Source organism: Paenisporosarcina indica (assembly GCF_001939075.1).
GTDB lineage: Bacteria > Bacillota > Bacilli > Bacillales_A > Planococcaceae > Paenisporosarcina > Paenisporosarcina indica.
On record NZ_MPTA01000001.1, the window covers coordinates 1,095,756 to 1,153,426 of the forward strand.

Sequence of the window (57,671 nt, forward strand, 5' to 3'; positions counted from 1 at the left end):
TTCATGCATGCCAAGTTCTGTCGCTTTTTGCGTAATTAAATCCAACTTTTCGCCTTTAGGTAATCCACAACAGATGGTTACTTTTTTTGGCAGTTCATTCGAACGTAATGCATCTGACGACTTATTGACACGCACATCTTGCCCTTCAAAACCAGCAATCGTAGCTTCATTGGCTTGATTTTCGGTTACGACAATAATTGTTTGCCCTTCTTGCATGCGCATCACTTTTTGGATGTGCTTAGCATCATCACCTGAAATCATGAGTTTTCCATCTACAAAAGGTTGAGGAATAAAATATCTTTGCATCTCTTAATTATTCCTTTACCGGTTTCTTCGAAAGTATTGTAACCCAGTCTTCCATCATCATCACTTCTTCAATAATAAATCCAGCAGATTCAAGCGATTGCTTGACATCTTCTTTTTTCGCTCCAATTATGCCAGAAGTAATATACATTCCGCCTTCTTTCACTACTTTGAATGCATCTTCTGTAAATGACATAATAATTTCAGCCAATATGTTTGCGACTACTACATCCGATGGTTCATTAACTGTGTCCAGTAAGTTCCCGTGCACGACATCTGTAGTTTGTTGAACATTATTTAACTTGACATTTATTTTCGCTGAACGCACTGCTACTTCGTCTAAGTCAAGTGCATGCACATGCTTGGCTCCTAGTAGGGCTGCACCGATAGCTAAAACGCCAGAACCTGTACCGATGTCTGTTACATAGTCTCCAGGTTTAACGGTCTTTTCAAGAGCTTGTAAGCACATTACCGTTGTTGGATGTGTACCCGTCCCAAAAGCCATGCCTGGATCAAGTTCTATAATTAATTCATCTGTCGAAACAGGTTCATATGTTTCCCATGTAGGGACGATGGTAAATCGTTCCGAAATTTTGACTGGGTGATAGTACTTTTTCCAAGCAGTTGCCCACTCTTCTTCATTTACTTCACTAATTGTCACGACATTATGGCCTAAGTTGATATCATAATTGATTAGGTTGTTGACCGCGAGCTTCACTTCTTCCACTGTTTCACCTAAAAAACTGGTAACAGGTAAATAAGCTTTAAGAATTACACCTTCAGCTGGGAAGTCATTTGGATTAAGTGCATAAATTTCACCGAACATGTCTTCACGTTCACGTGCAAATTCCTCTGAATCCTCTATAACAACTCCACTTGCACCTGCTTCGTGCAATATATTCGAAACCGCCTCTACTGCCTCATGCGTCGTATGAATGGATAGCTCTGACCACTTCACCTACATCAACTCCTTAGTCACCTTTTATCGTGCGTTTGATTTTATCGAATAATGAACTACCTTGTTCTTCTGGAATATCACCACTAATTTCGGCAAATTCGCGAAGTAGTTGTTTTTGTTTCTCGGTTAATTTACTTGGAGTAAGTACTTTCACCACTACATGTTGATCCCCAATTCCATAACCATGGACATTTTTTACACCTTTCCCTTTTAAGCGGAAAGTCGTCCCTGATTGTGTCCCAACAGGAATTTTTAGTTTTACTTTGCCATTTACAGTTGGCACTTCAATTTCGTCCCCAAGTGCAGCTTGTGGGAATGTTAACTTAAGTTCAAAGTAAATATCGTCGCCATCACGTTCAAAGTGATCATGCTGTCTAACGCGGAACACTACATACAGGTCACCAGCTGGTCCACCATTTTTACCAGGTTCACCTTGACCGGTTACGCGCAATTGTTGACCATCGTCTACTCCAGCAGGAATGGTCACTTTGATTTTTTTGCGTTTGTTCACAGTTCCTTGACCATGACAAGTCGCACATTTATCTTTTATTAGTTTTCCAGTACCTTGACAGTGATGACACGCACGTTGGTTGACCATTCGTCCGAATGGAGTATCTTGCGTCACTTTCACCTGACCAGTACCTTGACAATGGTGACATTTATCTGGAGTCGTACCAGGTTTCGCCCCATTCCCATGACAGGTATCACATGTTTCTTCTTTTGGAATTTCAATTTCCGTTTCTTTACCGAAAACAGCTTCAAGGAAATCGATTGTCATTGAATACTGCAGGTCTTCACCTTTACGTGGTGCATTTGGGTCACGACGACGTGAGCCTCCACCACCAAAGAATGAACTAAAGATATCGTCGAAACCAAATCCGTCAGCTCCGCCACCAAATCCTTGATTTGGATTAGCGTGTCCAAATTGATCATACTGAGCTTTCTTTTGATCATCGCTTAGGACTTCGTAAGCTTCTGCTATTTCTTTGAATTTATCCACAGCATTCGCATCTTTATTGATATCGGGATGATATTGTTTTGATAGTTTCCGATACGACTTTTTTATTTCTTCTTTAGAAGCACCTTTAGTTAAACCAAGTACCTCGTAATAATCTCGTTTATTCATTTTTCACCACTCCTGCTCAAACTTTCACACATAACTTTAATTGTACCACGCGATGATCTTCATTGCCAAAGACATTGAAAAAGCCAAAGCTGGAAGTCCAGACTTTGACTTTTCGATTGACTTACTTGTCGTCGTTTACTTCTTCAAATTCAGCGTCTACGACTCCATCGTCTTTTTTAGAACCTTCAGCACCTTCAGCTGCTTGTGCTTCAGCTGCTGCTTGTTCGTATAATTTCATTGTCAAAGCTTGAACGATTTCGTTTAGCTTGTCTTTTTTCGTACGAATATCTTCTAGGTTTCCAGCTTCAAGTGCCGCTTTCAACTCTTCTTTTGCATCTTCAGCTTGTTTTTTCTCTTCTTCAGATACTTTACCTTCAAGATCTTTTAATGTTTTTTCTGTCATAAAGACCATTTGATCCGCTTCATTTTTCAACTCAGCTTCTTCTTTGCGTGTTTTATCCGCTTCAGCATTCGCTTCAGCTTCTTTTACCATGCGGTCGATTTCTTCATCTGTTAATGAAGTGTTAGATTGAATCGTAATATTTTGCTCTTTTCCAGTACCGATATCTTTCGCTTTAACCGTTACAATCCCGTTTTTGTCGATATCGAAAGTTACTTCGATTTGTGGAACACCACGTGGTGCTGGCGGGATATCCGCTAATTGGAAGCGACCTAGTGTTTTGTTATCTGTTGCCATTGGACGTTCACCTTGAAGTACGTGAATGTCTACAGCTGGTTGGTTATCAGCAGCCGTTGAGAATGTTTGAGATTTAGATGTCGGAATTGTTGTGTTACGTTCAATTAATTTCGTGAACACGCTACCCATTGTTTCAATACCAAGTGATAGTGGTGTTACGTCTAAAAGAACAACGTCTTTAACGTCTCCAGTTAAAACGCCACCTTGAACTGCAGCACCCATTGCCACTACTTCATCAGGATTTACACCACGATGTGGGTCTTTCCCTGTTTCTTTTTTGATTGCATCTTGAACAGCAGGGATACGTGTTGATCCACCAACTAGAATAACTTTGTCGATTTGCGCAGATGTTAAACCAGCATCTTTCAAAGCTTGACGGGTAGGTACCATTGTTCGTTCCACTAATGAAGCTGTTAATTCGTCAAATTTCGCACGGCTTAACGTGATCTCCAAGTGAAGAGGTCCTGCTTCTCCAGCTGTAATGAAAGGCAATGAAACTTGAGTTGATGTTACACCTGAAAGATCTTTTTTAGCTTTTTCAGCAGCATCTTTCAAACGTTGATTTGCCATTTTGTCTTTAGATAAGTCGATGCCATTATCTTTTTTGAATTCAGCTACGAAATAATCCATTAATAATTGGTCAAAGTCATCTCCACCAAGACGGTTGTCACCAGCAGTTGAACGCACTTCGAATACGCCATCGCCAAGTTCTAAAATCGATACGTCAAACGTACCACCACCAAGGTCATAAACCAGGATTGTTTGATCTTCATCCATTTTATCTAAACCGTATGCAAGTGCTGCAGCAGTTGGTTCGTTAATAATACGTTCTACTTCAAGACCTGCAATACGTCCAGCGTCTTTTGTAGCTTGGCGTTCAGCATCATTGAAGTAAGCAGGAACTGTGATGACTGCTTTCGTCACTTTTTCACCTAAGTAATCTTCTGCGTAGCCTTTTAGATATTGAAGAATCATCGCAGAGACTTCTTGAGGTGTATATTCTTTATCTTCTGCTTTTACTTTGAAATCTGTACCCATATGGCGTTTAACAGACTGGATCGTGTTTGGGTTTGTAATTGACTGGCGTTTTGCTACTTCCCCTACTTGGCGTTCGCCATTTTTAAATGCAACAACAGATGGTGTTGTGCGGTTACCTTCTGGATTTGGAATTACTTTTGGTTCTCCACCTTCAAGAACTGATACACATGAATTTGTTGTTCCTAAGTCAATACCGATAATTTTACTCATTATTTATTTCCTCCTAGGCTAATTACAGTTTATTTATTCGTTTACTTTTACCATAGATGGTCGAAGTACGCGATCTTTATACTTGTACCCTTTTTGCAGCTCTTGCAACACTATACCCGATTCTTTCGAGTCATCGGAGTCTGTCATGACAGCTTGATGAATCGTAGGGTCAAATTCAACACCTTCAGCTTCAACCATTTGTAATCCTTCTTTTTCAGTGGCTTCAACAAGTGTTTTATAGACCATTTCTAACCCTTTGCGAAGGGATTGTGATTCTTCAGAAACTGTTTCAACTTCCATCGCTCGTGCAAAGTTATCAAGCACTGGTAGCAAGTTTGTCAACAAACCTTGTGACTTATATTTATCCGCAGCTTCACGGTCTAATTGAACACGACGTTTGAAGTTTTCATAGTCTGCCCGTAGACGTAAATGACGGTTTGTTTCTTCTTCTAATTGTTTTTGAACCAATTCAAGTTCACTTGGCTCTTCACTTACTACTTCTTCCTTTACTTGTTCAACTTCAGATTCCTTTTGCGCTTCTGCAGATTCTTGATTTACTGTGTTTACGTCAGATTCTTGATCTGCCGTGTTTACTACAGATTCTTTTTCTTCTGATTGAGACATTTTATATCCTCCTTCTTTATCGTGAACCACGTAAAATTCGAGTTAATTCACGAGATAAGTCGCCACTCATTACATCGAGTAATGTGACTACTCTTCGATAATCCATTCTAGTAGGACCAATAATTGCAATTGAACCCATTTGCTCTTCCCCTATTGTATAGGATGCTGTAATGACACTACAGTCTTCCATTTCCAATAAGGTATTTTCAGAACCAATCCGAATATGAATACCCGACTGATTCGGTGAAAACAACGTTGAAATTTGATTTGCTTGATCCATGATTGTGATTAAGCTACGTGCTTTTTGCATGTCGCTAAATTCAGGATGATGTAGCAGTTTGGATTTGCCGCCGTAAAATACTTTTTCTTCATGTGGGCTTGAAAGTGCAGCACCAAATGAAGTCATCAGTTCACTGTATCGACCAATATGTCTATTTAATAATGTGGTCGTTTCTTTTTCAAGAACCCGTTGAAGATCATGTAAGTATACACCGGTCAGCTGTTCGTTTAAAATATTGACCATTTTCTCGATGTCAGGTGCTGTAAGCCCCTCCGGTAATTGGAACAATCTATTTTCTACATGTCCAGAATCCGTAATAATGATCGCTACCGCAGAATCATTGGATAAGGGAACAATTGAAAATCGTTTGACTCGGTGTTTACCAACATCTGGTCCCAGCAATATAGACGTGTAAGTCGTTAATTCTGATAAAATCATTGCTGTTTTTTGAATCACTTGTTCCGTTTCTGTAATGCGTTCTTGAAAGATTGATTGAATTTGCTGCATGTCATCTGATGTAGCAAGCTGAGGCGTTAGTAAATGGTCAACATAAAATCGATACCCTTTTTCAGACGGAATTCGACCTGACGACGTATGCGTTTTTTCCAAATAACCTAAATCTTCAAGATCAGCCATATCATTGCGGATGGTAGCAGGACTAAATGGAACTTCCTCTTTTTTTGAAAGTTGCCTTGATCCTACCGGCTGAGCAGTCTGTATGAAGTCATCAACTGTTACCTGTAGAATGAGCAATTGCCGATTCGTTAACATGATTATCACCTCTGTTAGCACTCATCACTTGCGAGTGCTAATACTCATACATAAATTATCAAATTCATTGACGAAAGTCAACGAATTCGATGTTTATTCCATTAAAAATGATTGAAAAATTTCATTTCCAATAAATCTACCCTTTTTAGTTAAGGCTACTGCGTCATTTAGAACGACCATTGAACCACTAGTAATATGCTTTGAAATCTCTTGTTCATACACTTCTTCCATCGCGATACCAAACTTTTCTTTGAAATGTTTTTTGTTTACCCCATCCACTTTTCGTAACCCTAAAAACATTTCTTCTTCCATCTGTTCTTTGCGTGTTACTTCGTGCGTGTGGTTCAGAGGGAACTCTCCATCAGCCACTTGATCCATATACTTTTTAATTGGTCCGATATTTGAATAGCGGATTCCTTTTGCATAACCATGAGCACCTGCACCAAAACCAGCATACGACACATTATCCCAATACAAGTTATTATGTCTTGAATAATAACCTGGTTTTGCAAAATTACTGATTTCGTATTGCTGAATGCCATTCGAATCCATTTCACTCATCAACACTTCATACATATCAGCCTCTAAGTCTTCACCAGGCAAGATTAATTTGCCTTTCGTCATCAAGTTGTAAAACACGGTTTTCGGCTCGACAATGAGGGAGTATGCAGAGTAATGAGGGAGATTGAGTTCAAGTGCTTTCGCTAAAGTATCTTTCCACTGATCCATCGTTTGACCAGGCAACCCATACATTAAGTCAATGCTGATATTGCTAAAGCCGATATCTTTGGCCATTTGTATCGTTTCATAAACATGTTCGTTGGAATGAGTTCTGCCTAAGCGAGTCAATAAATCCTCGTCAAAACTTTGTACCCCTAAGCTCAGTCGATTAATTCCGTTGTCTTTCATCACGACTAATTTATCACGAGTTAATTCGTCTGGATTTGCTTCAGAAGTAAATTCCATTAGATGTTGTTGCGGGATGTGTTGCTTAATTAGCTCAAACAAACGTTGTAATTGCTCAGCGCTCAAGGCAGTTGGCGTTCCTCCACCAAGGAAAATCGTTTCAATATGTAATCGATCTTGATATTTTTCTATAAACATCTTCATTTCCATACCGAGTGCCTCAATATACTCATCAACGGGTTGATTCTTAAAGAAAACCTTATTGAAATCACAGTAATGGCAAATTTGATGACAGAAAGGAATGTGTATGTAAACTCCCTTGATCATGTTATTTCCTTCTTCCTTAGTGAGGTAGTCCGAAAAACTCCGAAATCCGTCATTTTTCGCGCAATTTATAGAAAAAAGGGGCCAACTAGTAGCCCCTTACCTCTTTCTTATATGTTAATCAATCTTCATCCATTTTAAGAACAGCCATGAAAGCTTCTTGTGGAACTTCTACAGATCCAACTTGCTTCATGCGTTTTTTACCTTCTTTTTGCTTATCAAGCAGTTTACGTTTACGAGAAATATCCCCACCGTAACATTTAGCAAGAACGTTTTTACGAATCGCGCTAATCGTAGAACGAGCGACAATTTTTTGTCCAATCGCTGCTTGAATCGGCACTTCAAATTGCTGTCTTGGAATTAATTTCTTTAATTTCTCGACAATGATTTTTCCGCGTTCATAAGCAAAGTCATTGTGAACAATGAAGCTTAACGCATCGACTTGTTCTGCATTAAGTAAAATATCCATTTTCACAAGTTTAGAAGGTTTATAACCGATCATTTCATAATCGAATGACGCATATCCTTTTGTTCCTGACTTCAATTGATCAAAGAAATCGTAAACTACTTCTGAAAGTGGTAATTCATAAATGATGCTGACACGTGTTTTGTCCAAATAATCCATGTTCATGAAGTTTCCACGTTTCTTCTGACAAAGTTCCATAACCACACCAACGTAATCGTTTGGTACCATAATTGTTGCCTTTACATAAGGTTCTTCGATTCGATCAATTTTTTGTGGTTCTGGCATCATAGAAGGGTTGTCCACTTTCATGATTTCGCCAGACGTCATATGAACATCATAAATTACACTTGGTGCTGTAGTGATTAAATCAATGTTGAATTCACGCTCAAGACGTTCTTGAATGATTTCCATATGCAGTAATCCTAAGAATCCGCATCGGTAACCAAATCCAAGAGCTTGAGATGATTCTGGCTCAAACTGAAGTGCCGCATCATTTAATTCAAGCTTTTCAAGTGCATCACGTAAGTCATTATATTTTGCTGTGTCAATTGGATACAATCCACAGTAGACCATTGGATTCAATCGACGATAACCTGGTAACGATTCGGTTGCTGGATTGATTGCACTTGTGATAGTATCACCCACCCGTGTATCTCCCACGTTTTTAATAGCAGCTGTCAAAAATCCTACGTCACCTACTGTTAATTCATCACGAAGTGTAGCTTTAGGTGTGAAAACACCCGCTTCAATCACTTCAAATTCTTTTCCTGTCGCCATCATGCGAATTTTATCTCCTGGACGGACCGTTCCTTCCATTATGCGAATATACGCGACAACTCCACGATAAGGATCGTAAAGTGAATCAAAAATCAGTGCTTTTAATGGCGCTTCCGGATCTCCCGTAGGTGCAGGGACTTTCTCCACGATTTGCTCTAAAATTTCCACGATTCCTATTCCTGCTTTTGCGGATGCAAGTACAGCTTCAGAAGCATCAAGTCCAATCACTTCTTCTATTTCAGCACGCACACGTTCTGGGTCAGCTGCTGGCAAATCAATTTTATTGATAACCGGCAGGATTTCTAACTCATTGTCCAATGCCAAATAAACGTTGGCCATCGTCTGCGCTTCAATACCTTGTGCTGCATCTACAACTAAAATGGCACCTTCACATGCCGCTAAACTTCTAGATACTTCATAAGTAAAATCGACGTGTCCAGGTGTGTCTATTAAATGTAGAGTATAATCTTCTCCATTTTTAGCTCTATAGTTCAGTTGCACGGCGTTTAATTTTATGGTTATACCACGTTCACGTTCTAAATCCATTGAATCGAGAAGTTGGGCTTTCATTTCTCTTGACGTCAATGCTTTCGTTTGTTCTAATATTCGATCGGCCAATGTTGATTTACCGTGATCGATATGGGCGATAATAGAAAAGTTTCGAATATTCTGTTGGCGTTTGTTACGTTCTTCTCGATTCATGCGTTGTCCACTCCTAATTAAACTATTTAGAATTATAGCAGTGAACACGCATTACTTCAATGTTAGGATGCATTTGTCTTTCCAAAAACGTTTGAAATCGCTTTTGTAAGGATGGCAATGGTCCGATTAACCTCTTCTTCCGTATTTTCAATACCGCCTAATTCAACTAATAACGAACTACTTGATAAATCCTGATTGTAAATGCCATTTCCATCATCATGAGTCTTTTTATAAACACCCTTGGAAATGGAGGGAACCATTCTATTCACTTCATCAGACACTGCTTTGGCAAAGGCTTCATTTAATTTATAGTTGGCATGTTCCGCTCCTACAACAAAGGTTAATTTTGCATATGTTGTACCGTCGGTTACAAGAGTTGTTCTGTCTTTTTTAAGGGAATCACGATGTAGATCAAGTATTACATCGTATTCTTTTTTACTCATTTGTTGAACCAATTGAGGACGGATTGTGGAATAGGCTCCCTTGATTTTCATTTGATTCATTTTATCGAATGACAAAACATCGACAGTATCTCCATTCAAGAGAAAATGCTGAGTAACAAGGTCACTTACATTGGATATATTATTAGTTGGATGATAATTAACCGCTTTTAATCCCAGTTCCTTTTCGACAATTGGTTGATAGGATTCCTGTATATGCGTGAAATACAATAAAACGTTAAGAGGTTTTTCATTTGTTTCCATAGATATTTCTTTAGTTTGTTCGTTCGTAATTTCTTTTGTCACATTCGCCGCATAGGCAACTGGACGTGTCTCCACTTGTTCATTTGTTGTTGTTCCAAAAGCTAGCATGGGGAGTTTAATCGTCAGTATAGGAAGTAAAAATAAAAAAAGATAGAAACTCATGACTTTCTGCAGTGTTTTGCGCATTCTTCACCCCTCCTCCTACAACGTACGTAGGATTAAGGAGTAGTAGAACTAAAAACATCATCTTGCAACCATTTTATAACGCTCGTTTGTATTAACTCTGCATGCCTCATCACCCATGCATCTGTTTCTTTTGGTGTTACAAATAATTGTTGATGATGTGGTGGTAATACCTCTTCAAGCAATCCTCTTATCTCATTGCTGGACCATCCTGCCCACTCACCGAAAATTGGTTTTATTGCTTCCACATTCACCGGTTCATCCGCACTTCTTAGCCACGGACCAACAGAAAGTGCAGATGATGGTTTTGATGATTCACTTATTTGATTAGAAATTACTTTAAAAACCGTTTCGATTGCCTCAACCACTAGCACTGGTGCATCCACGACCATCGGAACTCCGATTGCAGTTACAGGAACACCCAGCGATTCAAATGAAATTTCATTTCGCGAATTCCCAACGCCTGAACCTGGGTGAATACCCGTATTGGTAATTTGTACAGTCTTGCACAGACGATCTTGATTACGTGCCGCCAATGCATCTATCACGAGGATCAAATCTGGTTGAACACGTTCAGCAATCGCTTTTACAAATTCCCCAGTTTCTAGTCCGGTCTGACCCGTCACGCCTGGTGCATAGAAAACAAGATGACCAAATTCGATCGGCAATGTAAACATCTCTTCATGGAAACGATCAATCGCTAAAGGACCAATCGCATCGGGCGTGATTGTTCGATTTCCTAAGCCAATAACCAGAATTTTCGATTGTGGCGATAAGCTAATTTGTTGATGAATGTTTTGCAAAGAGACAATAAATTGTTGTTCAAGTTCCTTAAATCCATCGTTGTCTTCAGCTGTTAATGTAGGAACAGTTAATGTAATATACGTTCCTGCCTTTTTGCCAATGCTCTCGGCCCCACTTGCATCTGTTTCGATATGAGTTATATGAACACGGCCTCTTCTCTCTTCGTTCATTTGAATGCCGGGAGTTTCATGCAACGTATTTTTTTCTTTTTTCGTTCGATGTTGAACAACTTCTGTCGCTTCATCTAGTAAATCAGTACGCATTAGATTTCTTTGATCCATTTAATTTCACCTCAAGAAAAGTTTGCCCAAGGTGTCAAGTAAATATTCTTTGCTTGAATCTATTGCATTATAACTTGCAGTTTGTTAAAATAATGCTTGTTGTATTGAGAATTAAATCTAATACTTAAAGCAAACTGCGCCTTTTTGTTGCGCAAAGCTTAAACTCGAGAGTCTATGAATCTCGGACCTTATTAATGGAGGTGAATGACAAGATGCCAAACATCAAATCTGCAATCAAACGTGTAAAAACGAATGCTTCTGCTACAGCTCAAAACGCTCACTCTAAATCTACAATGCGTACAGCAGTTAAGAAAGCTGAAAACGCTTCTGCTAACAAAGAGGAAAACGCAAAAGAACTTTTAGTTTCTGCTATCAAACAAGTTGATAAAGCAGCTTCTAAAGGATTAATTCATAAAAACACTGCTGCTCGTAAAAAAGCTCAGTTAATGAAACAAGCATAATTATCAGGAAGGCCAGATTCGAACTTTGAATCTGGTCTTTCTTTTTGGGTTGAATAAATGGTGATTGTCGCAACTTTTCGAGATTAAGTTTCAACATTGAATGGGTTTGTCGCAACTTTCTATGATTAAGTCGCAACTCTTGCCGTTTTTGTTGCAACTTCGTTAGTTTAGCGCAACTCTTGGTCGATTCCCCCACCGCTTCCTTTAAAAATTGAAAAGACCTGATTCGCATCGTTTGCGATCAGGTCTTATTTCACAATTTATTCATTAAAAATAATTCAAGAATTCGTTCTCTTCTTCCGCTACTAGTTTTCAATTTGTAATCTGCTCCAGCAAGTCTATGTAGCGTTTCTAACAGCCGTTCTTCTTTAATTTGTTGACGACTCTCAACAATTAATTTCACACGATATGGATTTACTTTCAGTTGTTTCGCAATCGCTTGTGCGTGATACCCTTTCTTTTGGAGGTAGCGAACATTCGACATTAAGCGAATTTGAGAAGCAAGTAAGGCGGTTAACATGATTGGTTCTTCTTTTTGTCTTAACAAGTCATGGTAGACCGTCAATGCGGTCGTCGTATCCCCGCGTAAATACGCATTCAACAGTTGAAATGCATCTTGCTCCAACGTACGGGTCATCAATAGCTCTACGTCATCCTTCGTGATTTCCGATTCTTCTCCTACATAGGTCGCCATTTTATGTATTTCAGATTGCAATTGCACAAGATCTTGGCCCACTGTTTCAATTAATCGTGCGATTGCGTCATTGGTCATTGTTTTTTGCTCTTGTGCCACAGTTGACTTAACCCATACCACTAAGTCATTGCCTTCGAGTTGCTTGGCTACTAATAGCAGAGATTTCTCTTTCATCAACTTTGTCACTTTTTTACGTTCGTCCAATTTTTCATAAGGTGCAATAAAAACGGTAATCGCTGTTTCAGATGGATGCAGCACCCAACTTTCAAACGCTTTGATATCATGATCTATTTTTTCTTTACCTTTTTCCGTTACTTTTAGAAATGATGCATTTTTTGCGATGATTAATTTTCGATCAGTAAAGAAAGGAATGGTATCCGCTTCTTCGATGACATGCTGAACGGGAACTTCGTCTAAATCAAAAAGTAAGACATCGATTTCTCCTTCTTGAAGAAGTGCGTCTTTTAGCCGACGAATCGTTTCATCAAAAAAGTAATGTTCAGTCCCTACAAGTAAATAGATCGGGCTGAATTTCCCTTGTTGCATCTTATTCCATACGTTTGAAAACATAGTATACCTCCTAGTAACACATACATTTTTATTATACATGAAAATAAACAAACGTCGGTGTTTGAACAAAGTGTGTCTTTCATTTGAAATCCTTGAAAAAAACATGTTGTTTATAGATTTTTTTTAGGCAATACCTTATAATTAGTTTGAATTAGGAGGGGTAGCAATGCACGAATTTGAAAAGAATGTCCAATCCAAACGTAACGAAGTGATCGACGCAGGTGTTGGATTCGGTGTATCGTTTGTTTTCTTTGCAGCGATTTTCATCATTGCGACTGTAATTGACTTCATAACAAAATAAGTTATTAGAAAAACACAGCTCGCATCCACAGTGGTGCGAGCTGAAGTCTTTTCTTTTACTGATTTCCAAAGGAACTTCTATCTATTCTAATCAGTGCTAGAAAAACACAGATATCCTTAAAAATTATGATTTCTATTCAAATCGAGGAAGAGACTTTTCATTGTGAAGAGTCTCTTTTTCTTATGCCTTTATCCAACGTTGTGCGGATTGTCACTTCCTCTTTATGATAACTTACATGAACAGACCCCACGTCTGCCGTGGTCAATACAGGTAATAGATTGTCAGTATACCTTTTCACAACTTCTGGATTCGGATGACCATAGCGATTGTTTTTTCCCGCTGAAAAAACGCTGAGTTTCGGTTCAAGTCTTTTAAGAAATGGGTAAGAGCTCGATGTTTTGCTACCATGATGCCCCGCCTTTAATACTGTGATGTTTTGTAAACCTGGATACGCTTTCACGATATCTTCTTCCCCATCCTCTTCTAAGTCACCAGTAAACAACGCCGTAAACGACTGATGTTTCAAGAATAAAACCAGAGAATCATTATTTCCTTCGTAAACTATATCTTGAGGTGATACATAGGTAAATTGAGTTTCCCCAACTCGCCAACTTGTCCCTGCCACTTGTTCTTTTATTGAAACTTTTTGGTTTAAAGCAGTTTGAACTGCCAGTTGTAAAGTTGATTGATCGATTGCACCTGGCGTTACATGAATCTCTTCAACATTTATTTCTTCTAATATTTCTTCTGCCCCTTCAATATGATCGCTATCCGCATGGGTCCAAATGAACGTTGTAATATTGTTTATGCCACGTCCTTTTAAAAATGGCACAATCACTTCTCTACCGATTTCAAAAGGCGTGTTTGATTGCTTCCAGTGGTCTTGCTCGAAACGTAATAGCCCACCCGAATCTATGAGAATCACCCCCTGCTGATGTGGTAGTTCAATAACAGTCGCATCCCCTTGTCCTACATTCAAGAAAGTCACTTCAAGTGAAGCATCAAAATACGGGGTGATCATGATAATTACAACCGGAAAGCCTAAAGTTAGCATCAACTTTTTGAGAGATTGTTGCAGCTCCAATACTAAAAATGAGCAACCTACACCTATGTAAGCAATGATCAGTTGCCAACTCGATAGTTTACCGGGATTCCACAATTGAAATGGCCACGAAGCTATCTCTAATATACAGAGAGTTAATGCTGACCTTAACGGCTCATACAAGTAGAAGATCAGATCCGAAGCATATGGCATGATAAATGCTAGTAGAAATAAAAAGAGATTAATTGGCAGAATCACAACTGTATAGAGTGGAACGAATAGTAAGTTGACTATAAAAGAAGATAGAGATATCTCGTAAAAGTGGAAAAGAATGATGGGGGCAACCCCAATTTGACAAAGAAACGTAATCCAAAATGATTGTTTGATCATAGTCGTTTGAAGTTTTAAGAAGGGAGAAGAGAAAATCAAGGCCGCTGTTGCTCCATATGATAACTGGAAGCCGATTTGTAGCAAGACGCCAGGCTGCAATAAAATATACACCAAGATACTGATGGCAAAAGCATCTTCAAGTGCCAATCGTCGACGAAATTGCTGAGATATTAAAATAATCTCTACGACCCCAACTGCCCGCCATACGGAAGGTGCCCCACCAACTAGACAAGCATAGACAGGTAAACAGATTAGCAAGCACCATACGGCTACTTCTTTTCTGATTGTGAGTCTTAGCATGGATTGATAAAAGAGATACGTTAGAAAGGCTACATGCAACCCTGAGATCGCAAACAAATGCGTAATTCCTAATATTTGATAGGCCCTTGTCTCGTCTTGATTGACATCATCCCTTAACCCAAGCAGTAAGGCTTTTGCTTCTGCTTGGAGGGATAACGGAAAATGAGTCTCTATATGTTGTTCCATAAAAAAACGTTGCTTGGCAATCCAACCTAATATTCCGGTACGCTCTGAAACTTTTTGAAGCGTCGTGACCGAAAACATTCCGATTGCCGCATGACTGGTTAAATAGGTTTGCATATTAAAGGAATAATCATGAGCAGGTAGTGGTATTTCCTCCACATGACCATTCACTTTGAACTTGGAACCTGTTAATGATTGTTCTAAAAACACTTGCTTTTCCTGTTCCGATGTAAAGGTGTAGGTGATGTACCATTTTTCTTTTTCTTCAGATACCATAAATCCACGCAATTTTGACCCATTGATCGTATGAGTAGATGTCCAGGTTAAGATCTGTTCCTGCGTTGCTTCTTTAGCAACCGGAGATAGCTTGACTTCGGCATATAGATAGAAGCATATCCCTATTAGGATATAGCTCACGATAAAAACAGATGTGAATCGAATCCGAACAAACAACATTACGATGAACGTATGAATGATTAGTAGTTGAATTGAACCCAAAGCAGCACTTGCCGAGATTATCGCTGCAATTGATAAAAAAATTAAACGTTGGTTGAAATGGTTTTGCCAAATAATTCATTCACCTGCGCTTCATATGAAGCCAATTCTTCAGGCGGAACTCCATTCTCTCGCATTTTTTGAAGCATATCTAAATACAAAGTAATTTTACGGTCACTTAAGAAGTCGATTTTTCTTTCGTCAAATGGTACATGAACGACTTGGACATTTGCTTGCCTTAATAATTGAATCGCATATTCATTATTTTTGTAATTCTTTGCATAGTATAAACTTCGAATTCCAGATTGAATAATTGATTTGGTGCATGGCAAACAAGGAAAATGAGTGACATATAAATCGGCTTCATTTGTCGAAATGCCATATTTTGAACATTGAAGCAAGGCATTCATTTCTGCATGGATTGTCCGAACACAATGGTGATCTACAACGTAACATCCTTGATCAATACAATGGTCGCCTCCGGAGATGGATCCGTTGTAGCCGCCTGCCATAATTCTTTTATCGCGAACAATCGTTGCTCCTACCGCTAACCTTGTACATGTACTTCTTAATGCTAATAAATGGCTTTGTGCCATGAAGAATTGATCCCATGTTATTCGCTCCATAAAAACGCCCCCTGAATGTTAACTTTTTTATAGTTTAGTAGGTTCACGTTTCATTCGTCAATTGAATGTAGTTTTATTTTACCGAAATGAAATCTTTAATGTTGTTAAACGTTGAATCTCCGATACCCGTAACTTCTTTAATTTCCTCAATCGACTGAAATGATCCGTTTTCGTCTCGGTATGTAAGGATCGCCTTTGCCTTGGATGGACCAATACCTGAGAGCGTCATTAATGTCGTTTCATCTGCAGAATTAATATTAACAATTGTCGATTGAGATTCGTCTTTTGAAGGGTTTGAAGGACTTGAAGGAAATGGTATAGGTTCCTCCATTTCTCCGATGGTAGGAACATAGATCACCATCTCGTCTATTAATCTGGAAGCTAAATTCAAAGCTCTTTCTTCAGCTGTTGGCAATAGACCACCTGCCTGCTGAACTGCGTCAAGTACTCGACTGCCAATTGGTAAAGTATAGACTCCTGGCGTCTTTACTTGTCCTTTTACATCAACAATGACTGCTTCACTCTCTTTACTACTTGTTGGGTTTGTTTCGGTAGATTCTTCTGGTGGGATGGGTTTTGGGATAGGGTTTTGAATCGTTTCAAGCGTTCCGGAAATTGGGGGTTCCGGCATGTGGGAAAACGGGTCGAATACTAAAAATGAGACAAATAATCCTGCACTAATCAGTAAGAGTTTATTTGCATGTTTTTTTATCCATGAAGGATTCAGATTGGGTCATCCTTTCCTACAGAGAGCAATTCTTATGGAGTTACCCATACTATAAACGAATTGCTCGTAATTGGAAAGTATTAACTGAAAGGTTATTTCGTCACATGAAAAAAGATTCGTTCACTTGTATTAGTAGGCTCGTCATTCGTCCAGTCAGCCGTTACGTTCACTTTCGAAAAACCTGCTTGTGTTAACCAAGTGATATAGTTATTGACCGCATATGTACGTTGGAAATGACTTTCTTCAAATCGTTCATACAGGCCATCTTCTTTTCTCATGAAAAAGGTTAAATCATGATAGACAGAATGTGGTTCTTCACCTAATTCAGTATGCCAAATATAGGCGACATTTTCATCTTCATACGTAAAAGGTCCATCCAAGAACAACTCATCCATTTTATAAAGAGAATGTATATCGAAGAAGAGTTGACCCCCTTCTTTCAGTGACTGATATATCCCTTCGAAAGTCTGGACAACTTGTTCTTCAACTTCAAGATAGTTGAGTGAATCGATTGAAAGTAAAGCCACATCTATATCGTGAAATCCTTCCAAATCGGTCATTGACATGTGAAATAGAGGAATGTGATAGCCTTCTTTTTGAAAACGGTCGGCAGCCATCGAAAGCATTTCTTCAGATAAATCGACGGCTTGAACCTTAAACCCTTCAACCATAAGTTTTGCAGACAAAACACCAGTACCACACCCGATATCCAGCAAAGTTTTCCCTGTTACATTTTCGACACACGAAAGTACCTTATGAACATAGTTGTCATAAGGTATATCCGTCATTAATGCATCATAAATGTGTGCAAACTCTTTGTAACTAGACATTACGCTTCTAGGTCTACAGAGATGATTGGTGCGTCTCCCCATAGTCGTTCTAAGTTATAAAATGCGCGTTCGTCTTTATGGAATACATGTGCAACCACATCGCCCATATCCACTAATACCCAACGTGCAGAGTCAAAACCTTCTAGACGTTTTACATTATAGCCTGATTTCCCAGCTTGATCGGCCATTTCTCTAGCAATTGCTTGAACTTGACGGTCTGAATTAGCATGGCAAATCACAAAATAGTCGGCAAGTAAAGATACCCCTTTCATATTCAATACGACGATATCTTCTGCACGTTTGTCATCTGCTGCTTTGTAGGCAATTTCTAATAAAGTTGGAACTGTCATTCATTCATTTTCCTTTCGTGTAACCAAATCATTGTAACAATGAATGGAATCCGGATATACCGGTTGATTTTTTTGAACTAAATATTGTATCGATCTTTTTACGCATAACTTGGTTAATGCATCGAGTCCTTGTTCATCATGTTGTCTTAGTTCATCGACACCAGGGAATTGTCGATTCGGTTCAATCATATCTGCACAGAAAATTATTTTCTCAAGCGTTCCCATGTGTGCTCGGCCAGTCGTATGATAGCGTATCGCATTTAATACATTTTGGTTCGTTACACCAAATTCATATTGTGCTACATAGGCACCTACCGGGGCATGCCACAATTCATGATGGAACAGTAAAAGATTGGGATCCATTTGCTGATCGATGATGGTTTGTTTCATCCAATCCCGATCGGCATATTTTACAACATCATGTAAAATGGCGGCAATTTCTGCATCTTTTTCCACTTCATCATATACACTTGCTAAACGAATAGCCGTATCCATTACTCCTAAAGTATGCACATATCGTTTCTCTGGCATTCTTGTACGTATAGCATTCAACATTTCATCTCTATTCATACAACTTCTCCTCACGAATATAAGCTTGTACATGTTCGGGGATTAACATGGAGACATCTTTTCCATCTTTTATTCGATTACGTAACATCGTAGAGGATAGGTCAATAAGCGGTGAATCGATCAATGTAACCGGGTATTTCGAATGCTCATCGTAACCTGACCGACGGACACCTACTAATTCAACATGTTTTACTAGCTCTTCAATTTTCGCCCATTTATCCAAATAAGCAATCATATCAGCACCAATCAAGAAACTGAATTGCGTGTGTGGTTCGCGTTTTTGCAATTCCATCATTGTATCAAATGTATACGACACGCCGCCTTTTTCAACTTCATAGGATTCTACTTGAAAATAAGGAAAAGCACCTGTCGCAAGTTCCAACATACGTAACCGATGTTCACTAGACACTAAATTTGATGATTCTTTATGTGGCGGTTTTGAATTCGGCATAAACCTGACCTCTGCAAAATCAAGTGCATGATACACTTCGTTCGCCATGATTAAATGTCCAATATGTGGGGGATTGAATGTTCCACCAAAAATGCACACTTTTTTCATCATCAGCCTTTAGTAGGCAAGACGATTTTCTTATTGTTTTTTGATGGTTTGTATAACACAACAGTTAATCCAATTAATTGGACAAGTTCTGATCTTGTTTCTTTTGCCAACTGTTCAGCTACTTCTTGCTTATCATCTTCACAATTTTGCAATATGCTGATCTTGATGAGTTCACGACTTTCGATCGCTTCTTCAATATGTTTGATCAAATGTTCATTTACTCCACCTTTTCCAACTTGGAAAATAGGTGTTAAATGATGTGCTTCACTACGTAAAAAACGTTTTTGTTTACCTGTTAACATGTGGACCTCCTAGTATTTGTTCGACTTGCTCTATCATTTGCTTCGTATCTGGTTTGCGATTTGTCCACTTTTCAAACGAGTATGCTCCTTGATGCACGAACATCCCCACTCCATTTAAACAACGTGCTCCTCGATCTTTGGCTTCTGCCAAAAATGGCGTCAATAATGGATTATACACAATATCTGCAACAATTGCAGAAGATGTTAAGTTTTTTAATGACATTGGCTTGTCCAATTGAGCAGTTATCATCCCCGCAGGCGTTGTTTGAATAATGACATGAAAATCTGAAAGTTCATCTTCTGCCTGTTCAAGCGACAACGCACGTTGACCATTAATGTCACCAATTAATCTCTCAGCACTAGTAACCGTGCGATTAGAGCAAGATATATTTGTATACCCACTATTTTTCAAGGCAAAAGCAATGCCCCTTGCAGCCCCACCAGCACCAATAAGCAAGATTGGTGCGTCTTTAAGATGAGAACCCATTGCTTCCTCAAGTGAATTAACGAATCCAATGCCGTCCGTATTATAACCAGTTAGGGAGCCATCATCTTCCACAACAACTGTATTGACTGCCCCCATACGTTCAGCGCTAGCATCAATATGATCAAGGAGTGGCAAAATAGCCTCTTTGTGTGGAATGGTAATATTCCAACCGCTAGCTCCTAATAATTTTAATGATTGAACCGTATCATATAAGTTTTCTTTCTTAACATACACCGGTATATAAGTCGCATCGATTTCCAAATCAGAAAACCATTGACAATGCATTCTTGGAGACATCGAATGAGAAATCGGATCACCAATAACAGCGTACCATTTTTTCATTCCAATCGCCCCCCTATATTAATGATGGACGTAATTGAATTTCTACCCCTTTAGGTGCATATGCTGCAATCACTACGTTTGCTTGATTGACGGTAATCCATCCTAAACCAGAGAACACAATATCCGTTTTTTCCGTTTTAATTGAAAATTCGTGACGTACTAGTGGCGGTAATTGCTCCTTGAATTCTACAGACGGTGGTGCTAACATGCCACCTAAATGATCGGCATATAAGGTATCGGCATTTTCAAGTTTCGTACGATGAATATTTAATTCATTTGAAATATGAACTGTGAACGATGAACGGTCCCCTTGTATAAAATCAAACCGTGCCAAGCCACCTAAGAACAAGGTTTGTCCCGCATTTAATTGAAAGATTTTTGGATTGATTTCTTTTTTAGGCGTAATCCATTTCAGTTCAGATGAATCTAGAAAGTGTGCCATTTGATGATGATTGATAATTCCTGGTGTGTCATAAAGAGCTTGGTTATCATCGAGTGGGATTTCAATTAAATCAAGTGTGGTACCTGGGAAATGAGAGGTCGTAATAACTTCTTTTTCACCTGTCACTTGTTTAATAATACGGTTGATAAACGTAGATTTCCCAACGTTTGTACAACCTACTACATAAGCATTTTTACCTTCACGTAGTCGGTCTATCGCTTCCATAGCTTCCACCATACCCGTTCCTTTATGTGCACTTACTAGCATTACTTCGACTGGTTTTAAACCTAGTTTTTTGGCTTCTTGTTGAATCCATTTAATCACACGATGTTTTTTTACCGATTTAGGAAGTAAATCAACTTTGTTCGCGATTAACAAGATCGGGTTATTCCCGACAAAACGATGCAATCCTGGTAACCAGCTACCATTAAAATCAAAAATATCCACGATTTTAACGATTAGACCTTGTTCATTACCAAGACTATTTAAAATACGTAAAAAGTCATCATCTGTTAAAGAAACCGGTTGTAATTCATTATAGTTTTTCAATCTAAAACAACGCTGGCAAATAATTGTTTCTTTTTCTAATGAAGATTGTGGTGCATACCCTGGTTCTTTTTGGTCATTTGTTTGTATTTGTGTACCGCATCCGATACATGTTTGTATATTAGTCACACGTCTTCCTCCCAAGTTACATAACCTTTTCTTTTTAACGCTCTAAAAATTCGGCGTTCTACCATACGATTGAATCGCGTGAAAAAACCATCCGAGTTGGCCACAGGAACGACCAAAATGGTGTGGAGATTATTGCGGTTCCCACCGACGACATCCGTCAATAATTGATCGCCAATTACGACAACTTCTTCACGTTTAACATCCATTAGGTGAAGTGCTTTTCGAAATGCCTTGCCCATTGGTTTACGTGCTTTGAAGATGAATGGGATTCCCAGTGGATCAGCAAAGGATTTAACACGCAGTTCATTGTTATTTGAAACGATGGTTATTTGGATTCCGGCATCTTTCATGCTTTTTAGCCAAGTGACAAGTTTCGGCGTCGCTTCAGGGCGATCCCACTCCACGAGTGTATTGTCCAGATCCGTAATAATGCCGCGGATTCCTTTTTCTTGTAAACTTTCAGGCGAAATGTCAAATACACTTTTGACAAATTCGCTCGGTAAAAAATTCTTGTACAACGAGACACACTCCGTTCAACCTATTTTCTGTATCGATTATAACATACTCCCGATTTTCTCACCCACTCGTATTCGACAACCTGGCGTAATTGCAGGATCCGCTTGAAAAGCATCCTTCGGAAACAACACAACAACTGTTGAACCGAACGTAAAATACCCAATTTCCTCGCCTTTTTTCCATTCACGTGATGTGTTCGTCAGTTGTATGGAGTTTACAAACATGGCCCCCACGCTAATCACTGCACAATTTTTGTGATTTGGACATACTAAATGGGTAACTTGGCGATAATTTCCGCTGATTGGCGTTTTTCCATATGTTAAACCTGTCTGATTTACAGGGTATGATTTTTTACCAAGTGTTACTTGTTTTTTCACATGACCATCTACTGGACTATGAATTCGATGGTAATCAGCAGGACTTAAATAAAATACGATATAGGTGCCCCCTAAATAAGAAGCGGCTTGTTCCACATTTCCAAGCAATTCAGAAACCGTATACGATTTTTCTTTCACTAAAAACGTGCCGGTTTGTGTGATGGTCCCAATCGTTTCTACTTTTGCATCAACAGGGCTGATTGCTACCAAGTCCCCCTCAAAGATGGGACGACATTGAGCATCGATTTTTCGAATAAAGAAATCATGCAATGTAGGAAATTCATCCTTTGATTGTGAAACTTCTTGCATCTGTATTCCGTATGTACGTATATAAGATGGAATTAATTTTCGACTCCACGATGATTGGGCAAATCGTTGTAAAGCTAACGAAGTCCATTTTCCATTTGTCAGTTCTATAAGTGAACGATAGACGATTTGTTTCACTTTATCCCTCCAGCTCTAAATATGTTGTACCTTTTTTTGGTTTTAAGAAGTATAATGAACAAATACTTTACACACGAAGGAGTGTCGTCCATTGTTTTTTTTTCAACGAGTGGATCACACAATCAAAAAAATGAAAGCTAATGCAGCAAATATGATCACCATTGGGAATTTATCTTTTGGTGGTGCTTCCATCATGACCACATTAAACGAATCTTATAGTTATAGTGTTCTGTTTATATTTATCGCAGCTTTACTGGACCGTTTCGACGGGATGGTCGCTCGTAAATTAGGTCAAGAGTCAGAACTTGGGAAACAACTCGATTCCATGAGCGATATTATCTCATTCGGTGTTGCACCTGCGATTCTTATTTATATGGTTAGTTTATTTGAATTTGGAACGACTGGAATGGTCATCACCATAATATATATTGCGAGTGGCGCTTTCCGCTTAGCTCGATTTAATATTATGGATTCGAATGGCTACTTTACAGGACTCCCAATTACCGCTGCTGGAACATTAGTCACGCTTTCATATTTTGGATTGTTTCAATTCGCACCGGTTTTTTATATGTTTCTCTTGCCAATTTTGTCTATCCTCATGATCAGTACATTTACATTAAAAAAAGTCTAACGGCCGCAAATTGTGGTCGTTTTTTTCATGGATTCGACATGGGAATCATATAGTGACAAAAGACGACATGGAGGTGCACGTCATCATGAGTGGTTTACTATCTGCAGTTTTGCAACTATGGATAGAAGTACCGGCTTTCCTCGGGTATTTGAAAGGGCAGGCTTTTCGAAAACCCTTATCCCAAGAAGAAGAAGCAATATATGTGGAACGTTGCTTAGCCGGTGAAGAAGAAGCCAAACACGAATTAATTGAACGTAATATGCGACTTGTTGCACACATTGTAAAGAAGTTCCATCCGAAGCATGAACAACTGGACGACTTCATATCAATCGGTACAATTGGACTAATGAAGGCTGTCGCAAGCTACACACCTGATAAAAAGACTCGCCTCGCAACATATGCTGCTCGTTGTATTGAAAATGAAATCCTCATGCACTTACGCTCCCAAAAAAAGGTACAAAAGGACGTCTCATTATACGAACCCATTGGCACTGATAAAGACGGACATTCACTACAAATTACAGATCTCCTACAAACAGACGAAGATACGGCACAACAAACGATTGAACAAAAAGAGCAGATGACTGTCCTATATCGTCACTTGGATAAATTAGAAAAACGTGAAATTGAAATCATTGAGCGTCGATATGGACTTCATCAATTTGAGCCAATGACTCAAAAACAAATTGCAAAACAGTTAAATATCTCACGTAGTTATGTCTCACGCATTGAAAAAAGGGCTTTGGTAAAATTGTATCAACTGTTTAAACATGAAAAAAACTCTTTCGATTCACTGGATATCGAAAGAGCCTCCAATCATCATTCTTCATTCTAACATGGAATGTGCTTACAACTTGCTGATTACTCGTAAAACAATTTCTGTTGAATGTTTCGCAGCAGTTGGCAAGAATTCATCAAAGCTAACGGAAGATTCTTTTCCTGCAATATCAGATAGAGCACGAATCACCACAAAAGGCACATCGAATTGGTGGCAGACTTGCGCAACAGCAGCTGCTTCCATTTCTGCTGCCTTCATATGTGGAAAATATGTTCGGACGCTCTCAACGCGTACTGCATCGCTCATAAACGAATCGCCAGTTGCAATTAGGCCAGTCGCAAATTGATGTTGTCCCAATTCCTGCACAGCCTCTTCTGCAAGTTGTCGTAAGTTTGTATCAGCTACAAATCCCGCTGGAAGCCCTGGGACTTGTCCCATTTCATAGCCGAACGCTGTAACATCCACATCATGATGGCGAACTTCATCAGAAATGACAACAGCACCCACTTCAAGTGCTGAGTCAAAACCCCCTGCTGATCCGGTATTAATAACTGCCTCCGGTTTGAAATGCTGCAGTAAAATAGAAGTAGACATGGCTGCATTCACTTTCCCAATTCCACTTTTAAGTAAAACGACATCATGCCCAGCATATGTACCTTCAGTATATTCACTATTTGCGATAACCGTAGTTTGAGGATTTTCAATAACTAAACGTAATGCCTCGACTTCTTGTTCCATTGCACCAATAACTGCTATTTTCATTTTATTTCCGCCTCTTTTCTTAGTAGAAGAACACCATTTGCACTCATTTGAGACAAGTCGGCAGTTCACAAACCCGATATCCTAATGATTTTATTTACATCCGTGCAAAAAACACTTCCCTAAAAATAATAAAAGCGGTGCCGAATGTCAATAGGCACCGTCTAATGTTTTTAATGTATCCATTTTTTCAGGTCTCCAACCTTCGCCGTCAACCCAATGCAAATACACACGGTATTTTTCTTCTTTATTCTTAGATGAGACTGTACCGATGGATTTTTGAGGACTTCCACCGTTTCCAAGATGCCAAACAATCATGTTATCGGAGGACAACCCTGTTGCATAAGCGAGGGCTTTCACTTTCTCATTCCAATCCACGTGATTTTTAGAATAAATCGATACATGTTCACCTGTTTGAGAGGTGCCCACAGGTTCCCAAGCTGTATTCGCAATGGTATCAGAAACTACTGGATCGTCAGAAGGTGATGATGTTACAGAACCACCCGTGGTGGAACCTTCTTCTGAAGACTCTTCTTCAGATTCATCTTCTGTTGTACCTTCAGCGTTCTCATCTTCTGAAGCGATTTCTTCAGAACCGATTTCTGGTTTTGATTCGGTGTCTGTATCTTGCGCAGATTCCGAATCGTTTTCTGTGCTTTCATTTTTTAAAGCCGTTTCTTCTGTGTTATTTTTTGATTCTGCTTGTTCTTTTTCGTCATTTCCGAAAAATATGATACCGGCAGTGATAACTATAAGAATCACAACTACTCCGATTAATATGTTCAATAACTTATTCATATTTGGTTTTTTTGGTCGATTGCTTCGTGAGGTATATCGACTCTGTGTATTTATCATTTACGAATTCCCCCTTGTATATTGAATGATACCATAAATGGTGATGACAAATTAGACGAACGTGTTAAAGAAATGTTTCATTTTTGATGGCGTTGGGATGGAATGTGGTAGTTTTCAGGTCGATTTGATCAACTTATGGCCAGACCTGATCAACTAACCATTTTTCTCCTGATTTATTAAATAAAAAATCCACTCCCCGAAATAGAGAGTGGATTCCAGCTTTTATCTAATTGATACAATCTTGACGTCCATATCGCCACCTGGCGTCATAACTTTTACTTGATCGCCAACTGAACGGCCGATTAAGCTTTTAGCGATTGGTGAATCATTTGAAATCAAGCCTTCCATTGGATCGGCTTCAGCTGAACCAACAATTGTGTAAGTTTCTTCGTCGCCGTCTGGAATTTCAATAAACGAAACCGTTTTCCCTAGAGATACAGTGTCATTGTCCAGCTCGTTTTCTGCGATAATAACTGCGTTGCGAATCATAGATTCTAAAGTTACGATACGTCCTTCAACGAATGCTTGATCTTCTTTAGCAGAATCGTATTCTGAGTTCTCAGATAAGTCGCCGAAACTGCGTGCAATTTTTATTCTTTCTACGACTTCTTTACGTTTTACCGTTTTCAGGAAATCTAGTTCGTCCGCTAATTTCTGCTTGCCTGCAGCGGTCATTGGATATTTTTTTTCATTAGACAATGCCTTTCACTCCTTCAACTACTTGCTTGCTAGTAAGAATTCTATGCCACGATTAGTATAATTATGCGGCTTAGTATTTAGATATAATTGTCAGTCTTTCACAATCATATTACACAATGTTATCAGATTCAAGAATTGTTTTAATTTTTGTAACCATCAGGTCAATCGCAACTTCATTTTGACCGCCTTCTGGAATAATGATATCGGCATACCGTTTAGTCGGCTCGATAAATTGATTATGCATTGGACGAACAACTGATAAATATTGTTCAACTACTGATTCAATTGAACGTCCACGCTCATTGATATCCCGCAAAATTCGACGAATTATGCGCAAATCCGAGTCGGTGTCGACAAATAATTTAATATCCATTAGTTCACGTAAACGCGGATCTTCAAGCACCAAGATTCCTTCTAAAATGATTACATCTTGAGGTTCAATGTGAACCGTTTCTGGTGCCCGTGTATGAATTGAATAATCATAAACCGGCTTTTCGATGGCATGACGATTTAAAAGTTGATGAATATGTTCAATTAATAAATCCGTATCAAACGCTAGTGGATGATCATAGTTTGTTGCTAAACGTTCTTTAAATTCTAAGTCACTCTGATCTTTGTAGTAGTAATCTTGCTCGATTACCACAACGGCCTTTTCTTTATAAACTTCATAAATTGCATTGGTAACACTCGTTTTTCCTGAACCAGAGCCACCAGCAATACCAATAACAAGCGGACGCTTAAATGTCATCGTACAAGTTCCCTTCTCATCATGTTATTTGGACGTAGCGGAATTTCGGATTTAAAACGCACGATTTGTAAAGGATGCCGTGCAACATCCAATTCAAGACCCTTTTCATCCCATAAGGTTGTAATGGTCATGCGGAAGTTTTCAATATCTGGACCAAAGAATTCCACTTCTTGACCAGGTTTGAAGTAGTTTCGTTGTTGTAGTGTGACCATTTTTGTTTCTTCGTTATAATCAAGTACTAATCCAATAAAATCAGTTGTGGTTTTTCTACCGTGTACACCATACATTTGTTCATCAAACGTTGGTTCTCCTTCAAAAAACGCCGTAGCTGTCTCACGATTCGCACATTTTTCAAGTTCTTCTAACCACTCACGTTGGATGACAAAGTTTTCTGGGTCCATACAATAGGCATCAATCACTTTACGATAAACGCTAACAACTGTCGCTATGTAATGAATCGACTTCATACGTCCTTCAATTTTTAACGAATCAACGCCTAACTCTATCATGCGGGGTATTGATTCGACTAATTTCAAGTCTTTTGGACTCATCGCAAAAGGGACGTCGCCTTCATCAAACAAGGCGTCTTGTTTACCATCGTTGATTTCATATAAATCATAGTCCCAACGGCAAGATTGACAACAACCACCGCGATTAGAGTCTCGGGCTGTCATATGATTTGATAAAGTACAGCGACCGCTATAAGCAATACACATAGCACCATGAATGAACGCTTCTATTTCAATATCCACTTTTTCTTTCATTTCCTGGATTTCGTCTCCACTTGTTTCACGGGCAAGAACTACTCGGTGCAAGCCTTCCTCTTTCCAATATTGCACTGCTTTCCAGTTTGATAATGATTGCTGCGTACTTAAATGGATTTCTAACTTAGGTGCTTCATTTCGACAAGTTTCGATAATAAGTGGATCGGCAACGATAATGCCGGTCACCCCTGCAGATTCGATATTTTTTAAGTAATCAGCTAAACCATCCATATTCTCGTTATGCGCGAAGATGTTGGTCGTTACATAAATCTTTGCACCATAACTACTTGCAAATTCAACAGCTTGGCGCATTTCATCAATCGAAAAGTTCCCTGCATTTGAACGCAACCCAAACTCTCGTCCGCCAATGAACACCGCATCTGCACCATAGTGCACCGCGATTTTCAACTTTTCTAAGTCTCCTGCAGGAGCGAGGAGTTCCGGCTTTTTAACAATCACACGTTTGCCATTGATGATTTCACTTATTCGATCATGTTTAAGAATTGTCATCTATGAATATTCCCCTCCCTTAATACACGGTTTCTTTGAAGAAGAACCCGGTATCGAGCGGGCGATGTTCCGGTTGCATTTCTTCAATTTCCACTAGCAACCCTGCTTTGATGTTTTCATACGTTTCCGTTGATTTCACATATGCGTCGATTGCTTGACGGTAAAGTTGTGTCACTTTTGTTACATAAGCTCGGTCTTGCAGAACACCTTCTATTTTAAATGAATCAATACCTGCATCGATCAGTTCATTTAGTTCATCAATGATACACATGTCATTCGGACTGAAAATATGCGTGCCGTTCTCATCTTCATAAATTGGATATTTGTTATGACGCTCTTTATCATGTAAGAACATATTTTTATTTTTCGAGCGATTTTCTACTTCCAACGCTTTATCTTGAAACAAAAAGTAATTCCCAAGAAGAGATCGTTTTGATTGGAACATACAAGTCATGCCATGCACTTGCACTTCAACTGCCACTTCTGCGTTTTCTTTAATCTCAATCACTTCATCCATGCTTAATTCTCGCGCTAGAACAGCTCGGTTCGCACCACGCTTGCCCCAATAGTTGGCAGTAAACCAGTTCGTTGCCGTCGTTTCAGTGTTCCAATGAAGAGGAATGGCTAGTCCCGCCTCACGTTTGGCCATAACGACTGCAGGGTCACCAAAAGTAATCCCATTGACTCCAAGCGATTCAAGCTTTTCCATGTAAGGACGCAATGAATCAACACGATCATTATGAAAGAGACCATTCATTGAGACATAAACTTTCTTAGCTGCAGCATGTGCAAGTTTAACGGACTGTTCGATGTCCTCAATTGTAAATTCCCCTGCTAAACGCAAACCAAATTGTTGTTCCCCAATTAAAAAAGCATCAGCACCTGCTTCAATCAAGTCTTCTATGTGAGCAACAGATTGAGGAGTTACAAGTAATTCTGGTTTTTTCATGCGTGTCACCTCTTTATACTTATCGTTATTCCATCACCAATTGGAAGGAAAGTCGTTTCAAATTCTTCGTGATTCATGAGCCATTTTGTAAATTGCTGCAAGTTACGGACCATGGTTCTTTTTCTTCTCGGTACTACTTTTAGATCCACTTCAGTAAATCCGTGCATCAGCATATTATCACAATAAATAACACCACCGCTAGGAACGAGTGGTGAATACTTATCAAAAAAACGTTGATATTGTCCTTTTGCTGCGTCAATGAATAAAGCTTCGTACTGTGGTTGTGCAAATGTTTCTGTGTCAACTTCTAGTGCATCAGCATGAATGAGCTGTATTCGTTGAGTCATGTCAGCTTGTTTCAAGTAGTCACAAGCCAACTCATAACGAGCATCATCTTTTTCTATAGTGGTCAGTACAGCTTCGGGCAACGCCAACGCCATGCGAATAGCAGAATACCCAATGGCTGAACCGATTTCCAAAATCGATTTCGGTTGTTGCAAGCGCAAAAACTGTAAAAGTGACTCAATTGCAACAATTTCCATGATGGGAATGTGGTGAACTTTCGCAAATTGTTCCATATTTGCAAGAAAGTTTGATCTGACTTTAATATGTGAAGCAATATAGGATTGTGTCATCTTGATAAGACTCCTTTAACACACAAAAATTACACCCAATCTTATCATAAAAAAAGAAGGAAAGCGATAGCCTTCCCTCCTTCAGTGATCATCATGTGGCAATTAACGTAAAAATTCCTCAATTTTTGCTAAGTGTTCTTCGTAGGTTTTAGAAAAACGGTTGACGCCTTCTTTGTCGGCCAAGAAATAAAAGTTATCTGACTTGGGAGCATTTAGAACTGCCTCGATCGAAATCTTACCTGGATTTGATATCGGACCAGGTGGCATTCCTTGAATTTTGTAAGTATTATAGGGATGCTCTATTTCTAGGTCTTTGTATAGTACACGATCTTTATGTTCACCAAGTGCATAGAGAACCGTAGGATCCGTTTGTAAAGGCATGTCCTTCTCCATTCGATTGTAAAATACACTTGCAATCATTTCACGATCAGTTGTCGCTGTTGCTTCTTCTTCAAGTAGTGAAGCAAATGTGAGTAACCAATGCACTGACTTTTCTTGCTCCGCTAGTACCTCCGTATAAGGAACAATCGCTTTGTTGGTGGCACTCAACATTTGATCGACAATCGACTCCAATGAAGGTTTTTCTTCATAAAATGAATAAGTGGCTGGGTATAAGTAGCCTTCTAAATCATGACGCAAGTTTTCCCCTTTAATCTCCTCGGTTAAAATGGTTGGATATTTCGCGATCATTTGATCAATAAACTCAGGTTTTGTTATCAGTGCCATAAATTCTTCTGCACTATATGCCGTTTTTTCTTCGATTCGCACAGCAATTTCTTCGAGAGTTCGCCCTTCAGGAATTGTCATGGTAAAGACTGGTTGACGATAGACTTTTCCGGATTTCAAACTTTCAATTAACTCATCAAGTGTCATAGATTTGGTTAATGCATATTCGCCCGCCTGGAAATCCGATTCATTATTAAACTTCGCGTAGTATTTAAAGATACGCGCATCTTTAATAATTCCATTTTTTTCAAGTAGCGTTGCAATTGAATCTAAGTTGGAACCAATTTCGACATTAACAGTGTGAACTTCTTCTGAGTTCTTATCCATTGGTTGCAGTGCGCTTGTCACATATTTGTACCCACTATAGGCAGCTATTCCGCCCCCTATTAATACAACCAGTACAATCGCGAGAACAATACGTCTTACAATTTTCACTTCTTTTTTCTTTTCTTTCATGCGATTAAACATGATGTCTTTTTTTGTTTTATTCTCCACGGGTTACCCCCCTTTATATCTGACATTTATTATACAAGATTTTCAAACAAAAGAAAAAGGCGGAATGAATTTTCATCATTCCGTCTTTTTAGCAATATAAGAAATTACTCATAAATATATGAAAAGAGATCAGCTTCCCCAAATCAATTGGACAAGCTGATGCCTGTCTAAGTTCTTAAATTATTCTTCGTCTTCTTCGTCTTCTTCGTCTTCTTCATCTAAAAATGTGTTTAACATTTCTTCGATCATAGCCCATTCTTCGTCAGTTTCAATCGGAAGAAGGTCGCCGTCTAAGCCATCCTCAGAAGGTGTGAACGCAGAAGCGTGAATTTCAATTTCTTCGTTTTCATCTTCTTCAGCACCTATTGGGTAGTAAAGTACGTAAGATTTCTTAAATTCATCTGATTCAAATGTAAATAATACTTCGCAAAGTTGTTCAGTACCATTGTCATCTACTACTGTAATGTTTTGTTGTCCGTGGTCCATTTCAAATCACCTCTTATTAGATTGACTATCAAGATAGCCTTGTAAAATCATAACCGCCGCCATTTTATCGATTACTTGTTTACGTTTCTTGCGACTGACATCTGCACTAATGAGCATTTTTTCCGCAGCAGAAGTTGTCAAACGCTCATCCCATAGAAATACTGGTTTTTCAAACGTTTCACGCAATAATTCTGCATAACGTTCCGATGCTTCAGCACGAGGTCCTATCGTGTTGTTCATGTTTTTTGGGTATCCGACTACAAAAGATGATACTTCATGCGATTTCATTAATTCGGCTACACGTTCGATGCCGAATTTTTCATTTGCTTCATCAATTTTAATCGTTTCGATCCCTTGGGCTGTCCAACCAAAAGCATCACTAATCGCAACGCCTACCGTTTTCGTGCCCACATCTAACCCCATTACTCTCATCTTTTATGCCTCGTTATTCTTCTTGATGTAAAACTTTACAAGTTCTTCCAAGATTTCATCACGCTCAAGCTTACGGATTAAGTTTCTTGCTTCCTGATGGCGAGGAATATATGCCGGATCACCCGAAAGTAAATAGCCGACAATTTGATTGATCGGGTTGTACCCTTTTTCTTCAAGCGCCGAATGGACATGTAGCATAACTTGCTTCACTTCTTGTTCCATAGACTCTTCCGGAAAATTAAACTTCATTGTCTTGTCAAACGAACTCATGATCAGCACCTCGCTTTCGGAGTAGAATCTGATTGTCTTGTACAAGCATATTTTCGTTACTTGTTAAGTATAACCGATTTCAACTTTTTATTAAACGGATTTGACATAATCATACACAGAATGTAATGCACCTTCAAGTTTCGACGAATCTTTAGCTCCTGCCATTGCCATGTCAGGACGGCCTCCACCCTTACCGTCACACTGTTCTGCTACATGTTTAACAATATTTCCAGCATGATATTTTCCACCCAACAAGTCATTTGTAACGCCCGCAATCAACATGACTTTATCACCTTCAGCAGCTCCTAAAACAATAACTGCTTCGGTCATTTTTGTTTTCAAGTCGTCCATCATTTGTCGAAGTTGATTATTATCTTTTGCTTGTACACGTGCAGATAAGACCGTAACTCCTTGAATTTGCTGAGCATTTTCCAAAATAGATGATGCTTGGCTATTGGCAATTTTAGCTGACAATGACTCATTTTCGCGTTGTACTTGACGAAGCTCTTGTTGCAAGCCTTGAACACGAGTGACTAAATCTTTTGGGTTTGCTTTTAATGCAGCTGCCGCTTCTTCCAATACACGTTCTTCTTCTTTGACTATCTCAAATGCAGCTTTCCCTGTGACAGCTTCAATTCGACGCGTTCCAGCTCCGATCCCACTTTCACTTACTAGTTTGAAGAAACCGATTTGCGAAGTATTACTTACATGACATCCACCACAAAGCTCAAGTGAGTATTGACCGATTGAAACGACACGAACAATATCACCATATTTCTCGCCAAATAGAGCCATTGCCCCCATTTGTTTTGCCTCTTCTATGCCATGAGATCCAGTTACAACTTGTATGTCATCCCAAATTTTTTCATTCACTTGTTGTTCAATAAGTGTGAGCTCTTCTTTTGTTACTTGACCAAAATGTGAAAAGTCAAAGCGTAAGCGATCTGGACCAACATATGAACCTGCTTGGTTAACATGCGTGCCGACAACGTCTTTTAATGCTTGGTGCAATAAATGGGTAGCTGTATGATTTTTCACTGTTGATTTTCGTAACTTTTGATCAACAGTTGCTGTCACAGCAGCGGCAGTGGTCAATTCTCCTGAATTAATGACAACGGTATGAAGGTTTTGACCATTCGGTGCTTTTTGCACATCTTTGACAAACCCTTTAAATAAATCATTTTCAATCGTTCCATGATCTGCAATTTGACCACCACTTTCAGCGTAAAACGGTGTATGGTCCAATACTAGCTTAACTATGTCTCCTTCTTGAGCCAAGTCAACTAGTTCACCGTCTTTTACGATGACCAATACTTTTGCAGTGCTTGTCAAAGTGCTATATCCAATGAATCGACTATCTTCTTTAATGTTCCCTAACACTTCTGATTGCACTTGCATGGAATCCACGTCTTTACGTGCTGAACGAGCTCTCGTACGTTGTTCCTCCAGTGATGATTTGAATCCTTCCAAATCAACTGTCATTCCATTTTCCTGTGCATATTCTTCAGTTAATTCTACAGGGAATCCGTACGTATCATAAAGACGGAAAGCATCGCTACCTGGAATCACACTTAAGCCTTCAGCTTGTTGGGTAGAAATGACTGAAGATAATATTCCAAGTCCATCTTGTAACGTCTCATGGAAGCGTTCCTCTTCGTTTTTAATGACACGCATGATAAATTCTTGTTTAGCTTCCACTTCCGGATAGAAATCTTTCATGATTTCTCCAATAACCGGTACTAGGTTGTACATAAATGGACGATCTATCCCTAAATTTTTCCCAAAACGTACTGCGCGACGAAGTAGACGACGTAAGACATATCCACGACCTTCATTTGATGGAAGTGCACCATCACCAATCGCGAAAGCTACTGTACGTGTGTGATCAGCGATTATTTTAAATGCTAGGTCTGTATCTCCACCATTGCCATAACTTTGACCAGATACTTCTTCAGTCTTGCGAATTATGGGCATGAATAAATCTGTATCGAAGTTTGTTGGTACGTTTTGTACGACACATGCCATACGTTCCAGACCCATTCCAGTATCGATGTTTTGTTTTGGCAGTGGTGTGTAGGTATTGTCAGGATTATGGTTGAATTCCGAGAATACCAAATTCCAAATTTCTAAGTATCGATCATTTTCGCCACCTGGATACATTTCCGGATCATTCATGTCATTGCCATAACTTTCTCCACGGTCATAGAAAATTTCTGAGTTCGGACCACTCGGACCTTCTCCGATGTCCCAGAAGTTTCCTTCCAAACGAATGATGCGTTCAACAGGAATGCCGATTTCATCACGCCAAATCGCGTAAGCCTCTTCGTCTTCTGGATGCACAGTAATGGATAAGAGTTCCGGATCGAATCCTATCCATTTTTTGTCGGTCAAAAATTCCCAAGCCCATTGAATCGCTTCTTTTTTGAAGTACTCACCAATTGAGAAGTTCCCTAACATTTCAAAGAATGTATGGTGACGCGCTGTTTTACCTACATTCTCAATATCATTGGTACGTATCGATTTTTGAGCATTTGTAATTCGTGGATTCGTTGGGACAACGCGTCCATCAAAATATTTTTTTAACGTTGCGACACCACTGTTGATCCATAGCAATGAATTATCGTTAATTGGTACTAGTGGTGCACTCGGCTCAACCGCATGCCCTTTTTCAATGAAAAAATCTAAATACATACGACGAATTTCTGCTGCTGTTTTCATGATTAATTCCTCCTTAGAATAGAAAAGCACAAAGCACCTGTCTTGCACGACGCCATTTAATGTTGAACAAGGCTTGATTCAAAAGCCTATTTACTTGAATGCCTGAAACTAGGATGAGGGCTGTTCTTATTGCAGGACAATAGAAAAAGCCCTCATCCCTAAAAAAGGGACGAAGGCTTCAATTCGCGGTACCACCCTAGTTACAGCAAACGAATTTGCTGTCTCTCGATTATGCCTTAACGCGGCTGCACGGCAGTGATTAGCTGCACTCAGGAGTAGCTTTCCATCTTATCCACTTGAAGGTTCTTTCAGCCAAGGAACCTCTTTCTTTTACAAGCATCATAGATGTACTTTTTCCATCAACGTTTTGTATCATTTGATTAGAATTATTAGATAAACACATCTTGCACCGACAATGATGCGAGATGATGTCTTATCTTATACTGATATCCTAATTTTTTTATTCTCTTATCAGTGTAAAAAACAATTGTGCGTGTGTCAATTGACTTCCTCTAAAAAATCATAAGGCGTCATATTATTCATACCAACTAGCGGATGAATCTTCAAATGATTAGTTGCAGTTAGGGCAATTTCACCAGATTCTTCCTGATCAATTTCCGACTCGGTTTGTACATTCGACTCATCTTTATCTGGTTCGTGAGACGTTACAAAATCTTCACTTAATCGTTCTTTTAATGAAGTTAACCGCGCTAAATCGTCGGTACGTTCAATCCCAAATTTAAAGACCTCTGCGTCTCCACAAAGTATTAAGAAGTCTTTCGCACGAGTAATCCCAGTATACAGCAAATTACGCCTTAACATCTTCATGTAACTACGAACAACTGGCATGATGACAATAGGAAACTCACTGCCTTGAGATTTATGAATCGAGCAGCAATAGGCCAGCGTAAGCTGTCCTAAATCATTTCGTTGGTACGTCACTTCAATTCCTTCAAAAGAGACAATCATCATGTCTGTTTTTTCAACATTGTCTTTTGCTTTGGAAATGCTGATGACTTCGCCCATATCCCCGTTATACACTTGACTTTCGGGTTGATTGACAAGTTGTAACACCTTATCTCCAACACGGTAGATGGTTTCGCCAAAGACCAATTCTTTTCGTTGGCCAGTATCATTTGGATTGACCATGAGCTGAATCATTTTATTTAATGCATCGATTCCCGCTGGACCTTTATACATCGGTGCCAGCACTTGAATTTCTTTAATGGTATGCCCTTTTGCCATCGCACTCTTGATCACTTGTTCGACCACTTTAGCTATTTGATCAGGCCCGGACTTAATGAATGAACGATCGGATGTTTTGCCCGTCAAGTTTGGAGGCAACTGTCCTTTTTTCATTTGATGTGCAAGTTCAATAATTGATGAACCAGCTGCTTGTCGGTAGATATCGGTCAGCTCTACTGTTGGGATGCGTTTTGACGCAAGTAAGTCCTTCAATACTTGCCCAGGTCCGACCGGTGGCAATTGATCTTGGTCCCCTACAAATATGACTTGAGCACCCTCTGGGATTGCTTTAAGCAGTTGATGAGCAAGCCAGGTATCAACCATCGACATTTCATCGATAATGATTAAATTCCCTTTAATATCTCTTTCAGTCTCTTCTTCTTTATCCTGTCCCGTAAAGCCAAGTAAACGGTGAATCGTCATCGCTGGTAGCCCTGTCGATTCATTCATTCGCTTAGCAGCTCTACCTGTTGGTGCTGCCAATATGATTGGAAATGGCTCTTGTTTTTTCGCATACTCTTTTGGATCTAGCGTCAAGCCATGTAATTCAGCATACACTTCCACGAGCCCACGTACTACGGTTGTTTTCCCTGTACCCGGACCACCTGTCAACAGCATGACCGAGGCATTCATTCCTTGTTCAATCGCGGCAATTTGAGTTTCTGCATATGAAACACCAAGACGTTCTTCCGCATCTCCAAGTGCCTTCCGAATTTCCGATGATGGGAATCCCGTTCTTTCTTTTTGCTCTTGAATCAAGATTTCTAATTTAGAAGCAATGCCAACTTCAGAATAATAGAGAGAAGGCAAATAAAAACGAGACATCTCACCAGCTAATTTGCCATCTTCAACTAGTTCGATACAAGCTTTTGAAATGGCTTCAAACGGAACTTCTTCAATTTGGTTAGATTCTAAAAGTTGCTGTACATTCGGTAATATTTGTTCCGCCGGTAAAAAAACGTGACCTTCGCTAAGCGACGCAGTGTTCAATAAATGAAAAACAGCCGCTTTAATTCGATCAGGATGCTTTCCCGTCATGCCTAATTTATTCCCTAACTCATCGGCTCGTTGAAAACCGATACCTTCTACATCTTCAATCAGGCGATACGGATTTTTCGTCAACACTTCAATGGTTTCTTCTCGGTACGTCTGATAAACCCGCATGGCGAGTTGTGGACCAAATCCCCATTCATTCAATTGAATCATGACACGCTCTAAACCAAGATTTTGTTCAAGTGTCATGCGAATGGTTTCTTTTTTCTCTTTCGCAAGACGAGGAACAGTATCGAGTGCTTCGGGATCGTCTAAAATAATACGAATCGTGTCTTTTCCAAGTTTCTTGACAATCGTTTCCGCAGTTTTCCGACCAATGCCATGAAATAAATCACTAGATAGATAATGTATGATGCCTTGTTCAGTTTGCGGAACATCCTTTGAGAATGTCTCCACTTGAAATTGTGTTCCGTATTTTGGATGCTGCTTAATTTGTCCCGTAAAGCGATAATCTTCTTCGTTAGTAAGTCGCGGAAAATAGCCGCTGACTATAATTTCTTTATCGTCATATGTAGAGTTTGTTTCATTTATTTTTAATTTCACAATGGAGAATAGGTTTGTGGGGTTATGAAAAATAGTGACGACAGGTTTGCCTGTTATAAACATAGGTTCTTGTTGAAATAAATCAATTTGATTTGACAAAACTGTCGCCTCCTAGTCTTTTTTAATTTCTTAATGCAATCATATCGTGTACATAACGAGCTTGATCGAAGTTTGGTTGTAATGTAAATGCTTGTTTTAAATGATACAGTGCGTCATTTGTACGATCCGTGGATACTGCATATAACACGCCTAAATTATAATGAGCATCTGCGTTGTTCACATCTTCATGTATGACATACATGAACTCTGGTTCAGCTTCTTTAAACATTTCAAGAGCCGCCAACCCGATTCCATATGATAAACGAATTTGCACGTCACTTGGTTCTAGTTCTGCTGCACGTTGCAAATATGGAAGTGCGAGTTTCGGGTTTTCAAGACGTTCAAAACATTTCCCAAGCATAAAGTAGGCATCTGCTCCCTGGATCCCAAATCGAATCGCTTTTTCATACAGTTTCGCAGCTTCCTCATAGCGGTCACTTTCATAATACAGATTGGCCAATCCGTAAAAAGCAGTTGCCGATTCCGGGTCAAGTGTTATCGCTTTTTGGAAAAAACGTTCCGCACGCTCTGTATCGTTGGTGCGTGCCAATAAGTTACCAAAGTTAATAAAGCCCAAAGGATTATTTGGTTCTTCTTCAATGGCTTTCGAAAAATGAACAACTGCTTGTTCATAATCTTTATTTTGAATGGCTGCTATGCCAAGTTCTAATTCATTCATATTCTCTCTCCTTGAACATTACCCAACATATGTTAGTTTTTTACCGTGTTTCATGACTTCGTCTATCGTCCCGCCGCCTAAACAAACTTCACCATCATACAGCACGACTGCTTGACCAGGCGTAATGGCACGAACCGGTTCCGCAAATGTGATGATCGCTCCGTCATTTTCCGTTAATTCAACATCCACTTTGATATCCGCTTGGCGGTATCTGAATTTAGCTGTACATGAAAACGTTTTTGCTTTTGGCGTATTCGTGGTAAAACTCATATTCACAGCGGTTAATTGATCGGAAAATAACGCTTCATGATGAATGTTTTGACCAACAAGCAACTCATTGCTTTCCAGGTTTTTACCCAATACAAACCATGGGTCTCCCGCTCCGCCAATCCCTAAGCCTTGGCGTTGACCGATTGTATAGTACATCAATCCATCATGACGACCCATTTTTACGCCATCCATTGTTACCATCTCACCTGGTTGTGCCGGTAAATATTGGCTTAAAAACTCTTTAAAATTACGTTCACCAATAAAGCAAATCCCAGTTGAATCTTTTTTGGCAGCTGTTGCAAGTCCTGCTTCAGTAGCGATTTCTCGCACCAATTTTTTCTCTAAATGTCCAATTGGAAACATGACTTTAGATAATTGGTCCTGTGACAATTGATTTAAGAAATACGTTTGATCTTTATTATTATCATGGCCACGCAGAAGTTGCGTTTCACCATTGACTTCTTTAACTTGTGCATAATGACCCGTTGCCAAATAATCTGCACCTAAACTAATCGCATGCTCTAAAAACGCTTTAAATTTAATTTCTTTGTTACACATGACGTCAGGATTTGGCGTTCTTCCAGCTTTATATTCTTCAAGGAAATACGTAAATACTTTATCCCAATATTGTTTCTCAAAATTCACCGCATAGTATGGTATGCCAATTTGGTTACAGACTTTGATCACATCGTCATAATCTTCAGTTGCAGTACACACACCATTTTCATCCGTGTCGTCCCAATTTTTCATAAAGATGCCAATGACATCATACCCTTGTTGTTTCAATAAATGAGCTGCAACGGATGAATCTACACCGCCGGACATGCCGACAACGACTCGCGTTTCTGCAGGGCTCTTTAGTTGTTGCATGTTAATCACCTTTTTCTAGTATTATTGTATGATGAAAAAGGAGCACCTAAAGTGTTGTTTATGAAACTCGAAGAAAGCCCTTCGAGTAACCAACTTTATGCTCCTGTGTTAATCAAGAAAAGAATTATTGTATACCAACTCTATAATAACTACTACTATTTAACGAGTCTTTTTACGACATCCGTTGTTCGTTGTGCAGCTAAATGAATATCTTCCAGTGTGACACCATAACCAAAACTAAAACGAATGGAGTTACGAAGTTGATTTGCTTTTTCCCCAAACATGGCCACTAACACGTGAGAAGGATCAATTGACCCTGCTGTGCACGCCGAACCACTTGAAACAGACAAGCCTGCCATATCTAAATTGACGAGCAACGATTCCACATCAGTCCCTTTAAAACTTACATTTAGAATGTGTGGAAGTGTATACTTCTCATCTCCATTTACTTCGAAAGCTAAATCCTCCTGAGTCCATGTGGAAACCATCGTTTCTTTGAATTGCTCATAAAGTTTTCGTTTTTTTACCATGGTTTGCTGAGAGATCGATACAGCTTCTGCAAATGCTAATACGCCAGGTACATTTTCTGTTCCCGCACGACGTTTTCGTTCTTGTTGACCACCGAATGTTTGGGGGTTTAGTCTTGTCCCTTTACGTTGATACATAAAGCCAATTCCTTTTGGCCCATTGATTTTATGCGACGACACAGATAACAAATCAACCTTTAACTCATCCACTGAAATCGGCAATAATCCGTATGCTTGAACTGCATCCGTATGGAAAGTTGCCGAATGCTCCTGTAACAATTCACCAATTTCTCGAATCGGTTGAATTGCTCCTACTTCATTGTTTCCAAGCATAATCGTCACCAATATCGTATCATCACGCAATGCTTGTTTGACATCCTCTATGGATATACGTCCATGTTCGTTAACAGGTAAATACGTGACGTCAAATCCTTCTTTCTCCAACTTTTCACACGCATGCAAAACCGCATGATGTTCAATTTGAGAAGTAATGATATGATTGCCATCTTTTCTGCGGGCATATGCCGTTCCGAAAATCGCTAAATTATCCGCCTCGGTACCACCACTCGTCATCACAATCTCGTGATCATTAGCCCCGATACTCGCCGCTAGACGATCTCGAGCTTTATCTAATTGTTTTCGTGCATCACGACCTGTAGCGTGGATGCTGGATGGATTGCCAAAGTCTTGTTCCATTGTTATAACGAGTTTTTCAATGACTTTTGGATGCACGGGCGATGTCGCTGCGTGATCTAAGTATATTCGATTCATCTCGTACTCCTTTATATATAATACATGTATCCGTCATCAGACGGTGTATCTTCATAAGCTGCTAAATCTTCGATTGTTGTCGTATCCAAAACGTTTTTTACCGCATCACGTATGCGGAGCCATAATTCCCGCTGTGGAGGTGGTTCATTTTCAATTCCTTCAACTGGTTGAATCGGCCCTTCTAAGACACGAATCACATCCCCCGCAGAAATCAAATGTGGAGGTTTTGACAACATATATCCTCCGTGTGCTCCCCTAACACTTTTGACAAGCCCAGAATTTCGCAGTGGTGAGACTAATTGTTCCAAATAAGCTTCTGATAAATCATTGTCTGCTGCTATTTTACGGAGTGGCAAAGGACCGTCTCCCATATGCTTGGCTAACTCAATCATAATCGTTAAACCATAACGACCTTTTGTCGAAATTTTCACGTTAATCACCTCAAGAAATCCTTCAAATTCATTCCTACAGTATAGCACATTTCCGACCAATCGCCTGTGTAATGACTTTTCACAAGTAAACACGTATAATAGAGAACAAACGTACGAATTTAGGAGGTGCTCAGGTTGCAAAATGAACCACTTGCCTATCGCATGAGACCGCAAAAATTAGATGAAATCGCTGGACAACAGGACATTATTGGAAAAAACACTCCTTTATATAAGATGATTGATCATGGACATGTGCCCTCCATGTTGTTATACGGTGAACCAGGAATTGGCAAGACATCCCTTGCTTATGCAATAGCTGGGACATGTAACCTCCCGTTCATTGCTTTAAACGCTACACGGTCAGGAAAGAAAGATATTGAAGATGTTGTTGCGGAATCCCGTGTGACAGGAAAAGTATTGTTGTTTTTGGATGAAATCCATCGTTTTAATAAATTGCAACAAGATGCATTGCTACCGCATGTTGAAAGTGGTGCGATTGTATTGATCGGGGCGACGACTGAAAATCCATTCCATGATGTAAACCCCGCGATTCGTTCTCGCTGTGGTGAAATCAAACAACTAAAACGTTTATCGGCTCAAGACTTATTAACACTGATCGAACGTGCACTAAGTGACGAAAAACGAGGACTTGGTCGCCAAACCATTCAAATAACCGAAGAACAGCAACTGAAAATTGCTGAAGCAGCAAATGGAGATGCACGTAAGGCGTTGACGCTACTTGAATCCGTTGTTTCTGCATCTGATGAAGAAGATGGTGTCACTATTGTGGACGAATCTCTTTTGCAAAACTTAGTCGAACGTATTGGCGTTTTCGGTGACAAAAAAGGATCGCATTTCTACAATTTACTGTCAGCTCTGCAAAAATCAGTCCGTGGAAGTGACGTCAATGCAGCCATGTATTATTTAGCCCATTTACTCGAAAATGGAGATTTAGTTGCTGTATCAAGACGACTTCTCGTAATGGCATATGAAGATATCGGCGTCGCAAATCTTGCTGTCGGTGGACATGTACTGGCAAGCATACAAGCCGCCGAACGATTGGGATTACCAGAAGCACGCATACCACTGGCCAATGCCGTTGTAGAGATGTGTCTTTCTGAGAAATCCAATTCAGCGTATAAAGCGATCGATGCAGCTATTGCGTCCATTCATGCAGGAAAAGTTGGGGACATTCCAAGTCACCTAAAAGACACTCACTACGCTGGTGCAGCAGCACTTGGGCATGAAGGATATGTGTACCCGCACAACACACCGATAGGAACATTTGGGGGCTGGGCAAATCAAACGTACTTGCCTGACAACTTACTCGGTTCGAAGTTTTACACTCCCGTAGTTGCAGGTGAGGAGAAGAAACTTGCTGGGATCTATCATAAGTTAGAGAGCTTTAAAGGGAAAAAGACCTGAATCGAAAGTGATTCAGGTTTTTTTTGTTGAAAACCTTTTTTGTACGATGAAGTGTGAGGGGATTAGGAGAAAAATGGTTAGTTGATCAGGTTAGACCAATAGTTGATCAGGTTACGACATTTGTTGATCAAGTTATCAAGAGATTGGTGACAATTCGAAGACGAATCACGAAGATTAATCCAAAATTGAAGAGTTGCGACATAAAACAGAGAAGTTGCGACCAATACCAAGAGAGTTGCGACATAAAACCGAAAAGTTGCGACAAAAATCATGCAAGTTGCGACTATCATCTCAAAAAATGTTGCCGCTATAGAAAATTCCCATTAAAACGCAAAAAATCAACCCCTCCATATCGTGAGGGGCTGATTTTTTATGAACGAATTCGTTTCACAGGAATTTCTTTTGTTATATCGTTAATAACCCAACTTGCTGCGATTAATCCTACAACGGATGGAACAAAAGCGTTCGACGATGGAGGCATTTTTGCTTTTCGAATTGTTGCGTCTGGTTTCCCTACTGTGCCAACTACATCCTCTCGAACGACAATCGGGCTTTCATCAGAGAAGACTACAGGAATACCTTTGCGAATGCCATCTTTACGGAGTTTTGTGCGGATGATTTTCGCTAATGGATCTGTATTTGTTTTTGAAATGTCGGCGATTTTAAATCTTGTTGGGTCAGTTTTGTTTGCTGCTCCCATGCTTGAAATCATTTTCACTCCGCGTGCTAAACATTCTTTCATCAAATGGATTTTGTAAATGATCGTGTCTGATGCATCTATGACGTAATCCAGGTTATGACTGAAAAATTCTTCAAATGTTTCTTCAGTGTAGAACATATGTAAATCATGTACTTCACACTCAGGGTTAATATCCAATATTCGTTCTTTCATGACTTCCGATTTAGAGCGACCTACTGTTGATGTGTATGCAACTAATTGGCGATTGATATTTGTAATATCCACATTGTCTTTATCGACAAGAATGATTTTTCCAATGCCGCTACGTGCACAAGCCTCAGCAGCAAAAGAACCTACGCCACCAACACCAAGTATTGCGACGGTGGTGTTTCTATATAAATCTACGCCCTCTTTACCGACGGCTAATTCATTTCTTGAAAACTGATGTAACATTTTTTTACCTCTCAATCTATATCTTTTTAGTCGGATTTATACTCAATAAAAACCCCCTAGCCTTATAGATAGCTAGAGGGATTATACATAATGAAAGGACGAATCCCAATTGTGCCGTCATTATGGTATCGTTTTGAACCCGCAAACAGCAGGTGGGTATCCACTTCATAACTTTAAAAGTCCCCTGGGGGCATGTTTGCCATTACGAAAGGAGGATTCCCGACGATATAATTGTTCGGTCAAAAGCGATTGGCAATAAACGAACACATCAGGATTCGTGTTACAAGTATCTTATCATAGCTATTTTAGAAATTCAACCACTTATTCAACCGATTTTGCATTTTTCTGAAGATTTATCGCTAATGATAAATCTTTTAATTGTTCCTCAGAAACTGGACTTGGAGCTTTCGTTAAAATGTCACTCGCACTCGCTGTTTTAGGGAAAGCAATTGTGTCGCGTAAGTTTGTACGACCAGCCAGTATCATAACAATCCGGTCTAAACCAAAGGCAATCCCACCATGTGGAGGGGTTCCATATTCGAATGCTTCCATTAAGAATCCAAATTGAGCTGTCGCTTCTTCTTTTGAGAATCCTAAAATGCTGAACATTTTTTCTTGAATATTACGCTCATAAATCCGTAATGATCCCCCACCAAGTTCGTAGCCATTTAATACTAAGTCGTACGCTTGAGCACGTACTTCCGCTGGATTTGAATCCATTAATTCGATGTCCTCGACAAATGGCATCGTGAATGGATGATGTGCTGCATAATAGCGCCCATCCTCAGCGTCGTATTCAAATAACGGCCAGTCAACGACCCAAAGGAATGCAAACTTGCTTTCATCAATCAACTGAAGTTCTTTACCCAATTTCAAGCGTAGAGCACCTAAAGAATCGGCAACAACCGATTTTTTATCAGCCACAAATAATAATAAGTCTCCAGCTTCGGCTTGAAGTGTCTCTGCCAATTTCTCCCCGGCTTCACCTTCAAAGAATTTAGCGATTGGACCCTTTAGTCCTTCTTCATCTACTTTTAACCAAGCTAAACCTTTTGCTCCATAAACTGCCGCAAAGACACCTAATGCATCAATATCTTTTCTGGAATAGTTAGCTGCAGCACCTTTGACGTTGATTGCTTTTACTTGTCCTCCGTTTTCAACAGCCCCCGCGAAAACTTTAAATGAAGAATCTGCAACCAATGATGAAACGTCTTGTAATTCTAAGCCAAAGCGAACGTCTGGTTTATCTGAACCAAAACGGTCCATTGCTTCTGTATACTTCATACGTTGGAATGGTGTTTCGATCTCGATGCCTTTTACATCTTTCATGACCTTTTTCATCATGCGTTCGTTCTGTTCCAGAATTTCGTCCATTGACATGAAACTCATTTCCATATCGATTTGTGTGAATTCCGGTTGACGATCTGCACGTAAATCTTCATCACGGAAACAACGGGCAATTTGGTAATATTTTTCAATTCCTGATACCATCAGCATTTGTTTGAATAATTGTGGCGACTGAGGTAATGCATAAAATTCTCCTTCGTGAACACGGCTTGGCACCAAATAATCACGTGCTCCTTCAGGTGTTGATTTCGTTAAAATTGGTGTTTCCACTTCCAGGAATGCTTCTTCATCCAAGAAACGACGAATCGCTTTTGTTACTTCTGAACGCATTTTTAATGTGTCATACATTACAGGACGACGAAGGTCCAAATAACGATATTTTAATCGTAAGTCTTCATTGACATCTGTTTTATCTTCAATAGCGAAAGGTGGGTTTTTTGCTTCATTGATGACAGTAACTTGAGTTGCTTGCACTTCAATACGACCCGTTTTCATGTTCGGGTTTACTTGGGACTCTTGACGTGCAACTACTTCACCGCTTATTTCAACTACATATTCATTGCGAAGTTTATCACCGATTACCAGGGCCTCCTCAGAGATTGCGGGATTGATTACGATTTGAACAATCCCTGTACGGTCACGGAGGTCAACGAAAATGAGTCCACCAAGGTCACGTCTTTTTTGTACCCATCCTTTTAATACCACTTGTTGTCCGATTGCTTGTTCTGCTACTTCTCCACATGGATGTGTACGTTTTGTCATGCTAATTCCCCCATTGCTTTAATTACGATTTCGTTATAGTTTTGTACAATTTCTTCAAATGTCATTTCCTGTTGTTTACCGGTTGCTAAATATTTTAAAGAAACTTTGCCAGTCTCCAGTTCATTATCTCCGATGACAACAGAGAATTTTGCATTTAGACGATCGGCTGACTTCATTTGTGCTTTTACTTTACGGTCCAAATAATCCATTTCTGCAGAGATATTGTGTTGACGGAGTTCCGATACGAATGATACAGCTTTATCTTTTGCTGCTTCACCCATTGCCACTACATAAATATCCAATGCATCAAGAATTGAGAAATTTAATCCTTCAGCTTCTAATGCCAATAGTAGTCGTTCAATACTCATCCCAAAACCTATTCCTGGAGCCTCGGGACCACCTAAGTCTTCAACAAGTCCGTTATAACGGCCGCCTCCGGCAAGTGTCGTAATGGCACCAAAACCTTCGCCTTCACTCATGATTTCGAATGCTGTATGATTGTAATAATCAAGACCACGCACTAAGTTCGGATCCAATTCATATCCAACCTGTAATATGTCCAAGTAATGTTTTACTTTCTCGAAATAGGCTGCAGACTCTTCATTTAAGTAATCAGGTAGTTTCGGTGCTGTGCTCATTAATGGATTTTCACGATCCACTTTACAGTCCAGAATGCGAAGAGGATTCTTTTGCAAGCGATTTTGACAATCCGTGCAAAAACCTTCGATATGGGGAGCAAAATGTGAAATCAGTGCATCTCGATGTGCTTGTCGGCTTTCCAAGTCACCCAGCGAGTTAATGACTAACTTAATCTTTTTCAATCCAGCCTTTTTATATACGCTCATCGCTAATGCCATTACTTCTGCATCAATTGCGGGATCTTTACTGCCTATTGCTTCGATTCCGAATTGTACGAATTGACGATAGCGTCCTGCTTGTTGTCGTTCATAACGGAACATCGGTCCCATGTAGTACAATTTAACAGGTTGATTTGGCAACCCAAATAATTTGTTTTCTACAAATGAACGAACAACTGATGCCGTTCCTTCTGGACGCAATGTTAATGAACGATTTCCTCTATCTGTAAAGGTGTACATTTCTTTTTGAACGATATCTGTTGTATCCCCAACACTTCGAGTAAATAGTTCGGTATGTTCAAAAATTGGCGTTCGAATTTCTTTGTATTGATATAAATTACACGTATCGCGAATGAGTTGTTCTACTGCTTGCCATTTCTCTGTTTCACCCGGTAATAAATCTTTCGTTCCTCTTGGCACATTAATCGACATGTAATGGGCTCCTCTCATTGACAAAATAAAAAAGCTCCCGCCCCTCGCGCACATACGCAAGGGACGAGAGCTATTGTAAGCTTCCGCGGTTCCACCCTAGTTGACACAAAATTCTTGTGTCCTCTCAAGTCCGGATAACGGCCGGTTCCGTTTTCGCCTACTACATACATTTCGTATGTTTCGACGAAAAGCCTTTCAAGTGTTGTTCACTGAGTGCTTCTGTAGGAAAGATTTCAGCCACGTCTTTCCCTCTCTTGACAGCGTATTAAACAGCTACTTTCTTGGTCATTGGCACTTTGTTTGTTTCAGATTATACCTTATCTTAATAACTGTTCAAAAGAAAGTCAACCTTTTTCAAAAAGGGATAGTTTTTTTGTGACTCAATCAGTACAATGAAGGAAAGGAGGAAATAATGAGAAAATTTCATCTTAAAAAACACATAAACATATTATTAGCCATTATTTTATTATTATCCCTGACTTTGCCATCAAACACACAAGCAGGTGGCGCAGAAGTCCAATCAACCGTATCAAATTTGCATATGCGATCGGGTCCTGGTCTAGCCTATCCGATTATCGCTTCACTTCAGAGGGGTGATCGTATGCTGGTTCTTGACCAACAAAATGATTGGATTAAGGTTCGAAAAGGCTCTGCTGAAGGCTGGGTAGCTTCATGGTATACAAAGCAACTTGGAGAAAAGAATCAACAATCCGGACAATTTGTCGTATCAAAAGTTGACCGATTAAATGTTCGTTCGCAAGGTTCCACTGATGCTGCTGTGCTGACACAGCTATCAGCGGGTCAACAAGCCACACTACTTCGCGATCATGGGAATTGGGTTGAAATTTCAGTTAACCAAGTTCAAGGTTTTGTAGCAAAAGAATACATAACAATCCAACAAAACGAATCGAAACCTGCAACACCCCAAGTATCGAATAGCAATCAATTTGAAGTATCTGTAAATAGCTTAAATGTCCGCTCTAAAGCAGACTTATCTGCCAAGAAAGTAGGACGGATCAGCCAAGGTGAACGTTACAAAGTGCTTGAAAAACAACATAATTGGGTGAAAATCCAACTTTCTAAAAATGAAAGCGGATGGGTCTACTCATTTTATGGAACGTTCACAGCTTCAGCTGCTACTAGCACCACTGAAAAAGTTCAAGTTAGTAAACCGGTAGAATCAAAGGCAATCTTAATTTTGCATAATGGGACAAACATTCGCTCAAATCCATCCACTTCGAGTGAAGTGGTGTATCGAGCCAATGCGGGTGAATCATTTAGTACGGTTGGACAAAGTGGTGATTGGTATGAGATAAAAACGCCTGATGGGGCAACAGGGTTTATTGCGAACTGGGTTGTCTCTTCAAATTCTACAGAAGAAGAACCACAACAACAAAAACAAGAAGAACGAAAAAAAGGGACCTTAAAAGGGTTGTCCATCGTCATTGATCCAGGTCACGGAGGAAATGATCATGGAACCACGGGTGCTCGAGGAACAGACGAAAAAGGCATCACGTTGAGTACGTCGGAAATGTTAGCTAGTAAACTGCGTGCAGCCGGTGCAACTGTCGTGATGACTCGTAACTCTGATGTGTATGTGGACTTGCGTAAACGCGTAGCCATCGGTCATCAACTAGCTGCTGATGCCTTTATCAGCGTTCATTACGATGCAACTGATAGTAGTTCCATCAACGGATTTACTACGTACTACATGCATGGCTATCAAAAAGGCTTAGCAAGAAGTGTCCATGAATCCCTAGGAGAAAAAATTTCATTGCGTGATCGTGGCACTCAACCCGGGAACTACCTCGTATTACGAGAAAATCGTCAACAAGCAATTTTAATCGAATTAGGATTCTTGAGTAACTTATCGGAAGAGCGTGCGGTAACGACTGAACAATTTAGAGAACAAGCTACATTGGGTATTTATAATGGCGTCGTTAACTATTTTGATGACCAATTAGATTAATTCAAATCGAAAAGAATGCTCGCCCACAATTTAGTGGACGAGCATTTTTTATCATTTTATTTAGATTCAACAATTAACGTAACCGGACCATCATTGGTGAGTGATACCTTCATCATTGCACCGAAAACTCCGGTCTCGACATGTAATTGCAGTCTTCGAAGTTCTTCGTTAAAGAATTCCCATAACGGTTTTGCTATATCTGGTTTCGCCGCTTCACTAAAACTTGGACGTCTCCCTTTACGCGTATCACCATATAAGGTGAATTGTGAAATGGATAAAATGGAACCACCCACTTCAAAGATCGAGTGATTCATCTTCCCTTCTTCATCTTCAAATAACCGAAGATTGGCTACTTTTTCCGCTACATAACGTACATCTTCTTTAGTATCTTCATGCGTTATGCCAACGAGCAGAACAAACCCTTTTTCAATTTGTCCAGTGATTTCACCGTCTACTTCTACTTTTGCTTGTAAACTACGTTGTAATACGACTCTCATAACTAAACAATTCCTCAGTTCGTCATTCGTTGCACAAAGTAAATATCCGGTATTTGTTTAATGCGTTCCACAACCCGATGCAAATGTGCAATATTGACAATCAGTATCGTCATATTAATCGTCGCAATTTTATCACGATCCGCTTTCCCGCTAACTGCAGAAATATTCGTTTTTGATTCATTGACGACTTGCATCACTTCATTTAATAATCCCGGACGATCAAAAGCGGAAATCTCAATATCAACTTGATACTCTTTACGAGTCGTGGCTAATGTTTGACCCCACTCAACATCAATAATTCGTTCATTCGTATATTCGTCATGTACATTTGGACAATCTGAACGGTGAACAGAAACACCGCGCCCTTTCGTGATGAATCCCACGATATCATCTCCTGGTACAGGACGACAACAACGGGATAATCGGATAAGCAAGTTATCGATTCCTTTAACAATTACGCCGGATTCAGTCGCTTTGCGCAAGCTTGGTGTGTTCATTTCTTTGGTGATTTTTTCTAAGGCTACTTCATGATCCCGAATTTTTCGCATTTTTTCTGCTAATCGATTCACAACCTGTTGAGCAGTAATCCCATTAAAACCAACTGCAGCATACATATCTTCTTCACTTGCAAAATTGAATTTCTCACACACACGTTTAATGTTTTCGTTAACCAGTACTTCTTTCACATCAAAATCTTGTACTCTAATTTCTTTTTCGATCATTTCCCGCCCTTTATGGACATTGTCTTCACGAAGTTGCTTCTTGAAGAATTGTTTAATTTTATTTTTTGCTTGTGACGATTGAGCAATTTTCAACCAATCCCGACTTGGACCAAAGGATTGTTTGGACGTTAATATTTCGATAATATCGCCAGTCTTTAATTTTGTATCTAGCGGTACCATTTTCCCGTTTACTTTAGAACCGATTGTTTTATTGCCGATTTCCGAGTGAACTCGGTATGCAAAATCAATCGGTACAGAACCAGCAGGAAGTTCCAATACATCACCTTTTGGCGAAAATACATAGACCATATCTGAGAACAAATCGAATTTCAGAGATTCCATAAATTCTTCCGCATTTGAAGACTCACTTTGATATTCCAAAATTTCACGGAACCAGGTAAGTTTCGAGTCAACAGATTTATTAGTAGGTTCAACCGTCTTGCCTTCTTTATATGCCCAGTGAGCAGCAACTCCGAATTCAGCAATGCGATGCATTTCAATTGTACGAATTTGCACCTCTAATGGATCGCCTTGGGGGCCAATAACCGTTGTATGAAGCGATTGGTATAAATTTTGTTTAGGCATGGCAATATAATCTTTGAAACGACCAGGCATTGGTTTCCAAAGTGTATGGATGATCCCAAGAACCGCGTAACAATCTTTGATGCTTTCTACCGTTATTCGCACAGCAAGTAAATCATAGATTTCGTTAAATTGTTTGTTCTGGAGTACCATTTTTTTATAAATGCTGTAGATGTGTTTAGGTCGACCAAATAAATCGGCCGCGATTTCTACATCACTTAATTCAACTTTGATATCTTCCATGACATGATTTAAATATTCTTCACGTTCTGTTCGCTTACGTTTCATCAAATTCACAATTCGGTAATATTGCTGTGGATTTAGATAGCGTAACGCGATATCTTCTAATTCCCATTTTATAGTAGAAATTCCTAAGCGATGTGCAAGGGGAGCGAAAATTTCAAGTGTTTCACTCGCTTTAATCCGTTGTTTTTCGACCGGTTGGAATTTTAAAGTACGCATGTTGTGTAGACGGTCTGCCAGTTTTATTAAGATCACGCGGATATCTTGTGCCATTGCAACGAACATTTTACGATGATTTTCCGCTTGCTGTTCTTCTTTTGACATATATTTTATTTTGCTTAACTTTGTGACACCCTCAACTAACATAGCCACTTCTTCGCTAAATTCACGAACGAGATCTTCTCTTAGGATCTCGGTATCTTCAACGACATCATGTAAAAAACCGGCAGCTACTGTTGCAGGATCCATTTGTAGTTCGGCTAAAATCCCCGCTACTTGAATTGGGTGGATAATATATGGCTCCCCCGATTTTCTAAATTGTTCCCGATGAGCGTATTCCGCCATTTCATACGACTTTTTGACAATTTGAACGTTTTTGTCATTCATGTACGTAGCGACAATTGCGAACACTTCTTCAACAGTTAATACTTGGTCTTTCGCCATGTTGATTCACCAGACTCCATTCACTTTTCGAAATATGTATATAAAGTCTATTGTATATTAGAAAAACACAGTTTGCACCCACGATGGTTTAATCTGTTGTATTTTCTTATACTGAAATCCGTTAAATTTTCAGCTGTTTTTCAGTTCAAAAAAAGAACGGACTCGTAAAGTCCATCCTTTATAAGCTTAATATTGCATTAACGTACAAATGTCGTAACCTTTTAATTTTTCACGACCATTAAGGTATGTTAACTCGATTAAAAATGCACACCCGACAACGATTCCGCCCATTTGTTCGATCATTTTAATCGTTGCTTCAACCGTACCACCCGTTGCAAGTAAGTCGTCTACGATGATTACGCGTTGACCAGGTTTGATTGAATCTTTGTGCATTGTTAAAACATTTGATCCGTATTCTAGCGCATATTCCGCACGAATTACTTCACGAGGCAGTTTTCCTTCTTTACGTACAGGAGCAAAACCTAATTCCATCGCATAAGCAACAGGACAACCAATTATAAATCCGCGAGCTTCGGGTCCTGCAATCATATCTGCGTTGACAGTCTTCGCGTATTCTACGATTTGGTCCGTCGCATATTTGAATGCTTTCCCATTATCCATAATGGTTGTAATATCTTTAAATCGAATTCCAGGTTTTGGCCAATCTTCTACTATTGTTACATATTGCTTTAAATCCATTACTGCTCCTCCTCGCGAACGGGCTGCTTGGCAAGCCGTTCATCAAACCATTGTCTTAGTTCCATATATGGTGCATAGATCAACTTTTGTTCAAGTTGAATTTGTTTTTCGCGCAATTGATAGACTGTTGCCGTTGCAAGGTCCCGTTTTTCGGTCGTTTTTTGCATGTCAATTCGTCCATTGTTTATTTTAACAAAACCAAGCTCAAAAAACACCTCTGTCATAAAAAATAATGTACTTGGGCTCCAACCTTTGTGTTTTGCCAGCTCATTTACATGCTCCTGCAAGTCAAATGAAGGACGTTTTGCTAAAAATCCAAAATACCATTTAAAGTGATCACGACTAGGCATGCCTTCGAAATAGCTTGAGTCTGGTGCATAAAAATGAGCATAAATACGCTTCGGTTGAATATGCGTCAAGATTGTCTCCAACATCCGTTCCTCTTGAGGAGTATCGAGTAAAACGATATACGGTTTTGGAGATGGCATTTCTTGATTTTCAGAAATGAGCGTAATCTCTATATTTAAAAGCGATTCAAAATGTTGGACAGTTTTCTTATTAAACGCCAGATACAATGTTTGTTCCGCTTGGATCATTTGACTCCAACGATTCACTTGGCGAATCCCACGAATATCGTATAGTTGCCATTCATCCGTTTGGACATCTTCAATCATGAATTGTGGTTTCTTACGCCCGTTCCATTCATTGACCTGAAGATCACCAATAAAGGACACAGCTACACCAGGAGTGATTTCATCAGCTAAATGACCTTTACTAAACCCTACTGCATCCAGCGTATGAGGACCAGTGGCAAGTTCCATTTTTACATGGTTTTGATTGGCACCGATTTTTCTCATGGAAGATACATTGACTTTTTCAATACAGTACATCGGTTTTGGAAAATCCATACCAAAAGGTCCAAGTTGTTTTAACGAGTCAATCGTCGCTAAATCAATTTCATCCAAGCTAATAGAAATGTCGATTTGTTGGATCGGTTGTAGGTCGTCTTCTGACAAGGTTTCCTGAGCTTGCTGTTGTAAACGTTCCCTTAAAAGATCTACATACTCCAGCTGAAGCGTCATCCCCGCGGCCATTGGATGCCCCCCAAAGTGAGGCAGGATATCACGGTTTTTCGCAAGTTCATTAAATAAATGGAACCCTTCAATACTACGTGCAGAACCTTTAGCAATTCCTTTTTCCGAATCAATTCCTAGAACAATCGTTGGACGGTAATATTTTTCCACAAGACGAGAAGCCACAATCCCTACGACTCCTGGATTCCACCCCTCTTTCGCCACAATAATCACAAGCGGATCTTGACCAATTTCACCCGATTCCACCATAGCCATTGCCTCTTCAGTCATTTGACTAACAATCGCTTGACGTTCTTTGTTATGTGTATCTAGTACTTTAGCAAGTGAAGCCGCTGTGACTGAATCGGTTGTTAAAAACATCTCGACTCCTGGTGCTGCCTCAGCTAGACGTCCAAGTGCATTGATTCGCGGACCGAACAAGAAACCAATCGTTTCTTCGTCAATTAGATTTTGTTCAGTTCCAGCAATTTGGCACAGTGCTTTAATGGCTGGACGAGAGGTAGTTCGGAGTTGTTGAATTCCTTTTTGAACAAAATAACGATTCTCATCTTGTAAAGAAACCAAATCGGCTACTGTCCCGATCGCAACTAATTCAAACAGTTGTTTAGGAACTTCACCAAGCAAGGCATGAGCAACTTTAAATGCCACACCAACTCCAGCAAGCTCACCGAATGGATAACTACCAAGCGGATGCCTTGGATGGATAATAGCATCAGCAGGTGGAAGAATGTCGCCCGGTTCATGGTGATCCGTTACAATCACATCCATACCCAAATCTTTCGCGAATTGAATTTCACTGATTCCCGAAATTCCGTTATCCACGGTAATAATTAAATTCACACCATCTTCGTACGCTTCTTTAAACAGACGCTCACTCGGTCCATACCCATCAATAAATCGATTTGGAATCGCGAATGTCACATGTGCATTTAGTTGTTGAAGAGCGGTCATCATCACAGTTGTACTTGTAACCCCATCGGCATCGTAGTCACCGTACACTAAAATCAGCTCATCGTTGTCTATTGCCTTTTTAATACGTGTGACGGCTTTCTCCATATCGTACAAAAGATAAGGATCATGCATGGTGGTTTCATCCATATATAAAAATGCTTTCGTTAGTTCAGTATCTGTAAAGCCTCGAGAGGCCAGTAGTTTTGCGGACACAGCTGGGATTTTTAATGTTTGCTGTAAATGTTGAACGACTTGTTCATCTGGTCGTCCCATTCTCCATCTTTTTTTAGATTCAATCATTTTAGTCACATCCTCATCACTTTATTATAACTCATTCCACATGTGATGTAAGGGAAGAAAGTGGTATGGGTGGAAATAGAGGTGGATATGATCAGTTGATCAAGTCAAGTCAAGAGTTGATCAAGTCATACAGATTGTTGATCAAGTCACGTCGCAAGTTGATCAGGTCTTCCAAAATCTCTTTCCCAAAAATTCCCCATAAAAAATACACTCGCGATGAGTGCATTTTCTCCGGAAGTTAACTTGTTGATTTAATATCCCCAGATTTTTTAACATCTAATGTCTCTTTTAAATCATGTGAATCTTGGTGTCGCATGGGTGTGCTTTTATTTAGTGCGGAAATCTCATTTTGCTGCGTAGCGATGAGTGATTCCTTGATGGTATTGTCTTTTTCAAGATGTTTGACGCGACGTTGTAAGACAAACGAGCGGAAGATTGCCACCGAACCACTGACTAGAGCACCCAGTAATGCGGAACCTAATATGACTAAAATGAGTGGCCATTGGGCTGTGCCAAACACGTAATTGACTGGAACAGGGTCCACATTTACGACGGCAAAAATTGCAACTATAACAGCAAAAATAAGTGCGAGCAATAAAGACCATTGAAATTTCATTTATATTCAGTCCCCCTTTATAGTTGATGCATTCGTTCCATTATACCCACAAAAAAAGGAACAAAGTATAGTCACCTATACCCTGTTCCAATTCTTTTATAAACCATTATACGACTGGCTCGTCAGAACCCCATTTTTTCTTGTTCTCATCTGCTTCCACATCAATTGCCCCACGTTTATTTAGTTCACGTTTCTTAAGCACGTACCAAAGCTGTGCAGCAATGAAGATGGATGAATACGTACCCGCAATTAAACCGATTAACAAAGCGATTGAGAAGTTTTGAATTGCATCTGCACCGAATAACATCAATGCAACAACTACAAACACAACAGTTAAGACGGTATTTACAGACCGGCCAAGCGTTTGACGAAGAGATTTATTAACAATAATCGCCAATTCTTTTGCATCTTCAATTTTCTTCGAACGTCTCATATTTTCACGAATACGGTCAAACGTAACAATTGTATCATTGATCGAGTAACCCACGATTGTCAGAATCGCGGCAATAAACGTAATATCGACTTCCAATCGGAAAATACTGAACAACGCAACCATAAAGAATGCATCATGCAGGAGTGCTACAATCGCTGCTACACCCATTTTCCATTCGAAGCGGAAAGCTGTGTAAATGATAATGCCCAGTGATGCGTAGATTAGTGCATATATCGCATTTTTCACTAGCTCTTTTCCGACTGTAGGAGATACTGTGCTGATGTTTGGCTCTACACCGTAATCTTCTTTGATCGTAGATTTCAAACCATTTATTTCTTCTTGTGAGAAATCTTCTACGAAACGAATTACCCCAATTTCACTATTCTCTCCTGAAATGACAATATCTTCTGAAGGATGTTCAATTGACTCTAAATAAGTAATCACTTCTTCTTTTGTTAAGGAGTCTTCGGACAAGATTTCCACTCGTGTACCACTTGAGAAATCAATTCCTAAATTCAAACGGAAAACACCGACCAAGATCATCCCAATGATGATAAATACGATTGAAGCTGTAAAGAATTTTTTTCTAGAGTGAACAAAATCATAACGATCGAACTTAGTTGGTAAATCTAAAGCACTAAATTCTTCATCAGCATGATGAATAGTTGACTTGTTAATACCAAATAGCCAAGTCTTACCATCAAATATTCCACTATTAACAAGTAGACCTAGAAGTAATCGAGATCCCCAGATAGCTGTGATAAAGCTTACTAAAATACTGATAATTAAAGTCGTCGCGAATCCTTTAACTGAGCTTGTCCCAAAATAGAACAACACAACTGATGCTAATAAGGAGGTTATATTGGCATCAAAAATTGCGGAGAACGAATCCTTCGCACCATTCTTGAATGCGACTTTAATTGATTTACCAATGCGTAGCTCTTCTTTTATTCTTTCATACGTGATGATATTCGCATCAACTGCCATACCTACACCGAGTACTAGTGCCGCAATTCCTGGCAAGGTCATAACACCATTGATTAATTCAAATATCAGTAAGTTTAAGTATACAAAAACTGCCAATGTGATAAGCGCGACTACACCAGGTAGACGATAATAAAGGAGCATAAATAATCCTACAAGTGTAATACCTATAATACTGGCAAA

General features: G+C 39.5%; 55 protein-coding genes, 1 other RNA gene and 2 other annotated features (2 of these 58 cut by a window edge). Of the genes, 6 read left to right on the forward strand and 50 right to left on the reverse strand.

Annotated elements, in window-relative coordinates; all coding sequences use genetic code 11:
* The 10 genes from GY23_RS05305 to gpr all read right to left on the reverse strand — a co-directional run.
* A protein-coding gene (locus tag GY23_RS05305; protein WP_075618127.1) for a 16S rRNA (uracil(1498)-N(3))-methyltransferase crosses the window boundary here: on the reverse strand, positions 1–306 show its 5' portion. It extends 432 nt beyond the left edge of the window; only the first 306 of its 738 coding nucleotides appear in the window; it begins with the start codon at positions 304–306; the stop codon falls past the left edge of the window.
* A 7-nt stretch (positions 307–313) separates the two neighbouring features.
* The gene (gene prmA / locus GY23_RS05310) at positions 314–1,261 is read right to left on the reverse strand and encodes a 50S ribosomal protein L11 methyltransferase (RefSeq protein WP_075618128.1); all 948 of its coding nucleotides are present in this window, start codon (positions 1,259–1,261) and stop codon (positions 314–316) included.
* A gap of 13 nt (positions 1,262–1,274) precedes the next feature.
* Complete coding sequence (gene dnaJ / locus GY23_RS05315) at positions 1,275–2,387, reverse strand: molecular chaperone DnaJ (protein WP_075618129.1); 1,113 nt, start codon at positions 2,385–2,387, stop codon at positions 1,275–1,277.
* A 121-nt stretch (positions 2,388–2,508) separates the two neighbouring features.
* Positions 2,509–4,332: a molecular chaperone DnaK gene (gene dnaK, locus GY23_RS05320; protein WP_075618130.1), complete on the reverse strand. Its 1,824-nt coding sequence runs from the start codon at positions 4,330–4,332 to the stop codon at positions 2,509–2,511.
* Between the two features lie 33 nt (positions 4,333–4,365).
* Positions 4,366–4,956 (reverse strand): nucleotide exchange factor GrpE, encoded by a 591-nt coding sequence (grpE, locus tag GY23_RS05325; RefSeq protein WP_075618131.1) that lies wholly within the window; start codon positions 4,954–4,956, stop codon positions 4,366–4,368.
* A 16-nt stretch (positions 4,957–4,972) separates the two neighbouring features.
* Complete coding sequence (gene hrcA / locus GY23_RS05330) at positions 4,973–6,007, reverse strand: heat-inducible transcriptional repressor HrcA (RefSeq protein ID WP_075618132.1); 1,035 nt, start codon at positions 6,005–6,007, stop codon at positions 4,973–4,975.
* A 93-nt stretch (positions 6,008–6,100) separates the two neighbouring features.
* Positions 6,101–7,240: a radical SAM family heme chaperone HemW gene (gene hemW, locus GY23_RS05335; protein WP_075618133.1), complete on the reverse strand. Its 1,140-nt coding sequence runs from the start codon at positions 7,238–7,240 to the stop codon at positions 6,101–6,103.
* A 118-nt stretch (positions 7,241–7,358) separates the two neighbouring features.
* On the reverse strand, positions 7,359–9,182 hold the full coding sequence (gene lepA, locus GY23_RS05340; protein WP_075618134.1) for a translation elongation factor 4: 1,824 nt from the start codon (positions 9,180–9,182) through the stop codon (positions 7,359–7,361).
* 62 nt (positions 9,183–9,244) lie between these two features.
* Positions 9,245–10,072 (reverse strand): stage II sporulation protein P, encoded by an 828-nt coding sequence (spoIIP, locus tag GY23_RS05345; protein WP_075618135.1) that lies wholly within the window; start codon positions 10,070–10,072, stop codon positions 9,245–9,247.
* 32 nt (positions 10,073–10,104) lie between these two features.
* On the reverse strand, positions 10,105–11,154 hold the full coding sequence (gene gpr, locus GY23_RS05350) for a GPR endopeptidase (protein ID WP_075618136.1): 1,050 nt from the start codon (positions 11,152–11,154) through the stop codon (positions 10,105–10,107).
* Positions 11,155–11,366: 212 nt separating this feature from the next.
* Between gpr and rpsT the strand changes: the two genes are divergently transcribed.
* A complete protein-coding gene (rpsT, locus tag GY23_RS05355) occupies positions 11,367–11,615 on the forward strand; it encodes a 30S ribosomal protein S20 (protein ID WP_075618137.1) in 249 nt (82 codons plus the stop codon).
* 253 nt (positions 11,616–11,868) lie between these two features.
* Here the strand turns inward: rpsT and holA are convergent, their stop codons facing one another.
* Complete coding sequence (gene holA / locus GY23_RS05360; RefSeq protein WP_075618138.1) at positions 11,869–12,879, reverse strand: DNA polymerase III subunit delta; 1,011 nt, start codon at positions 12,877–12,879, stop codon at positions 11,869–11,871.
* 166 nt (positions 12,880–13,045) lie between these two features.
* Here holA and GY23_RS05365 point away from each other — a divergent pair, with 166 nt between their 5' ends.
* Complete coding sequence (locus GY23_RS05365; RefSeq protein WP_075618139.1) at positions 13,046–13,180, forward strand: YqzM family protein; 135 nt, start codon at positions 13,046–13,048, stop codon at positions 13,178–13,180.
* Positions 13,181–13,337: 157 nt separating this feature from the next.
* Here the strand turns inward: GY23_RS05365 and GY23_RS05370 are convergent, their stop codons facing one another.
* The 12 genes from GY23_RS05370 to GY23_RS05425 all read right to left on the reverse strand — a co-directional run bounded on the left by GY23_RS05370 (position 13,338) and on the right by GY23_RS05425 (position 22,837).
* Entirely contained in the window at positions 13,338–15,593 is a 2,256-nt protein-coding gene (locus GY23_RS05370; protein WP_245827576.1) for a DNA internalization-related competence protein ComEC/Rec2, read from the reverse strand.
* Positions 15,594–15,634: 41 nt separating this feature from the next.
* Positions 15,635–16,216 carry a ComE operon protein 2 gene (locus tag GY23_RS05375; RefSeq protein WP_075618140.1) on the reverse strand — a complete coding sequence of 194 codons (582 nt, stop codon included), beginning with the start codon at positions 16,214–16,216 and terminating at the stop codon, positions 15,635–15,637.
* A gap of 73 nt (positions 16,217–16,289) precedes the next feature.
* Positions 16,290–16,847 carry a helix-hairpin-helix domain-containing protein gene (locus GY23_RS05380; RefSeq protein ID WP_084543989.1) on the reverse strand — a complete coding sequence of 186 codons (558 nt, stop codon included), beginning with the start codon at positions 16,845–16,847 and terminating at the stop codon, positions 16,290–16,292.
* Positions 16,848–17,035: 188 nt separating this feature from the next.
* Positions 17,036–17,773, reverse strand: a complete 738-nt coding sequence (locus GY23_RS05385) for a class I SAM-dependent DNA methyltransferase (protein WP_075618142.1) — start codon at positions 17,771–17,773, stop codon at positions 17,036–17,038.
* Positions 17,773–18,123, reverse strand: a complete 351-nt coding sequence (gene rsfS / locus GY23_RS05390; protein WP_075618143.1) for a ribosome silencing factor — start codon at positions 18,121–18,123, stop codon at positions 17,773–17,775. The genes GY23_RS05385 and rsfS overlap by 1 nt, the downstream gene beginning before the upstream one ends.
* Positions 18,124–18,693: a bis(5'-nucleosyl)-tetraphosphatase (symmetrical) YqeK gene (gene yqeK / locus GY23_RS05395; protein WP_075618144.1), complete on the reverse strand. Its 570-nt coding sequence runs from the start codon at positions 18,691–18,693 to the stop codon at positions 18,124–18,126.
* Complete coding sequence (locus GY23_RS05400; protein ID WP_075618145.1) at positions 18,686–19,252, reverse strand: nicotinate-nucleotide adenylyltransferase; 567 nt, start codon at positions 19,250–19,252, stop codon at positions 18,686–18,688. The genes yqeK and GY23_RS05400 overlap by 8 nt, the downstream gene beginning before the upstream one ends.
* A 2-nt stretch (positions 19,253–19,254) precedes the next feature.
* Positions 19,255–19,554 (reverse strand): ribosome assembly RNA-binding protein YhbY, encoded by a 300-nt coding sequence (gene yhbY, locus GY23_RS05405; RefSeq protein WP_075618146.1) that lies wholly within the window; start codon positions 19,552–19,554, stop codon positions 19,255–19,257.
* Positions 19,541–20,383: a shikimate dehydrogenase gene (gene aroE / locus GY23_RS05410; protein ID WP_075618147.1), complete on the reverse strand. Its 843-nt coding sequence runs from the start codon at positions 20,381–20,383 to the stop codon at positions 19,541–19,543. The genes yhbY and aroE overlap by 14 nt, the downstream gene beginning before the upstream one ends.
* Before the next feature lie 13 nt (positions 20,384–20,396).
* Positions 20,397–21,500, reverse strand: coding sequence for a ribosome biogenesis GTPase YqeH (gene yqeH / locus GY23_RS05415; RefSeq protein ID WP_075618148.1), 1,104 nt, complete (start codon positions 21,498–21,500; stop codon positions 20,397–20,399).
* The gene (locus GY23_RS05420) at positions 21,497–22,018 is read right to left on the reverse strand and encodes a YqeG family HAD IIIA-type phosphatase (RefSeq protein ID WP_075618149.1); all 522 of its coding nucleotides are present in this window, start codon (positions 22,016–22,018) and stop codon (positions 21,497–21,499) included. Before GY23_RS05420 ends, yqeH begins: the two co-directional genes overlap by 4 nt.
* A 36-nt stretch (positions 22,019–22,054) precedes the next feature.
* Positions 22,055–22,837, reverse strand: a complete 783-nt coding sequence (locus GY23_RS05425; RefSeq protein ID WP_075618150.1) for a phosphatidylserine decarboxylase — start codon at positions 22,835–22,837, stop codon at positions 22,055–22,057.
* Between the two features lie 91 nt (positions 22,838–22,928).
* Here GY23_RS05425 and pssA point away from each other — a divergent pair, with 91 nt between their 5' ends.
* Positions 22,929–23,468, forward strand: a complete 540-nt coding sequence (gene pssA, locus GY23_RS05430) for a CDP-diacylglycerol--serine O-phosphatidyltransferase (RefSeq protein WP_139311072.1) — start codon at positions 22,929–22,931, stop codon at positions 23,466–23,468.
* An 85-nt stretch (positions 23,469–23,553) separates the two neighbouring features.
* Positions 23,554–24,303 (forward strand): RNA polymerase sporulation sigma factor SigK, encoded by a 750-nt coding sequence (sigK, locus tag GY23_RS05435; RefSeq protein WP_075618151.1) that lies wholly within the window; start codon positions 23,554–23,556, stop codon positions 24,301–24,303.
* 12 nt (positions 24,304–24,315) lie between these two features.
* Here sigK and mtnN read toward each other — a convergent pair whose 3' ends face one another.
* The 17 genes from mtnN to cymR all read right to left on the reverse strand — a co-directional run bounded on the left by mtnN (position 24,316) and on the right by cymR (position 41,780).
* On the reverse strand, positions 24,316–25,008 hold the full coding sequence (gene mtnN / locus GY23_RS05440; protein ID WP_075618152.1) for a 5'-methylthioadenosine/S-adenosylhomocysteine nucleosidase: 693 nt from the start codon (positions 25,006–25,008) through the stop codon (positions 24,316–24,318).
* Between the two features lie 147 nt (positions 25,009–25,155).
* A complete protein-coding gene (locus GY23_RS05445) occupies positions 25,156–25,860 on the reverse strand; it encodes a YrrS family protein (RefSeq protein ID WP_075618153.1) in 705 nt (234 codons plus the stop codon).
* A 222-nt stretch (positions 25,861–26,082) separates the two neighbouring features.
* The gene (gene greA, locus GY23_RS05450) at positions 26,083–26,559 is read right to left on the reverse strand and encodes a transcription elongation factor GreA (RefSeq protein WP_075618154.1); all 477 of its coding nucleotides are present in this window, start codon (positions 26,557–26,559) and stop codon (positions 26,083–26,085) included.
* A 109-nt stretch (positions 26,560–26,668) separates the two neighbouring features.
* Positions 26,669–27,307 (reverse strand): uridine kinase, encoded by a 639-nt coding sequence (udk, locus tag GY23_RS05455; RefSeq protein ID WP_075618155.1) that lies wholly within the window; start codon positions 27,305–27,307, stop codon positions 26,669–26,671.
* Entirely contained in the window at positions 27,304–28,581 is a 1,278-nt protein-coding gene (locus GY23_RS05460) for a peptidase U32 family protein (RefSeq protein ID WP_075618156.1), read from the reverse strand. Before GY23_RS05460 ends, udk begins: the two co-directional genes overlap by 4 nt.
* Before the next feature lie 19 nt (positions 28,582–28,600).
* Complete coding sequence (locus GY23_RS05465; RefSeq protein ID WP_075618157.1) at positions 28,601–29,530, reverse strand: peptidase U32 family protein; 930 nt, start codon at positions 29,528–29,530, stop codon at positions 28,601–28,603.
* A 5-nt stretch (positions 29,531–29,535) separates the two neighbouring features.
* Positions 29,536–30,171, reverse strand: coding sequence for an O-methyltransferase (locus GY23_RS05470; RefSeq protein WP_075618158.1), 636 nt, complete (start codon positions 30,169–30,171; stop codon positions 29,536–29,538).
* A 96-nt stretch (positions 30,172–30,267) separates the two neighbouring features.
* Entirely contained in the window at positions 30,268–31,386 is a 1,119-nt protein-coding gene (mltG, locus tag GY23_RS05475; RefSeq protein WP_075618159.1) for an endolytic transglycosylase MltG, read from the reverse strand.
* Between the two features lie 180 nt (positions 31,387–31,566).
* A complete protein-coding gene (locus GY23_RS05480) occupies positions 31,567–31,872 on the reverse strand; it encodes a DUF1292 domain-containing protein (RefSeq protein WP_075618160.1) in 306 nt (101 codons plus the stop codon).
* 6 nt (positions 31,873–31,878) lie between these two features.
* Positions 31,879–32,304 (reverse strand): Holliday junction resolvase RuvX, encoded by a 426-nt coding sequence (ruvX, locus tag GY23_RS05485; RefSeq protein WP_075618161.1) that lies wholly within the window; start codon positions 32,302–32,304, stop codon positions 31,879–31,881.
* A gap of 3 nt (positions 32,305–32,307) precedes the next feature.
* Positions 32,308–32,574, reverse strand: coding sequence for an IreB family regulatory phosphoprotein (locus GY23_RS05490; protein ID WP_017380185.1), 267 nt, complete (start codon positions 32,572–32,574; stop codon positions 32,308–32,310).
* A gap of 90 nt (positions 32,575–32,664) precedes the next feature.
* Positions 32,665–35,292 (reverse strand): alanine--tRNA ligase, encoded by a 2,628-nt coding sequence (gene alaS / locus GY23_RS05495; RefSeq protein ID WP_075618162.1) that lies wholly within the window; start codon positions 35,290–35,292, stop codon positions 32,665–32,667.
* Between the two features lie 162 nt (positions 35,293–35,454).
* Positions 35,455–35,664: a binding site (T-box leader), on the reverse strand.
* Positions 35,665–35,790: 126 nt separating this feature from the next.
* The gene (gene recD2 / locus GY23_RS05500) at positions 35,791–38,232 is read right to left on the reverse strand and encodes an SF1B family DNA helicase RecD2 (protein WP_075618163.1); all 2,442 of its coding nucleotides are present in this window, start codon (positions 38,230–38,232) and stop codon (positions 35,791–35,793) included.
* A 22-nt stretch (positions 38,233–38,254) separates the two neighbouring features.
* Entirely contained in the window at positions 38,255–38,911 is a 657-nt protein-coding gene (locus tag GY23_RS05505; protein ID WP_075618164.1) for a tetratricopeptide repeat protein, read from the reverse strand.
* An 18-nt stretch (positions 38,912–38,929) separates the two neighbouring features.
* Positions 38,930–40,051: a tRNA 2-thiouridine(34) synthase MnmA gene (mnmA, locus tag GY23_RS05510; protein WP_075618165.1), complete on the reverse strand. Its 1,122-nt coding sequence runs from the start codon at positions 40,049–40,051 to the stop codon at positions 38,930–38,932.
* A gap of 155 nt (positions 40,052–40,206) precedes the next feature.
* Positions 40,207–41,349, reverse strand: a complete 1,143-nt coding sequence (locus tag GY23_RS05515; RefSeq protein ID WP_075618166.1) for a cysteine desulfurase family protein — start codon at positions 41,347–41,349, stop codon at positions 40,207–40,209.
* A gap of 11 nt (positions 41,350–41,360) precedes the next feature.
* Positions 41,361–41,780, reverse strand: a complete 420-nt coding sequence (gene cymR, locus GY23_RS05520) for a cysteine metabolism transcriptional regulator CymR (protein WP_075618167.1) — start codon at positions 41,778–41,780, stop codon at positions 41,361–41,363.
* A gap of 135 nt (positions 41,781–41,915) precedes the next feature.
* Between cymR and GY23_RS05525 the strand changes: the two genes are divergently transcribed.
* On the forward strand, positions 41,916–43,205 hold the full coding sequence (locus GY23_RS05525; RefSeq protein ID WP_075618168.1) for a replication-associated recombination protein A: 1,290 nt from the start codon (positions 41,916–41,918) through the stop codon (positions 43,203–43,205).
* A gap of 370 nt (positions 43,206–43,575) precedes the next feature.
* On the opposite strand, the gene GY23_RS05530 is transcribed toward GY23_RS05525, so the two are convergent.
* The 4 genes from GY23_RS05530 to hisS all read right to left on the reverse strand — a co-directional run bounded on the left by GY23_RS05530 (position 43,576) and on the right by hisS (position 47,735).
* Positions 43,576–44,337, reverse strand: coding sequence for a tRNA threonylcarbamoyladenosine dehydratase (locus tag GY23_RS05530; protein ID WP_075618169.1), 762 nt, complete (start codon positions 44,335–44,337; stop codon positions 43,576–43,578).
* 98 nt (positions 44,338–44,435) lie between these two features.
* Positions 44,436–44,615, reverse strand: a non-coding RNA gene (gene ssrS / locus GY23_RS05535) — 6S RNA.
* A 43-nt stretch (positions 44,616–44,658) separates the two neighbouring features.
* Positions 44,659–46,446 (reverse strand): aspartate--tRNA ligase, encoded by a 1,788-nt coding sequence (gene aspS, locus GY23_RS05540; protein WP_075618170.1) that lies wholly within the window; start codon positions 46,444–46,446, stop codon positions 44,659–44,661.
* The gene (hisS, locus tag GY23_RS05545) at positions 46,443–47,735 is read right to left on the reverse strand and encodes a histidine--tRNA ligase (protein WP_075618171.1); all 1,293 of its coding nucleotides are present in this window, start codon (positions 47,733–47,735) and stop codon (positions 46,443–46,445) included. Before hisS ends, aspS begins: the two co-directional genes overlap by 4 nt.
* Before the next feature lie 56 nt (positions 47,736–47,791).
* Positions 47,792–48,033 (reverse strand) — a binding site (T-box leader).
* A gap of 114 nt (positions 48,034–48,147) precedes the next feature.
* Between hisS and GY23_RS05550 the strand changes: the two genes are divergently transcribed.
* Entirely contained in the window at positions 48,148–49,704 is a 1,557-nt protein-coding gene (locus GY23_RS05550; RefSeq protein ID WP_075618172.1) for an N-acetylmuramoyl-L-alanine amidase family protein, read from the forward strand.
* A 56-nt stretch (positions 49,705–49,760) separates the two neighbouring features.
* Here GY23_RS05550 and dtd read toward each other — a convergent pair whose 3' ends face one another.
* The 6 genes from dtd to secDF form a co-directional block, all read right to left on the reverse strand.
* The gene (gene dtd, locus GY23_RS05555; RefSeq protein WP_075618173.1) at positions 49,761–50,201 is read right to left on the reverse strand and encodes a D-aminoacyl-tRNA deacylase; all 441 of its coding nucleotides are present in this window, start codon (positions 50,199–50,201) and stop codon (positions 49,761–49,763) included.
* Positions 50,202–50,215: 14 nt separating this feature from the next.
* Positions 50,216–52,411, reverse strand: coding sequence for a RelA/SpoT family protein (locus GY23_RS05560; protein WP_075618174.1), 2,196 nt, complete (start codon positions 52,409–52,411; stop codon positions 50,216–50,218).
* 186 nt (positions 52,412–52,597) lie between these two features.
* Entirely contained in the window at positions 52,598–53,110 is a 513-nt protein-coding gene (locus GY23_RS05565; RefSeq protein ID WP_075618175.1) for an adenine phosphoribosyltransferase, read from the reverse strand.
* Positions 53,110–55,455, reverse strand: a complete 2,346-nt coding sequence (gene recJ / locus GY23_RS05570; protein WP_075618176.1) for a single-stranded-DNA-specific exonuclease RecJ — start codon at positions 55,453–55,455, stop codon at positions 53,110–53,112. The genes GY23_RS05565 and recJ overlap by 1 nt, the downstream gene beginning before the upstream one ends.
* Before the next feature lie 238 nt (positions 55,456–55,693).
* Positions 55,694–56,071, reverse strand: coding sequence for a LapA family protein (locus GY23_RS05575; RefSeq protein WP_075618177.1), 378 nt, complete (start codon positions 56,069–56,071; stop codon positions 55,694–55,696).
* A gap of 106 nt (positions 56,072–56,177) precedes the next feature.
* Positions 56,178–57,671 carry the 3' portion of a protein translocase subunit SecDF gene (gene secDF, locus GY23_RS05580; protein WP_075618178.1) on the reverse strand. It continues 783 nt past the right edge of the window, so the window shows 1,494 of its 2,277 coding nt (coding positions 784–2,277); its start codon lies off the right edge, out of view; the stop codon is at positions 56,178–56,180.

What these genes read in the sequence shown, in the direction of transcription:
- dnaJ (WP_075618129.1), bottom strand. Translation starts at nt 2,387, where the DNA reads ATGAATAAACGAGATTATTACGAGGTACTTGGTTTAACTAAAGGTGCT.
- dnaK (WP_075618130.1), bottom strand. Translation starts at nt 4,332, where the DNA reads ATGAGTAAAATTATCGGTATTGACTTAGGAACAACAAATTCATGTGTA.
- grpE (WP_075618131.1), bottom strand. Translation starts at nt 4,956, where the DNA reads ATGTCTCAATCAGAAGAAAAAGAATCTGTAGTAAACACGGCAGATCAA.
- hrcA (WP_075618132.1), bottom strand. Translation starts at nt 6,007, where the DNA reads ATGTTAACGAATCGGCAATTGCTCATTCTACAGGTAACAGTTGATGAC.
- hemW (WP_075618133.1), bottom strand. Translation starts at nt 7,240, where the DNA reads ATGATCAAGGGAGTTTACATACACATTCCTTTCTGTCATCAAATTTGC.
- lepA (WP_075618134.1), bottom strand. Translation starts at nt 9,182, where the DNA reads ATGAATCGAGAAGAACGTAACAAACGCCAACAGAATATTCGAAACTTT.
- spoIIP (WP_075618135.1), bottom strand. Translation starts at nt 10,072, where the DNA reads ATGCGCAAAACACTGCAGAAAGTCATGAGTTTCTATCTTTTTTTATTT.
- gpr (WP_075618136.1), bottom strand. Translation starts at nt 11,154, where the DNA reads ATGGATCAAAGAAATCTAATGCGTACTGATTTACTAGATGAAGCGACA.
- rpsT (WP_075618137.1), top strand. Translation starts at nt 11,367, where the DNA reads ATGCCAAACATCAAATCTGCAATCAAACGTGTAAAAACGAATGCTTCT.
- holA (WP_075618138.1), bottom strand. Translation starts at nt 12,879, where the DNA reads ATGTTTTCAAACGTATGGAATAAGATGCAACAAGGGAAATTCAGCCCG.
- GY23_RS05365 (WP_075618139.1), top strand. Translation starts at nt 13,046, where the DNA reads ATGCACGAATTTGAAAAGAATGTCCAATCCAAACGTAACGAAGTGATC.
- GY23_RS05375 (WP_075618140.1), bottom strand. Translation starts at nt 16,216, where the DNA reads ATGGAGCGAATAACATGGGATCAATTCTTCATGGCACAAAGCCATTTA.
- GY23_RS05380 (WP_084543989.1), bottom strand. Translation starts at nt 16,847, where the DNA reads ATGCCGGAACCCCCAATTTCCGGAACGCTTGAAACGATTCAAAACCCT.
- GY23_RS05385 (WP_075618142.1), bottom strand. Translation starts at nt 17,773, where the DNA reads ATGTCTAGTTACAAAGAGTTTGCACACATTTATGATGCATTAATGACG.
- rsfS (WP_075618143.1), bottom strand. Translation starts at nt 18,123, where the DNA reads ATGACAGTTCCAACTTTATTAGAAATTGCCTACAAAGCAGCAGATGAC.
- yqeK (WP_075618144.1), bottom strand. Translation starts at nt 18,693, where the DNA reads ATGAATAGAGATGAAATGTTGAATGCTATACGTACAAGAATGCCAGAG.
- GY23_RS05400 (WP_075618145.1), bottom strand. Translation starts at nt 19,252, where the DNA reads ATGAAAAAAGTGTGCATTTTTGGTGGAACATTCAATCCCCCACATATT.
- yhbY (WP_075618146.1), bottom strand. Translation starts at nt 19,554, where the DNA reads ATGTTAACAGGTAAACAAAAACGTTTTTTACGTAGTGAAGCACATCAT.
- aroE (WP_075618147.1), bottom strand. Translation starts at nt 20,383, where the DNA reads ATGAAAAAATGGTACGCTGTTATTGGTGATCCGATTTCTCATTCGATG.
- sigK (WP_075618151.1), top strand. Translation starts at nt 23,554, where the DNA reads ATGAGTGGTTTACTATCTGCAGTTTTGCAACTATGGATAGAAGTACCG.
- mtnN (WP_075618152.1), bottom strand. Translation starts at nt 25,008, where the DNA reads ATGAAAATAGCAGTTATTGGTGCAATGGAACAAGAAGTCGAGGCATTA.
- GY23_RS05445 (WP_075618153.1), bottom strand. Translation starts at nt 25,860, where the DNA reads ATGATAAATACACAGAGTCGATATACCTCACGAAGCAATCGACCAAAA.
- udk (WP_075618155.1), bottom strand. Translation starts at nt 27,307, where the DNA reads ATGACATTTAAGCGTCCGCTTGTTATTGGTATTGCTGGTGGCTCTGGT.
- GY23_RS05460 (WP_075618156.1), bottom strand. Translation starts at nt 28,581, where the DNA reads ATGACAATTCTTAAACATGATCGAATAAGTGAAATCATCAATGGCAAA.
- GY23_RS05465 (WP_075618157.1), bottom strand. Translation starts at nt 29,530, where the DNA reads ATGAAAAAACCAGAATTACTTGTAACTCCTCAATCTGTTGCTCACATA.
- GY23_RS05480 (WP_075618160.1), bottom strand. Translation starts at nt 31,872, where the DNA reads ATGGACCACGGACAACAAAACATTACAGTAGTAGATGACAATGGTACT.
- ruvX (WP_075618161.1), bottom strand. Translation starts at nt 32,304, where the DNA reads ATGAGAGTAATGGGGTTAGATGTGGGCACGAAAACGGTAGGCGTTGCG.
- GY23_RS05490 (WP_017380185.1), bottom strand. Translation starts at nt 32,574, where the DNA reads ATGAGTTCGTTTGACAAGACAATGAAGTTTAATTTTCCGGAAGAGTCT.
- alaS (WP_075618162.1), bottom strand. Translation starts at nt 35,292, where the DNA reads ATGAAAACAGCAGCAGAAATTCGTCGTATGTATTTAGATTTTTTCATT.
- GY23_RS05505 (WP_075618164.1), bottom strand. Translation starts at nt 38,911, where the DNA reads ATGAATGAATTAGAACTTGGCATAGCAGCCATTCAAAATAAAGATTAT.
- mnmA (WP_075618165.1), bottom strand. Translation starts at nt 40,051, where the DNA reads ATGCAACAACTAAAGAGCCCTGCAGAAACGCGAGTCGTTGTCGGCATG.
- GY23_RS05515 (WP_075618166.1), bottom strand. Translation starts at nt 41,349, where the DNA reads ATGAATCGAATATACTTAGATCACGCAGCGACATCGCCCGTGCATCCA.
- GY23_RS05530 (WP_075618169.1), bottom strand. Translation starts at nt 44,337, where the DNA reads ATGTTACATCAGTTTTCAAGAAATGAATTAGCCGTCGGTAAAGAGGGC.
- aspS (WP_075618170.1), bottom strand. Translation starts at nt 46,446, where the DNA reads ATGACAAAACGTACACATCCATGTGGAGAAGTAGCAGAACAAGCAATC.
- hisS (WP_075618171.1), bottom strand. Translation starts at nt 47,735, where the DNA reads ATGTCGATTAATGTGCCAAGAGGAACGAAAGATTTATTACCGGGTGAA.
- GY23_RS05550 (WP_075618172.1), top strand. Translation starts at nt 48,148, where the DNA reads ATGAGAAAATTTCATCTTAAAAAACACATAAACATATTATTAGCCATT.
- dtd (WP_075618173.1), bottom strand. Translation starts at nt 50,201, where the DNA reads ATGAGAGTCGTATTACAACGTAGTTTACAAGCAAAAGTAGAAGTAGAC.
- GY23_RS05560 (WP_075618174.1), bottom strand. Translation starts at nt 52,411, where the DNA reads ATGGCGAAAGACCAAGTATTAACTGTTGAAGAAGTGTTCGCAATTGTC.
- GY23_RS05565 (WP_075618175.1), bottom strand. Translation starts at nt 53,110, where the DNA reads ATGGATTTAAAGCAATATGTAACAATAGTAGAAGATTGGCCAAAACCT.
- recJ (WP_075618176.1), bottom strand. Translation starts at nt 55,455, where the DNA reads ATGATTGAATCTAAAAAAAGATGGAGAATGGGACGACCAGATGAACAA.
- GY23_RS05575 (WP_075618177.1), bottom strand. Translation starts at nt 56,071, where the DNA reads ATGAAATTTCAATGGTCTTTATTGCTCGCACTTATTTTTGCTGTTATA.